This window comes from Bacillus cereus group sp. BfR-BA-01355 (assembly GCF_022663675.1).
Lineage (GTDB): Bacteria > Bacillota > Bacilli > Bacillales > Bacillaceae_G > Bacillus_A > Bacillus_A thuringiensis_S.
This window is the reverse complement of sequence record NZ_JAKUFY010000021.1, coordinates 1-57,671: the sequence shown is the minus strand read 5'-3', so window position 1 is coordinate 57,671 and position 57,671 is coordinate 1. Positions and strand designations below refer to the sequence as shown.

Sequence of the window (57,671 nt, the reverse complement as noted above, 5' to 3'; positions counted from 1 at the left end):
TTGGTGGCGGTGATTTACAAGATTCAAATCACTTGCCTATTAATGAACGCCTTATAGAATTAACAAATAAACAGTATCCAAAAGTATTGTTTATTCCAACGGCAAGTCATGATGATGAAAGCTATATAAAATTATTTTTAGACACATTTGAAAAACAATTACATTGTGAAGTACAAATTTTACGTACTACAACAGATTCACCTTCTAAGTATGAAATAGACGAGATGATTCATTCAGCCGATTTAATTTATCTAGGTGGCGGGAATTATATTCACATGTTTACGCAATGGAAAGAACATAGACTCGATGAAAAATTATTATTGGCTCTGCAACAAGGAACACTTATTGCTGGTTATAGCGCTGGTGCTATGTGTTGGTTCACGTCTAGTATCCGATCAGATTATGAAGGTTCTGGTTATATAGAGAGTAACGGATGGGGGATTGTTAATAAAAGATTTTGTCCACATTATAATCAATTAAATAGAATGAACGCCTTCCATTCCTTTTTACAAAATCATCAAGGGAATATAGAAGGAATTGCACTGGAGGATAATTGCGCTTTATATATTACAGAGGAATCCTTTGAGATTATCGGTGAACCGGAAAAAGCGTGGGAGTTTTATATGAGTGATAAAACACTCATTAGACAACATTTTGATATAACTTTAAAAAGCTATTTGTAAACCTGCACCTACAAAAAAATGTCCCTAAGTCAAATAACTTAGAGACATTTTTTCTATTTAACTAACTAATCGTGTAATTCGTTTCTTTTGCCATGAAAGCTTATAATATGCATACTGTAGTATTAAGCTGACAATAAATGCTGCTGGATACCCGATCCAGATCCCTTCTATTCCAAGACTTGTATGGTAAGAAAGATAATATGCTACGGGTACTTCCACAAGCCAAATTGAAACAACTCCAATAACAGTTGGCCAAAGTACTGTACCACTCGCTCGCATTGTCGCACTAATAATTTGTGCATGACCGAAAATTAAATAACTCCATAACGTAATCATAACTAAGCTATGAGCAATTTCAATTGTAGTTTGACTCGTTAAAAATAGTGATAAAATGTCTCTTGAGAATAAGTAAATAAGAGCTATTAACACACCACCGATGACGTAGTTCATAATAATTCCGACCTTCACAACTTTCTGCAATCGATCAAATTGATTCGCCCCAATTGATTGTGCTGCAAAAATAGAAACTGTAATACCAAGGCTAACTGCTGGCATTTGTACATAACTTGCAACTTGATTCACAACTCCGTAAGCAGCTGTTGCATCCGAACCGTAACGATTTACAAACGCGATTACAGCAATTTCAGATAATGAAACTAATATCATATTAATACTCGCTGGAATACCGAGCCTTAGCAATAGCTTTAATAACTCCCCATCCATTCGAAGGTATTTTCTAACCGTGCTATCTAGTTGTAATGGGTGATTTTTCTTCTTTAAATACAAAAGCATGACAATAAACGTAATAACTGTAGATATAACAGAGGCATAGGCTGCTCCATACACATCTAATTTCGGAGCTCCTAACCATCCAAAAATAAGAATTGGTAATAAGATCATATTTAGCGCTGTACTTACAATTAAAAAGTAAAATGGCGTTTTAGAATCTCCTGTACCTCTCATAAATGTTGTGTATGCGAAATATAAAAATAATACTGGCATCGATATAAATAAAATTCGTGCATAATGTACACTTATTTCAATAATATTTTCTGGCGTTCCCATTAGACGCATAATATCCATCGCAAAAATACTGCCTATTATCGCCAACACAACTCCAATAATAAAGGTAAATGTCAGCGTCGTACCAACGATAGCTTTTAAACGATCTTCGTTTTTAGCACCAAACGCCTGACCAATTAAAATAGAGCTTCCTGAACCGATACCAATTACAAATGAAACGAGCAAGAAAAATAATGGGAAGAATGCTGATATAGCCGCTAAATCATTAACTCCAAGCCATCTTCCTACTACTACCATACCAAATAATTGTCCAACTGATTGTAGTACATTACTTAATAATAATGGTACTAAAAACATCGACATCGATTTCCAAATCGGTTTACTCTCACTTTCCAACTTATGTGACTCCGCACCTTCTTTATTGTTATCTGCAGGTGGTTTCAAATTTCATTTCTCCTTTTATTAAAAATCAATTTTCAATATCTATCTCTTTGTATAGTTGTTATAATACTGTGCTTCTATTCACTTTCTTTTCGTATGATTATAACTTCACCCAATATTGACTTCCATCGGCTGTTCGATCTAAAAATCCATACTCGATTAAATATCTTCTTAAAGTTACGAAATCAGGGTATACATTTTCTATCACTGTATTTACTTCTTTTTCAGTATACTTTTTATTACTATCAAACTTCTTTACTAAATGACGTAATATAATTAATTTACGCTTTTGTTTTTTCGGAAATTTAGAAAGAGGTCCATCTAATCCTTCTGTAAAATGAGCTTTTAATACTTCATCATTTTCTTCTTCCGTAATATTGTATCGATCATCCACCATCGTTGCTGTTCTATGAATTGGTACAAATTTCGTTTGTACTTTTGATTTTTCTTCTGATAATTCCATTAGAGCTAAAAATACTTTTGCTTGCTTCATTTTCTCTCGCAGTGTAAATCGATGATTACGAATTGTTGATGTACTTCCGCCATCCAACTCTTTTACAATTTCTTTATCATTCAGTCCCATATGGAAAAACTGAACCATTTTCTTTTGTAAATCCGTTAAACCAGTAAATTTCTTATCCATATTTAACAAATAATCAAACATAGACGTATGCTCATTTTGAATATGCAATCGGACGAACTTCTCTGCTTCATACAAAACTTGATTATCTTGATAAATAACACCTTTAATAAATGTTTCACCACAAGCTAAGCAAATGTACTCCTCTTTTTCTCCATCAAACACATACCCTTTCTTTAATTCCTCTATTGACGCATCCCAAAACTTCTCTGAAATATCACTCATACTAAACACTCCTTCAAAATGTTTATTCAAAAACCAAACAAATCACTATAACGTTTATTATCACTTCACCATCTTATCATAACACAAACAAACATTTCAACATTTCGTTTACCCATTTTATAAACTTTTATAAAAACATCTAACGAAAGGGTTTAATACAACGAAAAGCGAATATGTTTATACAAATTCATTTTATAGGATGTAAAATAGAACATGGATATTCTTCAAGACTCTTGGTTTACCGTTAAGCAAATTGCACAGAATACATATGCGATTAGTGAATATGGAACCGGTATTCATCCATTACAAAACTTCAGTATTCAATTTCAACTACAAAAAAGATGTTTCCGTATAAGAAAACACCTTTTACTTTTTATCCCACATTTAAGGGCAGTAAGACTCCCACATCAAAATTCAGCGGAAGCAAAGAAGTTAAATGAGGGCGGGCTGCCCGTAAAAGCCCGATTGGTGAGGGCTAATAATCAGTTGATTAAAGTTTCAATTTATATATTCTATTTACAGTCTCTACTAAAACCTTACTTGCTTGTACAAATGTATGCTTTCGATTTCTATCTTCAACAAATTTATTAGCACAACTACTCATAATCATCATACAACTAATTATGACTAACACTATCTTTCTATTCTTGTAAGTCACTTCATGTCACTCCACTATTACAAAACTTCTTTTGAATTTATCCTATCAAGAAATTTTACATGAATAATAAAACGTGTGAATATGCAATTCTGCATATTCACACGTTTTATCACAATGTTATGATTTAATTTAGTTAAAGAACAAGTATACCGAGGTGACTAACTTGAAATTTAAAGCGAAAAAAAATCCATTCCACGTCATTTTCATTACATTATTTCTAATTATTTTTTTCGTTTCGTTATTCTTCCAAAATGAAAATTCTATTTTTTTCACTCTCATGATGCTATTAAATATCGTGAATCTTTCTTCATTCTATTTCTCTCACTACAACGTAACGGAATCATCTCTTGTTGTAAAACACGGTTTCATACTTCGTACTGAAATCCCATTTAAAGACATTCGCCATATTAAGTACTCTGGCAAAAAACTTCGTTCAAAAAAATGGACTAGGCAACAATTAGAAATTAATTATAATTTATTTGACTCAGTGACCACTTTCGTACCACAAGAAGAAGAAAAATTCATTTCACTCTTAAAAGAGAACTGCCCACAGATGAAAGTAATGAATACGCCTGCTAACAAATAATATATTTTGAAGCTTGCAGTATTGCAAGTAGATGAAACATAAAAATGAACATCAAAAAAGCCAAGATTCTATACTAAGAACCTTGGCTTTTTCTATTACTCTTTTGGAGCAATCATTTTCTTTGGATCTACAATTTCATCAAATTGCCCTTCTGTTAGTAGCCCAGATTGCAATGCTGCTTCTTTTAAAGTTAATCCTTCTTTATGAGCATGCTTCGCAATTTTCGCTGCATTTTCATATCCGATATGTGGGTTTAGCGCTGTTACAAGCATTAGTGAACGATTCACATTTTCATTAATTACTTCTTCATCTGCTTCAATACCAACTGCACAATTGTCATTAAACGAAACAATTGCATCCGCTAATAAGTGAGCTGATTGTAAGAAGTTATAAGCAATAACAGGTTTAAATACGTTTAACTCAAAGTTACCTTGGCTCGCAGCAAATCCGATTGTTGCATCATTCCCCATCACTTGCGCTACAACCATCGTTAATGCTTCACTTTGCGTTGGATTTACTTTACCTGGCATAATAGAGCTTCCTGGTTCATTGGCTGGAATAATAATTTCTCCAAGACCACTACGTGGACCACTTGCAAGCCAACGTACATCGTTAGCGATCTTCATTAGATCTGCAGCTAATGCTTTTAATGCACCGTGAGTATATACAACTTCATCATGGCTCGTTAATGCATGGAACTTATTTGGTGCAGAAACAAATTGTTTACCTGTAAATTGACTAATTTCCTCTGATACCATCTCACCAAATTTAGGATGAGCATTAATACCTGTTCCAACCGCAGTTCCACCAATTGCTAACTCTTTCATATATGTATTGCTCTCTGCAATCATACGCTCTGTTTTTTCAAGCATACGGTGCCATCCGCTAATTTCTTGCCCTAAAGTTAACGGTGTTGCATCTTGTAAATGTGTACGACCAATTTTTATAATATGTTCAAATGCAGTTACTTTTTCTGCTAAAGTTCCTTTTAATTTCCTGATTGCTGGTAATACGTGATTTTCTACTGCGATTACACAAGCTACATGGAGCGCCGTTGGAAATGTATCATTTGAACTTTGTGACATGTTCACATCATCATTTGGATGAATATGTACGTCAGATCCATTCTCTTTCAAAATTTGATTCCCACGATTTGCAATTACTTCATTCACATTCATGTTTGACTGTGTACCACTACCTGTTTGCCATACGACAAGCGGAAAATGTTCATTCCATTTCCCTGCAATCACTTCATCAGCAGCTTCTACAATTGCTTCTGCTTTTTCTTCTGATAGCTTTCCTAATTTTTGATTGCTAAGCGCTGCACTCTTCTTTAAAATTGCAAATGCTTTTACAATTTCAAGCGGCATTTGCTCTGTTCCAATTGGAAAGTTTTCTTTACTACGTTGTGTTTGTGCTGCCCATAATTTATCAGCTGGAACTTTTATTTCTCCTAATGTATCTCTTTCAATTCTGTACTCCATGTTTTCATCCCCTTGAAAATATAATACCTACATCTCTTATAATAACAGACTTTTTCTTAAATGATAAGAATTCTCACTCTTATATATAGATATTCTATATTTATTTTAAAAAATTCCTCTTGACCTAAACTTAAGTTTAGGCTGTATCCTTTCCATTGTAACCTACTATAACACTACTGGAGGAATTCAATATGAAAAAATATGCTTTTATAACAGGTGCGAATAAAGGAATTGGATATGAACTTGTTCGTCAATTAGCAGAAAAAAATTATCACGTATTTTTAGGTGCTCGTAATGAACAACTTGGACAACAAGCCGTAGACTCTTTAAATGTTTCAAACGTTTCCTATATTCAAGTAGATATTTCAAATTCACAATCCATTCAAGAAGCAACAAAGAAAATTCACGAAACGACTGACCATTTGCATTTATTAATTAATAACGCAGGCATTGCATTAGACTTCAATACGCTACCTAGTGAATTAAATATTGAAACTTTACGCCAAGGATTTGAAGTTAACTTTTTTGGAACTTTCCAAATGATACAAGCCTTTTTACCATTATTAAAGAATTCAAGCAACAGTAAAATACTAAATGTAACAACTGACATGGCCTCACTAACAATGTTTGCTAATGGTGAAACACATCCAATCAATACACTAGGATATAATTCTTCCAAAACTGCTATTAATGCTTTAACATTAGCTTTTAGTAAAGAATTTGCTACTAACGGTCCAGAAGTATTTGGGATAACTCCTGGTTTTACAACTACTGATCTTAATGGAAATTCCCCTGGTGGCCATACAACTATTGAAAGTGCTAAAATTATTATTAAATATGCATTAAGTGAAACAAACTATAATGGTAAAATACTAAATAAAAATGGCATTATACCTTGGTAACAAAAGGATGAATGATATGTATTATACAATTGGGCAAGTCGCCAAAATGCAACACTTAACTATTTCTCAAATACGTTATTATGATAAACAAGGACTGTTCCCTTTTCTGCAAAGAAATGAAAAAGGAGATCGAGCTTTTGATGAAGAAGCACTCAAATACTTAGAAATGATTTTGTGTTTAAAAAACACTGGTATGCCTATTCAAAAAATAAAACAATTTATCGACTGGTCTATGGAAGGAGAATCTACCATCTTTCAACGGTTGGAATTAATGAAACAACAAGAGACCAATGTCTTACAGCTCATCCAAGACACTGAAAAAAACTTAAAAAAGATACAACAAAAAATTGCTAAATATGAGAATGAAATAACTTCAGCAGATGCTATTACAAAATAAAAAATCACCTTCTACATATTGTAGAAGGTGATTTTTATTTTATGATGCTTGCTTTCCTTTATCTGCATCATCTACATACCAGATGAATTTGCCTGTATATCCGTAAATAACTGCTAAAATTAACGATACGAAGCTTAACCACATAAACGGAACGTATGAGAACGTTGCTACACCTAAAATACCCGCCATAAAAATACCATTATCAGACCATGGAACCATACCTGAAGTTAACGTTCCACCTACTTCTGAGTTACGCGCTAATACACGACGGTCTATTTTTAATTTATCATAGCTATCTTCCATAATTTTTGGTGTTAAAATTAGTGATACATACATCGCACAACCAAATATATTAGCTAAGAATGCCACGATTAATGTAGACAATGTTACATTACCTGCAGAATTTAATTTCTTCTCAAATTTTGATACGATTACTTTTAAAACACCTAGTTTTTCAAGTAATCCACCAAATCCTAAACCGAAAATAATAACAGCTACTGAGCCAAGCATGCCGTTAATTCCACCACGGTTTAATAACTTGTCAACAAACTCAACACCAGATTGAATTGAGAATCCGTTATAAGCTGTTCCAATCGCCTCTCCAAAGTTCATCCCTTGGAAAAGAGTTGCCCAAATTGCACCAATTAAAGCTCCCATTGCAATTGTTGGCATAGACGGTTTCTTCATCGCTAATAGAACGATAACAATGACCGCTGGAATAAGCATCCATATTTTAATATCAAATTGCTTTAATAAAGCTTCTTTTAAAAATTCTACTCGATTCAAATCTACATTATCGCCGCCATACATCCAACCAGCTATAGTAAACATAATACTAGTAATAATATAAGCTGGAACATCTAATACGAGCATAGCTCGAACGTGAGCAATAACATCTACTTTCGCCATAGAAGCTGCAAGAACTGTGCTATCAGAAAGTGGTGATAATTTGTCGCCGAAATAAGCTCCTGAAAGAACTGCACCAGCAACAAGCGGAAGTGGTAAACCAAGTCCTTCACCAATCGCCATCATAGCAATACCTGCTGTTCCCACTGTTCCCCAAGACGTTCCTGTTGCGATAGAAGTTATAGAACAAATAATTAATGTTGCTAATAGGAATATGCTAGGGTGAATAAATTCTAATCCATAATAGATTAATGTTGGTACTACCCCACCAGCAATCCACGTTCCAATTAAAGCACCTACTGCAACTAAAATCAGTATTGCTTCTAATCCGTTAGAAATCCCTTTCGTAATTGCATCTTGCAATTCTTGATAACGAAATCCTAATCTTAATCCAAGCGCAATTACTAAAAACCATGAAATAAATAGCGCTAATTGAATTGGGAGATCAAAAATCGTTTGGAAGGAAAAGACAACAGCAAGAAATAGTAATAAAAGAACTATGATTTCTAGCATCGATGGTAATCTTACACTTTTCATTTTTTTCTCTCCTTACAAGTCGATAACATGACGTATGTCGTCTTACATGTATGTAATATACAATTAGCGAAGACAAAACAAAATTTTCATATTATTTCGATTTATTTTTCCAGTATAATATATTCACAACCCTTTCTATTGTAAAAGTAGATTACGTTTTTCGCAATGAAAAATATAAAAAATGTTGTATTTTTATTTATCCCGATATTTTCGGCCAATAAGACCTCCGCCTTAAAATTCAGTAAGCGCAAAGCACTTAGATAAGAAATTAACTACTGTAAAATTCCGAATTGATATGAACGTATTAAAGCTTCACTTTATTTACAAAGAACAATCCCATACTAACTTTTTTAATATTTGCTGCAACAAAACTTTTTACAACTATCTTCACTTTTTAATTAACACCATTATTTTCTACGCAAAAAATAGGGCACACATCATTAAAATGATGCATGCCCTATCTTTATTTATACATATTTTGTATTTCTTCTTTATTTTTAAGTATTTCCTCAAACTTATCACTACAACCCTTCGGAAATAACACTCCCAGTCCATATGAATGCGCAAATTGAAAATGAGGGTACTTCGCTTTTACCTCATCCCAAAACTGATATACGCCGAAATCACCACTTCTAACTTCAATATCATGAAATAATACAATACCGTTTTTCGCGACTTTCGGTAGCCATGTGTTATAATCGTGAGAAACAGCTTCATACGTATGATAGCCATCAATATGCAAAAGATTTATCGTTTCATCTTGAAACTGGTCTACAGCATCATCAAAAGTAGATCGAATTAAATTTCCTATATTAAGGTAGTTATCGCTCACTACTTTTTCTACTATTTGAAAAACCCCTTCTCCATATGGACCTGTATGCCCATCTCCAGCCCAAGTATCTACTGCAAAGCATTTAGTCGATAACCCTCCATCTTTTACTCCCTGACAAAAACTGAAGAAAGAAGCACCTAGATGTGTACCTAACTCAACTAAAGTTTCTGGTTTTTCAAATCTTACTAAGTCATATGCAAAATCTAAATGTCCACTCCACGCAGATTGTGACCGAATAATAGGACTAAATGTTTCAAATTCAAATGATGGTTTATGAGTAACCCAGTTCATCGCATAACTCCTTCTGCACATATTTTTAACAAACCAAATTACTCTTATCTTTATTTTTTTATCGCCATGATTATGATTCTATTTCATGAAAATATGAAGAATTTATTCTTTTCTATTGAGGTAAAGCGTCATATACATATGGTTCAGTTGGCTTATCAATTTTCTCGATTTTGTTTACTTTTACAAGTGGAAAGACTGTTCCTTTATATGTCGTTTCATCTAATAATCCTGTTATTTTCACCCATGTTTCTTTTGGAATTTTTCCAACGTTTTTCCCGGTAACAATCATCCCCCAGACTGATGCATCCGCAATACAACAAGTTATGCCATATCGAGCCACTACTGCTTTATTACCCGTCACATCCTTATCATTATATATAAACCCTGAGAATGTAATTTCTTTCCCTTTAAACCCTTTTACATCTTGACCAATTATACTCATTGTTTGAACATAATCCTTATCCTCTACTTGTAGTTTATACTGTCCTAACATACTTTTTACTACTTGCTCTTCCGTTTCATAAGTCGTTGATAAATTTGATGTTTCATCTGGATCATCGAATACCTCTCGCCCATCAAAATCATCCTGTTTCCCCTCTTTTTCGTTCCCTTCCATACTTCTCGCCTGTACACTTTGATTCATACCCCTTTTTCCTGCTAAACTTCCATCAATTGTTACATTTCCAAATAGAAAAGCACTAATAATCGGAACAACAAATAAAACATATACAAAGAAACTTTTCATCCCTGATTTTAATGCTGTATGATGCTTACAACAATTACAATCATCCTCTTTTTCTCTCCCATCTCTCCAAACTTGTAAAGAACCAAGAAGTAAAATCACTACAAAAGCTATATACGTAAATTTAATCATTTTTGGAGCGATAAAATTATAAATATTCCCTGTTACAAGTAGTTTAAATAAGAGCATTGCTAAACCAATTAAAATAATGCCACGAATATAGCGATGATATGCCTTCTGCTCCTCTTTCTCCATTCTTTCTCACCTCCTATAACATTATAATTTGCAGGATGGTATACACAGATACAATGACAATTCCCATTAAAAAGAATACAAATTTCTTTTGAAAATATACAAATAGCATTAACGTATTTTTCATATCAAGCATCGGCCCAAACACAAGAAATGCGAGAAGTGCCTTTACTGAGAAAACATGTCCAAAAGATGCCGCTATAAAAGCATCGGCTGCAGAGCAAATTGATAAAACATAACCAAATCCCATCATAATAAAGGGGGCAATTACTTCGTTATGTGCTACTGCATCCAGTACATTCCGATCAAAAAACGTTTGAAATACACTTGCTAAAAAAGCACCAATCAATAAATACTTACCAGTATCAAAAAACTCATCTACAGTGTGATTCATAACATCTTTCCAACTCTTTTTTTTGCTTCTTTGAACTGAAACCTCTACACCTTTTAAAACATTTCTTTCGCGATAGCAATAATACACAATTAGACCTATGAATAGAGCGACTAGAATTGTTATCCCAAAGCGTGCATATACAACGTAATCATTTTTTTGAAACGCATATACAGTAGATAAAAGAACAACTGGATTCATAATGGGTGCACTCAATAAAATAACAATGCCTACATGAAGTGGTAGCCCCTTTTGAATGAGCCTTCTTACAATTGGTATAATGACACACTCACACATTGGAAAAAGAACTCCCACAAATACTGCTGGAATCATTGCAACAATCGGAGATTTCGGCATTACTTTTTGAATCATATCTTCCGTCACAAACACTTGAATAAATGAAGAAACAATTACCCCTAATAAAATAAAGGGTATTGCTTCAAAAATGATACTTAAAAATACTGTATTCACATTCAACCATTCCTGTGGTATATTTTTGTGCAAATTTGTTAGACTTGTAAAATCTACAAAAAATAATAAAAAGAGAAACATAGCGATAAGAGCTATGCCTACTAATTCTTTTGAAACTCTATTAAAGACCAAGCTTCTCGCCTCCATTTTATTTATATGTAAACATGTGCTTGTCCAAATGCTTCATACTACAGCACAAATTTTATAGTCTATTTCTATTCTCAAATCGTAATCACTATGATTTATTATTGATTTTTCTTTTTCCATCGTTTAATATAAAACGTAATCATTACGATTTAAAAGGGAGATCATTTCATGAAAAAAGTACCTATCACTGTATTAAGTGGGTTTTTAGGATCTGGAAAAACTACCTTACTACATCACATTTTGACTAATAAGAACAACTTAAAAGTAGCTGTTATCGTTAATGATATGAGCGAAGTAAACATTGATGCATCTCTTATAAAAAAGGGTGGTTTTTCACGTACGGAAGAGAAATTAGTAGAAATTCAAAATGGTTGCATCTGCTGTACACTACGAGAAGATTTAATGATAGAAGTGGATCGTCTTGTTGAAAATGGTGATATTGACTATATTATTATTGAATCTTCTGGTATAAGTGAGCCTATTCCAGTTGCTCAAACGTTTACTTATACAGACGAAGTTCTTAACATTGATTTAACGAGAAATTGTCGCCTCGATACGATGGTTACAGTTGTAGATGCAAATAGGTTTTGGGATGATTTTGCAGATGGAGAAAGTTTATTAGACCGAAAACAAGCAATCGATGAGAATGATACCCGGGAAGTTATTGATTTATTAATAGATCAAATTGAGTTTGCAAACGTAATTATTCTTAATAAAATAGATTTGCTAGAAAAAGAAGATGTGATAGAGCTTCATCATTTACTAAAAAAATTAAATCCTAATGCAAAAGTTCTTAAATCTTCGTTTAGCAAAGTACCATTACAAGAAATTTTAAACACAAATCTATTTAATTATGAAGAAGCCAGTCAATCGGCCGGCTGGATACAAGAATTAAATAGTGAACATCATACACCGGAAACGGAAGAATACGGTATCAATTCCTTTGTTTACCGTCGCAAATATCCTTTCCATCCCGAGCGCCTTATGAATTGGCTAGAAAAATGGCCTTTAGATGTTGTAAGAGCGAAAGGATTCTTCTGGCTCGCATCTCGTAATAATATGATAGGGCTTCTATCTCAAGCAGGTTCCTCTATTACAATTCAAGGAGCCGGTGAATGGATAGCCGCATTACCTGAAACTGAAAGAAATCAAATGATTGCAGAAGAACCAGAAGTATTAAAAAACTGGGACGAGCGATATGGAGATCGAATAACTGAGCTCGTATTTATCGGTATTGATATGAATCGTTCTGTGATTGAACAATCATTAGATGATTGTCTATTAACAGAAAAGGAAATGGAACAAAAGTGGAATACATTTATTGATCCTATTCCGGCTTTTACTTATACTTCATAATAATTAATAAAAGGCTTCAGTAGAATGAAGCCTTTTTATTTTATAGCACTCTTATTTAATAGGTTTGCTTTAATTATAAATACAACTGTACCTAAAACAATTAATATAGTATATATGTTACCAACTACATCACCTATTTTTTCTAAGCCAAGCGGTAATATTATAGTAGCAACTCCGACTATATAAGAAAATGCTCCTGAAAGCTTCACTAATTTATTTTTATCTCCAACAAACGTTTCTTCTTGATATCCTGCTAACAAAAACAACCTCTAAAGAACAGCACCCTATTATTCAAGCGCTACAAAAACAAGATGAAAAACAAATGGAACAAATGATGTCTCAAAACTGGCTCCGTCCCATGAAAGAAATACAAAAAATGATTTCTATGAAATAATAAAGCTGGCTACACAAAAGTGTAACCAGCTCCTTATTTACTAATCTATGTGCTATGCCTGAATATTTGCGTAATCCTCAATATCTTCATACTCTTTTTCTAATTCCTCTAAAGACAGCTCGTATAATTGTCGGTCACGAATTTTAAACACACCTGCTCCAATTAACTCATCAATTAAATGCCTCTTACGATTTTCAACAGCAAAACGGAGTTGACTACTCATCTTTTAAAAAACTCCTTTCCACGATCATTGAAAATGATAATCTTTATCAAATACCACTTTTGATTATAAAAGATGACTCTTTATAAGTAAAGTAATTTCATGAAATATTTACCTGACAAAGTATTTGTGGCCACATTATATATATGTATGCCGTGCGAAAAATGTTATGACACATTTTCTTATCCTTTTTCTTTCATACTTTGCAGGTTGTCTCACTATGATTAAATTCACCATCTATTTCTACTTGAATGGTGACATGTTCTACATGAAACTTCTCCTTTAATACATCCGTAGCCTCTTTTAATACATTTTGCGTTTCATCACCTTTAATAATCAAATGGCAAGTTAATACTTGAAAATCAGATGTGACAGACCATATGTGCAAATCATGAACTTCTTTTACAACCGTAATATTTAATAATGTACTTTTTACCTCTTCAACATTTATGTGCTGGGGTGCACCTTCCATTAATATATGGACGGTATCACGTGTTACACGCCATCCACTAATAATGACTAAAATAGACACAAGAATACTAGCAATCGCATCAGCAACCGTCCATCCGAAAAATTTAATACATAGCGCTGCAATAATCGCTCCGACTGATCCTAATAGATCGCCTAATACGTGGAGGAAAGCACTTCTTAAATTCAAGTTCCCCTTCACATCTCCGCCTCTCATTAATATCCAAGCTGATAAAATATTAACGAGCAGACCAAGTACAGCAATAATGAGCATCCCATTACTAGCAATCTCAACTGGTTCTTTAAAACGGCGGATTGCTTCAATAAAAATGTATACCGAAATGACAATAAGAACGACACCGTTACATAATGCTGCTAACATTTCGACTCGCTTATATCCATATGTTTTCGCAGTTGTTGCTGTTTTTTCTCCGAGCTTAAACGCAAGTAAACTTAAGGCTAAAGATACCGCATCACTTAACATATGCCCCGCGTCAGATAATAGTGCTAAGCTATTTGTTACAAATCCACCAACAACTTCTGCAATCATAAAACTTGTTGTTAGTAGGAAGGCAATTAGTAACGCCTTTTTATTTTTTGAATGACCATGATCATGCGAATGTCCCATACGAATACTCCTTTAAGTACAATATCTGTATGTTAGTATGAAACAAACTCCCCATCTTTATCCCGAATTGACTGATTGTAAACGCCCGCTTCCTCTGTATACACACTTCGCTTCTTTTTAAACAATCCCTTTTTCTCAAATAAAACAAGACTACTTCTTTTTTATTTTCATATTGTTTACTAATGAAAGAATTTTTAAGGAGGTTACTAAAATGAAACGTTTATTTCTCTGTATGGAACGTGAACTTGTTGTAGTGAAAGAACAATATGATGACTATGAAACGACTTACCACTTACAAAATATGCAACCTACCTGTATCGCTGTTGATCCATTTCAAAAAAATCGTGTATATTGCGGAACATTTGGACGAGGTCTATGGTTAAGTGACGATAGCGGGGATTCATGGAGACCAATTGGAGATTCTTATCGTTACTTTGATTTTCCTAAAGAAGATGGTATTTTGCACTCCTCTATCACTTCCATAACAATAAGCTCAAATGAACAAGTTAACGGATATGGTGTCGTTTATGTCGGCACAGAACCGAGCGCTTTATTCCGCTCTGAAAATGGTGGTGAAACGTGGACTGAACTTAAAAATATGAAATCATTATTATCTTCTTATACGTGGGCATTTCCGCCTAGACCTTTTACCCATCACGTACGCTGGATTACAGTTGATCCAAACAACCCTAATACAATACACGTTTCAATCGAAGCTGGTGCTGTTATTCAAAGTAATGATAAAGGGCATACATGGATCGATAAAAAATTCGGTGCCCCTATCGATGCTCATCAATTACTTATGCACCCTGAAGCACCAAATCGCCTTTATGCATCATGTGGTGACGGATTTATGGGCGGACCTGATCGTGCATATCTTGAAAGTTATAACAATGGAAACAGCTGGATCTCATGCAGTGAAGGACTTGAACATCATTATTTATACAGCATGGCTATCGATCCCGCTGATTGCAATACGATTCTCGTTTCAGCTGCACCGAGTGCTGATCTCGCTCATCACCATATTCCTTATGAATCTTATATTTATCGAAAAACGAAAGATACTCCTTTCCAGCAAGTACAACAAGGACTACCATCCGCAATCGGTACAGTCATTTCGATGTTTGCGACAAACAAGGCAGAACCACATACGTTTTACACGTTAAATAACAACGGCGTGTTTCAATCCAGTGATAGCGGCGAATCGTGGGAACAACTAAACATTCCGTGGAAAGATGAGTATAAAACGCAGCATCCACATGCGTTACTCGTAACTAGTTTTTAGCGAAAAGAGAGACTGCCTAATGTTTTTAGGCAGTCTCTCTTCTATTTCTTTAAATCAATTACGATATCATCTAGAACAATATCTTTACTCTTCGCTTCTTTTTTCGGCACTTCAATTTTCTTCTCTTTTCCATTCACATACTCCACTCCACCATGATTTTCAGGTGTATGCACTCGCAAATTCACATGAGGCGTAACGATAAGCTTTGTAGCATTTTTATTCAATTTTTGGAATGTAGTACTCCAACTACTTTTATGTGGTTCTGCTACTGTACCCGTTCCGCCATTTCCATCACCAGCGTATTGATTTCCTAAATCATCTTTTATTTCTAGCTCAACATCTGCACTATCCCATATGCGCCTTAATGCCTTAGATTCTTCCTGATTATAAAAAACGATAAATGACATAGGTGTTACTTCCATTTTGTCTATATTTACTTTTATACCTTCTTTTTCGGAAATCCCATTAACTTTTATATCCTTACTATCCATCGCCTTTAAAGTAAGAGCAAAATTCCAATTCCCTTTTATTGATTTTTTTTCTTCGTATATATTAATTGATTCCATATTCCATCTAACATTTGCAACGTCCATTCTTTTACTACCAAGATCACTTGTTGTAGTCATACCTACATATTTTTTATCTCCTACTTTCGTAGTTTTAGAACTTCCAGCCGCACCATTAGACATGCTTACTTGCGGGGAACCAAATATGCTCGGATGCTCTCCTAAGTCTTTTTCACTTTCGATAGAATACGTTATCGTTACAGTTCTCCCATCAAACACAGCATCATTAATTGTAACCTTAACCCCATTACTCTCTCTCGTCATATTCAATTCAGTCGAAAACTCTTTATAATTTTCATATAGCCCTGTTCTACCATTATCTAAAAATCGGAATATATCTCCTACTATAGGAAGACCTCCAGCATAGGTTGGAAAACCAATACCAAGTGTTGCAACTGATAATCCTACTAAAATAGATGCAGCAGCGACACCTTTTTTCCAACTTTTCATCTTTTTCTTCGTACGTATCGATTGTTTTACATTACGCTTCACTTTTTCTTTTTCAATTTCAGAAGCCTCAATTTCCTCTAGTTCTTTTTCATCTATATCAATATCATTCAATAGTTCATAAATGTCTTTCATATTGCACTACCTCCAAAACTAATTTTCGTAGCATTTTGTTGTAGTTTCTTTTTCCCCCGGTACACTCGATTATCTATAGCTGCTCGAGTTAATCTTAATTTTCCTCCAATTTCCTCTGTCTTCATACCGAGGAGATATTTCATAATGAATACCTTTTGATCTAACGGTTCTAATTGATTAATGAGCTTCAATAATTCTTCCCTATCTTCCATAACGATTAATTCGTCTTCTGCTGATTTTTCTGTACTGATATGAAACTCATCTGAAATAATTTCTACTTTTTTAGTCGCTTTTCGGTAATAATCAATTGCTTTAAACTTTGCAATCGCTGCAATCCACTTTTTAAAATCACTCGGCTCTCCATGGAATTTATTTGCGTTATTCCAAATGGAAAGAAATATATCGTTTATACATTCCTCTATGAGTCCATCATTTTGAATTGGAAGTAGAACTTTATGCGTGATCCCCTTTATGAGTGGTAAGTATGTATCGACAACAAATTCTAACGCGTCTTCTTTTTGCCGCTGTAATCTTTTTATAAAATTTTTCTCATTTGATTTCATGTAGCGATTCCCCTTATTGTTTTGTAAAAGCTTTTACACCCTATATAACGTCTGAAGAAATTTTTTCTCTCATCTTTTTTATTTTTTGTATGTAATGGAATACTTCCCCTTAGCCATTGTCTCACATGACTATGCGTTCAAAGAAAATTTTCTCAAGTCTACAATTTAATTCATGTAGTACACTATTTATATAGTCATTCTTTAATTTGGTGTACATTTTATTTCATTAATATATTTTTAAAATTAGGAGATGAGATGTGTATGTGTGGAATTACAGGTTGGGTAAATTGGAATAAGGATCTCTCCAATGAACATGTTATTTTAGAAAAGATGGCAAATAGTATCCAGCATCGTGGTCCTGATGCTGAAGGATTTTGGTTTTCACCTCGCGCGGCCTTTGCACACCGACGTTTAATTGTTATTGATCCAGAAGGCGGGACGCAGCCGAAGACATTTCGTGCTGGTGATTATACGTATGCTCTTACTTATAATGGAGAAATTTATAATTTCCGTGAACTGAGAGAGCAACTTCAAAAATGTGGTCATACATTTGAAACCCATTCAGATACAGAAGTATTACTACATGCTTATTTAGAATGGAAAGAAGACTGCGTACGACATTTAAACGGAATTTTCGCTTTTGCATTATGGGATGAACAGAAGCAACAATTGTTTTTAGCACGAGATCATTTAGGTGTAAAACCGCTCTTTTTTACAGAAAGAAATGGCAGTATTATTTTCGGCTCTGAAATTAAAGCATTATTAGCGCATCCATCTGTCCCTGCTGAAATTGATGCGGATGGAATAAATGAAATATTTGGATTAGGCTTATTTCGCACTCCAGGATGTGGTGTGTTTAAGCATATTCAAGAAGTACGTGCTGGACATTCTATAACATTTACACGTCATAAAAAAGTAGTTACGAAGTATTGGAATTTAGAAAGTAAGATCCATACAGACTCTATAGAAGATACATCTTCGCATATTTTATCTATTTTACAAGATACAGTAAAAAGACAATTAATTGCCGATGTTCCTCTCGTTTGTATGTTATCAGGCGGATTAGACTCTAGCGGTATTACTGCACTTGCAGGTAAAGAATTTGCAGAGGAGCACGAAACACTTCACACGTATTCAATCGACTTTTTAAATAGCGCCAAAGATTTCGAGCTGACATTTGCTCGCACTGGCTTAGACGCTCCTTGGGTAAAACGTGTTTCCGAACATGTAGGGACATCGCATCATGACATTATTGTGAGTGCTGAAGAATTAGCAAATCACTTATTCGTTCCCCTCCATGCGAAAGATTTGCCAAGTGCAGGCGAAATGGAAACTTCACTATATTTACTATTTTGCGAAATGAAAAAAGATGCAACCGTAGCTTTATCTGGTGAATCGGCTGATGAAGTATTCGGGGGATATCCTTGGTTTCATCAAGAAGAACTACTGTATGTAGATAAGTTTCCATGGTTAACAAACTGGAAAAACACATCTTCTCTATTATTAAACGAAGTAACAAAGCAATGTAATCCTGAACACTATATCAATAAAAGATTCCATGAAGCTGTTCATGAAGTACCTACTCTTGAAGGGGAAAGTAAAAAATCCGCGAAACAACGCCAAATGTTTTATTTATTTTTAACGAGATTCCTTCCTTTCTTACTTGACCGTAAAGATCGTATGAGTATGGCTGTTGGTTTTGAAGTTCGTGTACCGTTTTGCGATTATAGATTAGTTGAATATTTATGGAATGTTCCTTTCAACATAAAAAGTATTGATAATATTGAAAAAGGCATTTTACGTAGAGCACTACAACCAGCTTTACCTGACGATGTACGCAATAGAAGAAAAAGCGCTTATCCAACTTCACAAGATCCACACTACTTACAAACAATCCGTAATTTAACACTTGATATGTGTAGCAATAAAAACAATCCTATTTTCTCACTTATTAACCATTCCATCTTACTTTCAATTGCTGATCAAAGTAATAAAGAGATTAACAATTTTGAGGCAAGAAGTGCCATGGAGTATATGCTACAAGTAAATGAATGGTTGAAAACATATCATATTCATATTGCTTAACAAAAAAGAGTTCAAGGATAAAAACCTTGAACTCCTTTTATATTAATTAGCACATTGTTTATTATCAGTATCAATAGACCATCCAATAATCGTGGCACAATCTCTACCTTTCCACTGCAATACATTTGTTAATACGGGCTCAATCTGCAAGCAACTTCCGTCGTGTAATATTTCTACTAAAGATTGATCATCATCAAACCTTCGTTTGTCACACTCTAAAATACCATCTGTTGCCATTACAATGTGATTCATTCCTTTTTCTAATCCTCTTACACCTGACGTAAAGCAAGGTGTATTTGCTGCAAAAATATTTTTCCTACCAATATATTCGTAATTTTTCCGTTTATTTAATCGTCCTTTTCCATTTTTCGTTTTCTCAGAATGGAATAAATACGCGAAACAATCACCAACTGATAACCAATATAAAAATTCGCCTTTTCGTAAACAAATTAAGCAAGCGAGTTCCTCATCATCTTGATCACATTTTTTAATAAATAACTCATCTGTAAATAACGCTAATAAGTACATATGTGTATGATGAAAAGCTAAATGTATTGGATATGAGAATAACTCTTTTAGTTTTTCTTTTCTTGCCGAAATCGCTTCTATTATATAATCTATATTTTTTGTTTTGTGATGTGTATCAAAAATCATAACAAATTCAAATTGTAATTCAGGATCCCACCAAGCAAGCACCGCATCTCCTCGTTCATATGCATCACTCTCTTGATTCCCCCCATATACGCCGACTGAAAGAGGACCACATTTTTCAACATGTATTTCATCTACATACATCTGTTCATGACTAATCCATTTGAATGTATTCACAGCTATCATCCTCTCTCTTGCTAAATGTATACCTTTACACATAGATTACCTTATATTTCAATAAAAATAAACTTTTTCAACATTTTTTATCCAAATAAAAGGATTTTATTTCTAAAATAACGAATATATCTTACTATACGATATAAAAAGGGGATTTATTATTATGAACAACATTAATCAACATTGGGAGAGCATTTATTATCACTTACGATACGAATACGAGGACAACCTTTCCCACCAAGCAATTCGTATTTTACAAATCGTTTCTCGTGAGAAAGATATAACAATTGGAAAAGTCGCTACTGAGCTTAGTCTTTCTCATAACACAGCGTCTGAACACATAAAGCGCCTTATTCAAAAGGGCTTCATCGTTAAAGAGAGAAATAAACAAGATGAAAGAGTGGTAAACCTTACATTAACAATTGAAGGGATTGAAGTATTAGAAAAACATACTTTACTGGATAAAGAAAAGATAAAAATATTAGAATCACAGTTATCAAAAGAAGAACAACAATTAATTGAAAAAGCATTTTCGTTATTAGCGAAGGAGGCAAAATATGCATTTCCTCGTTAAAGTAATCGTTTCGGCACTTATTATCGGCGTTATCACTGAAGTTGCTAAACATTTCAGTACGATAGGTGGCTTTATTGCTGCCCTTCCACTCGTTAGTTTACTTAGTCTATTTTGGATTTCATTCGAAGGCGGGAATAAACAAGAATTAAGTCAATTTGCTTTAGGGGTATTATATGGATTCCCCGCATCAGCACTACTATTATTTATCGTCTATATTGGTTTAAAAAATTCATTTACACTTAGTACATCTGTCCTACTCGGTATAGGTGTTTGGTGTATCGTTTTTGCTTGTCAAAAATTATTTCAAGCTTAGGAGGAATTAACATTCATAAATTTGTAGAAATAATGGGGCAAAATATAGAAGTACATATAAAAGGAAGTGGTAAACAAACTGTAGTCATTCAAACCGGAATGAGTTGCTCATTTTATGATTGGTTTCCTATTATAGAAAAGCTTTCAGAGTACTTTACAGTCGTTTCATACCATCGCCCAGGTTACGGAAAAAGTGATGTAGGCCATCAGCCGCGTACAATAAGGCAAGTTACAAAAGAGCTACATATGTTACTAAACAAACTAGCTATTCAAGAGCCATTTATTCTAATCGGTCATTCCTATGGAGGATTATGTGCACAACATTTTGCGATGTTACATGAAGATAAGCTGCAAGCACTTATTTTAGTTGATTCTACTTCGATGAACTTACACCATTTAGATGAACTTCATTTACCAATTTCTGATCAAACTGATTCTGATGATGTTTGGTTTCAAAAATATAATATGTATTCCAAAATGGATGTAGACACACTTTATAATGAACTAAAATCTATGCTCGCCAATCAATCAAAACAGCAAATTGAATTCTCTACCTCCGCCTCATTATATAAAGCGACAGCTTCTGAACTATCTGAGTGGAAAAACTGTGCTCTCTCACTAAAAGAGCTATGTAAAACATTAGAAATACCATTAATCGTTATCGGTAGAGATCCTCAATATTCTATTACTCAATTGACTAATGGTGGCATGCCAAAAGAGGAAGCAACACAACTTGAAGCAATGTGGCAAGAACTAATTCATGAACAATTACACCTCTCAACTAACAGCCACTATATTCTTGCCCAACATGCTAGTCACGGTATAGAAAATGATCGACCAGATATTATTATTGAAGCAATTCATTTCTTACAAATCAAAAAAGGAAGCAACTAAAGCTGCTTCCTTACTTATCTTCTATTCATAATCTTCTTCATCATCGATTTCTTCGTAATATGAACTACCATTACTTACATATATAGGGCCATTCGCAACATCAATACGTAGTACCCACGCCCATGGCACAGCTAAACGTTTATGTATCGCTCGCCAAAAGCTCATTGATTTTCTTTCGTACTCCTGGAACTCCTGAAGTAACTCTTTGTAGGAGGAACCGTCTAACTGAATATTTGCTTCTAACAAACGAGAATGAGCATAGTACTGTAACTCTAGTTCAGCAGCAATTTCCATTTCTTCTTCCGTTGCCATACCAATAATTGTTCCATCTTCTGGTGCAATTTCATATACGTTTTGAACTTCAATAAGCCCTTCTTTCTCTTTCTCAAACATGTAAACAGCCTCCTTTAACATATATTTTTTATGTTACAAAGTCATACTTCTACAATAACTTCTCTCTTTCCTCTTTTTTTGATAAACTTTTACAAAATATTTAACCGATGACCTGTTTTCTCTATTCTTTCAGCAGAAATGAAACGATTTTTATCAAAATTTAATTTATACACATCAAGCATATGAAGTGTTTTCCAAAATTCAAAATCATATTTCGAATTAAAATAATTCATTAGTAATACCATAATATTCCCATGCGTACCTATTACAATGTTCTTACCTTCATATTGTTTTAATATATTTTGCATACATATTACAGCGCGCCTTTGTGCGACATCACTCGATTCTCCGCCTTCGTATGCAAAACTCCAATCTTTCCACACATTCTGCATAGCAACATTAAAATCTGCTACTGGCTCTGTACTCAATAATCTTTCACGCAAATCTTCTTCTGTTTGTATTAATAATTTATATGTATTCGCAATTCCTTGTACAGTTTGGATCGCTCTTTTGTACGGACTAGAAATAACAACATCAATATGTTTATCTTTTAATAAATGCGTTACATTCTCTGCATCACAGTGCCCTTTTTCAGATAAAGGTCGTTCCCTTTCTTCTTTTGTATATGTAGAGTGGGCATGGCGAACGAAATAGATTGTCGTCATTTATTCATCTCCCTTTTCCGTTTTTATCCAAATTCAATACATTACCATCAAATCCCTTTACTTTTATTATAAGTACTGTCAAATTTAAATGTTGATTTTCATATTAATAAAAGGGAAACACCTCATATGGTATTTCCCTCAATTAAAATAGACTACATCCAATTAAATACTTTATCAATTTTATTTCTATCGTATTCTAATATCCAATCATTATATGTATTATAAATATCCCTAATTGTATCAGGAGAGATAGCTAATACATCACAACCTCTATCATCATAAACGTGAAATATAGTATTCTTGTTAACATTTATAAAATACACCCTATGAAAAATACTCGGTTTTATTCCCATATCTTGATTACAAATTGCTTTTAGCATAGGAATGTATGTAAAGTCAGAGATTTCACATTTCAAAGTATATCTATGTGTTTTATATGCTCCATCTTCATCTTCATCTGGAAAAACATAAGGGATTGTATTTTTCTGTAACTTAAACAAATCGGACTTCTCTTTGACATACTTAGAAAAGATATTCAATTTCTGTTTGAAAGTTTCACCGTTTGCATAGTCATTTACATCCACTACAATATAAATATCATCTTTTGTTGAATGTAAAGACTGAAATAAAGTAATCGTCCTTTTATAAACGCCTTCTAAATATAGACAATTTTCATAAATGTTATTACAATCATAGTCCACACCTAATCTAAAACGAATACCAATATCCCAATTATAAAATAGAGGTGGTCTAAGTTCTAAATTCGGAAACGTTTCAAGCATATACTCATTCAACCTCATCTCAATACCTACCTTTAATAGCATGTTGTTTACATAATAAAATTATTTCATTATAATTTATTCCTAAACTCTTCATCTGTTATAGCATCTTGAATAAAATAATTTATATTAGTTCTCAGCTTTTGATATACAACTTGATCTTCTATATCGTTAAACATAATTACAACTTCTACTTTATTCCCTTTCTTATCTGTAGTATACAAGCTTTTTGTCAATACGAATGCGGTAGAACCACCTTTTTGCCCCGCAAATTCTAACTTACTATTATTAACTGTTCCTTTGAAAATATTCTCGATTTCTTCCTGCATTGATTTTGGAAAATACTTTCTACTATTTATTTTTTCCATTATACTCATATAATCTTTAGCGTTTGCACCCACTAATCGATCTGACCAAATTCGCTGAAATTCCATATCTACTTTTAATGGAATATCCCGCTTTTTCCATTCTTCCTCATCTTTCATCCATTCCTGTATTTGTAACACATGTTTATTATATTCATCTTTTGACATGTTACGTAACGTTTTTAATGACTGATTTTCTGGCACATGAAGTTCTTTTTCTACGTATCCTCTCATATATAGTGCAGCCGTATAAGAAGTGAACTTATCATGACTAGTAAGCTCTAACTCTTTTATACTTTCATTTACTCTTTCTATTCCAAGCTTTTCTAACAAATATGTTGTATTTGCATTAGAACTATAATGAATCATTCCTTTAGCGACTTCTTCTAAAGCGATTTGTCCATTTTTCACTAATTCTCTCGCTTTGGCATCTTCTAACCAGTTAGGATGTGCTCCACCATCAGTATCTTTAACGTAATATTTTTCTAGCTCGTGCAATGAAATTTGTTCATCACGACTTATTTTTCCTTCTGAAACTTGCTTAGCAAATTCAACTGCTATTACGATTTTTGCCATACTTGCTAATGGCAATTTTTTATTTTCATTTATAGAAGTTAATACTTCTCCATTTCTTTTAATAAGTAATGAACATGTTTCATCTTCTTTATGTTCTTTTATGTACTTTAATACGTAATCAGGATCTTCTTTTGACAAATAGTAATTCATAATAACAAAGAAAGCTATAACAGCTACTATAATGACTCCTGCAATTATTCCTATAATCTTTAATATGTTCACAATATACCCCCTCTAACAAATTTCCTTCTATATCATAATTATACCGAACCAAATTACAAAATTATACAAAAACGAATAAATATTCCTACAAGCAAAGAATCATTTTTTTATTTCACACTGTATTGTATGGAAAATCTCATGAATATGTCTAACTTTCACACAACAAAAAAACATGCCTTCATTAGGAAAGCATGTTTTGTGATATCCTTCACATTGTTTAGTTAAAAAATAAATGTTTACTTACCATGATGTAACATTAAATCACTAAGTTCTTCTTCAATGTGATTTAATTTCGCAACGCTTTCTTTCCATTTATGAATATAACGTGAAACCCCAACAAAAAACAAAACAATAATTGTGGAAAGAATAATACCATATACGATTGCTACAGTACTCATAGTTACACTTCCTTATAATTAGTAATGTGGTTATTAGTTATATTTTTATTATAAACCTTTTTCTTTTAAAATACTTCAATTTCAACTTTTTGTAACAAAATTGATTTTTCTAATATTTCATTCGTAAAAATGGCATATTTTTCACAAATTATACAAAACTTCACCATATGTACTATTACCATATGAGTTATATTATTAAATAGAATAAAGGGGATGATATACTATGACGACTTGGTTTATTGTAATGTTAGTTGTATTTGGGGCATTTAAAATTATCGTTTCTAGCCTTCCTAACACTGTTATTGAATCCATTATTAGCAAGTACGAAACACATCCAAAACTTGAAGAAGAGAATGTGACTATTACAATTCACGGAAATAAAGTAGAAGGCGAACAGAAATCAAAAATTATTCATGATTTTAACGAAGGTTTATTTTTAGATCGCTATTATGCACCACCCCATAATGAAGGCACTCCTTTAATTATCAATGCAAAACGTGGTAAAAAAGATTTCACATTTTATATTTACAGTCATGAAGAGCATGTTGATGTTGTAAAACAATATAAAAAGAAGGTAGTTGCTTATAGTTTACGCTCTAAAAATCTTCAAAATAGTGACATGTTCGTGTCAGCTGATTTAGCTTAATACTCATATATAAAAAGGAATCCATGGCATATGGATTCCTTTTTACTATTTACTGAAAAATAAGCTCTGTCTTCAAACTATCTTTCGGTAACAACCAGCCTTTTTTCTCTAAACTCGCTATTAATAATTCCCTTTGTTTTGTCGCAATACTTTCTTCATTTGTTTTAAATGACACTTCTATTACGAAGTCATCTTCTAATTTTCCGGTATTACTTAATGGCCAAATTTCAATATTTGCTTTTATGTTTTCAAACTCTCCTGTATATCGCTTCATTAATACAGGACCGTAAATACGGGAATTCTTTAACATCTCTTCTCCCCAATTTGTATACAACCATTTGTTCATTTTCCCTGGTAATTTTTCTATTAACATGTTTTGAGCAGCTTGTTCATTTGGTAAATCAAGTATCCCATATCCTTTAGCACTGTAGCTTTTCTTATTTGAAATGCTTAATGTTTTCTTCTCAAATCCCCAATCTATTTCCGCCTCATAACTATCCGTATTACTATCGAATCCTTCTTTTTTAGCTACTTCTAGTGCATCTTGAATTACACCATTTTGAATAGGATATCTTTTTTTATATGTTAGTTCAAAATCTTTACTAAATTCTTTCTTTCGAATTCTAGCAAACCAACCTTCATCACTTAAACTTTTATTTGCAGTATCTAAAAATTGTACTTGTATTCTTTCATATTTTGTACCAGCCTGGAAATGTTCTAGCACCTCTTGCTTCATCTCTTTGTTATAACCTAATACTTGTTCTGGCTTCAATAATAACTTTACTTCAAAACTAGGTTTCATTGGACTAGCAGCAAACCCTTCCTTAACGTTATAAAGAAAACAACAAAAGAAAATACTTACGAATACAAATACTTTTTTCATATACCTATCCCCTTTACATTTTAAATGACTTCTATACGTTCCATTGCAAGTGAATATACATTTTCATATCCTGCTGTACTTAGCTTTTGTTGTAATCGATCCGTATCCTCTTTCAAAGCATGCACTAGCACCGTATGTTCTGGTAATAATGTATTTAACATCTCTTTAACGTCTTTTATACTTTGGTGAACTTTATACGGAACTCGCTTCACCCTACATGTACTCCTTACATGTTCTTTCATAACTCTTTCTGCAAAACTCCCTTTCGCAATATGCCCAGTAAAAATAACGGAATTACGTTTTTCATTCCGAAGCTGTTCATAGCATAACTGTGCTCGTTTCGTTTGCATATTCGCATCACTCATTACAACTATTCCATAACTATTTTGCATACTAATGTCATTATCCATAACGATTATGTTTCTTTTTAAACTCTCCATAATCCATTTAAGTTCTTCATTATTTTTTATCCAATCTTTATATATGAACATCTCTTCAAATCCAGCCAAAATTTCTTTATCTACTATAAGCGGAAATTCTTTATATCGTTCATATAAATACAATACTATATCTTGCGCCCTACCAAGTTGTGGCAGCGGTAGCAATGCTATTCCTTTATTCTGCATAACTCGCTCAATTTCTGCACATAGATCATCTAATCTTTCATTTTGCGAAACATCATCTGTGTGGTAAGCGGCATCTACAATTGCAACTTTTATATTGTGGCCCAATTTCTCAGGTAAATTAGCTCGTAGTATATTAGACTCTGCTGAATAATCGCCGGAATAGAACACGTATGTATTACACAAATCAACTAAAAACCAAACAGCTCCTAATACATGCCCACTATATCCCCACTGAAACCGCAATGTAGGAGTAATTTGTATCCATTCATTTGGATTACTAATCTCATCAATACATACATAATTTAAATCTTTTATGTGTTGGTCGCTATAAGGTAAATTCCACCCTTGCATCACATTATAGTTTCTCCATTTTTCATAATATAACGGCAGTTGCTCCTTCGTATAACGAGTCGTCCAAATTTTTTTCTTATATCCATACTTCGCTAATAAAGGTAAACCCATCGTATGATCTTCATGAATATGTGATAAAAATACCGCATCTAAAAATGGAACAGCTTCTTTCTCTATTTCTGGATAACTCTTCTCATATGATCGATTAATACCACAATCAAATAATATTTTCGTCTCTTTATTTTTTACAAAATAGCAGGAGCGACCGTATTCTCCTGCCCCACCCCATACTTCTATCCTCATCATGCTACCCCTTTTCGCTTTTGCTCCATATGTTGTAGCAGTAATAAGCACATTGTTGTAAGTCCAACAGAAACAACGGCCATCGCCATGCCTATAGATACTTCACCCTGTTCAAATTGAGCAAAAATAAACGTTGCTGACGTTTCTACTGATGGAGGTAATACGAGAAGCGATGCTACTAACTCTCTTATCGAAATTGTAAATGTCATCGCCCATCCAGCAAGAATGCCTGGGATAATAAGAGGCAATATTATTTTTCTAAAAATATAAATATAATTTCCCGAAAAAATGCTTCCTGCCTGCATGAGAGAATCATCAATTTGTCCGAGTGATGATTTTACATATTGCACCGTGTAAGGTAAAAACAGCACAACATACGTTACGATAACCATGACTGGTGTATTGTAAATTGACAGGGGCATATATGGTGAATTCCAAAATAGAATAAGACCTACAACCATAACGATTCCTGGTACCATATTGGGTAACATACCGCACATATCGAGCCATTTTTCAGAGTTTTTTTTCCCCTTTCGAATCATAAGTGCCAAAAAGACTCCAATCATTACCGCAATAATCGCTGTTACGAGTGAAAAAAGAAAACTATTCCATAAAGCCTCTAATCCCGGAGATCCCATTGTAAACAATGCCTCATAATGGCTTGTTGTAAAGTTATTTACATGTAAACCGCCGCCTCTTAATTTTGACAAAGAAGCAATCAGTATAGAAAAGTATGGAATTCCAATTGATACGATTAATAAACCAATTACATACATCCATGCTACAACGCGCGTAAATATAGACAAAGTATATCTTTTAGATTTCACACCTTTTCCACTAACCATTGCATATGAATACTTTCGATTCAATACATTTTGCATATACCAAATGAGCATACAAGCACTAAGTAATAAAGAAGATAATGCTGTTGCACTACTAAAATCAATTGGCCAACTCGAAATAAATTTATGGATTTCTGATGTTAACACGTGGAATCCTATTCTACGTCCGAATGTAGCCGGTGTTCCAAATTCAGCAATCGTCTTTACGAAAATGAGTAAAGCACCCATTACATAACTTGATACTAATAACGGCAATATTATTTTTCTTAAACGATAGAGAAAACTTCCGCCATGAACTGCTGCAGCTTCTTCTTTACTACTCCCAATCTGAAGTAACGTGTTTTTCAGCATGAAATAAAGGAATGGGAATAAATGCAGACTCATAATTAAGACCATACCTCCTAAACTAAAAAACGATGATGAAACTGTCTTTAGCATCGGAAAAAATTGTTCAAAATAGCCGTTAGGTTACATGAACAAAATCCAGCCCATTGATCCAATATACGGCGGTGTCATAAATGAAATCATAAAAACAATATCTAACTTACTATACTTTCCTACATCTGTTTTGCTCATAATAAACGCCAATGGAAATGCAAATATTGTAGCTCCTATTACAACGAGTACACCTAGAAGCATCGAGTTTAGAAAAATCCCAGCTAATCCACCACTCTGCATCACTTCAAAAGGCTTTAAAAAGTTCCAGCTGCTATTTTCATATATACTAGAAAATAAAATGAGAAAAAGCGGAATGACGATTAACATCGCCACAAGTAATAACGCTACCGTCATTCCAACTTGTCTTACTGATATGAATCGATTTACCATGGAATCACCATCTTATTGAAATACTTTCTTAAATTGTTTTCCTATTTCATCTTGCTCTTTCTCAACTGTTTTCCAATCAATATTTAATACTGAAATCTCTTCTACATTCGGTCTATTTTCAGCTTTTATATCTGTTCTACCTGGCAATAAATACGCTTTAGCAACTTGTTTTTGCACATCATCTGATAATAAATAATCAATAAACTCTTTTGCACCCTCTACATTTTTACTATCCTTCATAATCCCCGCTGCACGTGGGCTAATAACTGTTCCGCTTTTTGGATAAACAATATCAACCGGTTCACCCTTTGCTTTTGCGCTGTACGTCATATAATCAACACCTGCAATTACCATATCTTTCGCACCTGTTACTACTGGATCTAAAGCTTCTTGATTTGCTCCTGCTACTGTAACTTCATTTTTCTTAAGCTGTTCAAATAAATTCCATCCATCTTTTCCATTCTTTTTCACATATCCTGTTACAAAGTCTAAAGCTGAACCTGAAAGTGCTGGATCTGGAAGATTCACTTTTCCTTTCCATTCCCCTTTCGTTATATCGCTCCAATCTTCAGGCGCTGTCTTCACATTTTTTGTATTGTACACAATCCCTAATGCTGAAGCACTATACCCGAAATAATGTCCTTTATCATCTGACCATTCAGAACGCAGCTTATCAGCTTGTTTCGCTTCTTTATAAGCTAACGTTTGACCCTCTTTCTTTAATCCTTCCATCGCTGGTAATGATGCAAGTACGACTACATCAACGACTGGATTTTTCTTTTCAGCTTCCATTCTCGCTAAAATCTTACCTGTTGTTCCTTGAAACATTTCTACTTTTATACCTGTTTTCTTTTCAAAGTCTTTTTGAATTTTTTCTGCTAACCCTTTTGGCCCTGCACTATATACAACAATTTTCTTTTCATTCGTATTTTTACTTTTTGCATCTGCATTGCCTGTCTTTGAACTACACCCTGTTACTACAGCCGAAAATAATAAAGTACATACAAATAAAGACTTAAGCGAACTGAATTTCTTCATACGATTCTCCCCCTATATGATGAATACATTTTTTTGGCACATATAACGATACTGGTTTACCGATGCTTAATTTACTATTGTGATAAGCTGTCCATATTCCGAGTGCCCCCATGTTTACTTTTATTTCATACCGTTCTCCTACATATGTAACGTGCTTAATTTCACCTGTATACATTTCGCACACTTCATTTTTCGTCCAGTTCACATGCTCTGGACGAACCATTTTTTTACCCTCTACAAGCCAATTCGCCTTACCAACAAATTTGGCAACAAATTCATGAGACGGTTTCACATAAATATCTTCCGGTGTTCCTTTTTGTAATACTTCTCCTTGTTTCATGACAATAATTTGGTCTGACATTGACATTGCTTCTGTTTGATCGTGAGTGACATACAGTGCAGTTAAACCAATGGAATGAACGATATCCATAAGCTCTATTCTCATTTCTTCTCGCAAAATTGCATCGAGTGCACTTAGCGGTTCATCAAATAAAATAAAATGAGGTTTTGTTACAATTGCTCTAGCGAATGCGACACGTTGTTGCTGTCCACCAGAAAGTTCGTGTGGATACCTTTTCTCCATACCTTGCAGGCGAACTCGCTTTATCGCATCTTCTACTTTTTCTCGTAAATGATTTGTTTGCTTTGTAGCCCTTAAACCAAATGCAACATTGTCAAAAACAGTCATGTGCGGCCATAAAGCAAAATCTTGAAATACCATACCGATATTCCGTTCATGAGGAGATGTCTTTATCTTTTTTGCAGCAGAATACATGCACTGGTCTCCAAAATATATTTCTCCCTTATCCGGTTCTTCAAGCCCTGCTATCATTCTAAGTAAAGTCGTTTTCCCACACCCCGAAGGTCCTAAAAGTGTAGTGAATTCCCCTTGTTTCATTACAATCTGCAACGGCTTTAACGCCTGTGTTTTTCCAAATGTCTTTTCTAATCCACTAATTGTAATATCCATTGCTTCACCTCTCTCCCCTCATTCTTAACCTGCTTTCATTCTATATGGAAGATTTATACTGAATGTTAATGTACTGTAAAGATTAAATTAAAAAACTTCTAATAAACTATTTATTTCTATAGATTTTTTCTATAGTTAAAATAAAAAAGGCGGCAATTCATAATGAATCTCTTAAAATTAGAAATTGTAGTACTTATTAAGAAATACAAAAAGCTTACAATTGTTGCAGAAAAACTTGGCGTTAAACAACCAACTATTACATTTCATATAAAAAGCTTAGAAGAAGAACTCGGTGTGTCTTTATTCGAATTACGTTCTGGAAGGTATTTCTTAACAGAGGCTGGTGAGGCTTTGCACCATTATGCTTCTAAAATAGATGCACTTATGAAAGAAGCTAGACGTGTCACGCAAGAGTTTAAAGATTTTAATAAAGGTGCTATAACAATCGGCGCTAGTTATGTACCAGCGACTTATCTTTTGCCAGAAGTCGTTCATGAATTTCAATGTGAATTTCCCAATATAAAAATAACGCTACTAGTTAAAACAGCCCCTGAAATTCGAATGATGCTACAAAATCACGAAATCGATCTTGGGATAATTTCCGCTGCTCCATTTGATGAACCACTTTTAAAACAAACGAATATAATACCTGATACACTTGTTCTTGCCTTTTCCAAAGAACATCATTTTTCAAAGAAAGAAAATGTATCGTTACAAAATATCGAAAAGGAACGCATACTATTGCATCGTAATCCATCTACAACGAGAGATTTACTTACAAAATGGATGTCAGTTCATAACATTACATTCCAATCAGAAATTGAATTAGACTCATTAGAAACGATGAAACAAATTTTAAAATATGGTAATGGAATTGCCTTTATTTCTAAACTTGCTATTGAGCAAGAAATACAACGAAATGAGCTATGCTATATACCAATCCCAGAATTTGAATTTCAGCGTAATATTTATACGATTCATCATGAGGACAGATGGAATTCTAAAATCATTTCTTTTTTACTACAGAGCATCCATTCATTTGCAACAAAAAATTAAAAGGCTGTCGTTATGCACGACAGCCTTTTACACTATAAATCTATTTATTTTTCTTTGCCTCAATTTTTGCTTGCGCCTCTTCAGCCTTATCTAATGCTTCTGATACTTTCTTCTCTTTTTCTTTCACTTCATCTATACTATCGACAGCTTTAATAATTTTATCGATTCCTTCTTCTTCTACCTTTCTACGCTTTGCTACTCTTTCATTCACTTTCTCTTCTACATCTTTTGCTTTTTGAAGCATATTCTCTGCATTTGATGTTACAGCTTTTTCAAGTGCATCATCTTTTTTCTTTTGTAACACTTCATTTGCAATGTCTTTCGCTTCTAAATACTTACCGTCTTTTAATGCTGTTGCCCCGTGATCCATTTTCTCAGCAACTTCTTTATATGATTTCGCTTCATTTCCTGATTTCTCTTTTTCTGCTTTTTCGAACCACATTGTTGCATCACTATACTTTTCATCTTTCAATGATTGCATACCTGTTTCAATATATGTGTCATAATTGCTACATCCAGCCATTACGATTAATAGAAAAAGCATAACAAAACTTAATTTTTTCATGCTGTTGTCTCCTTTTCTTTGCAAGCTCACTTTACTTTAACATACATGAAAAAGAGTTTCAAAAACTAAAATACTAATTCGGTCATTTTTATTTCGTTAAGTCAAATTTCCTTTTAGGCAGACACATCCACTTGCTTTTTCATTACATGCTTCTTTACTCCTACTAATACAACTAACAATAAGCCTCCGCCTAATGTCATCATAACAATGCTAGTTGGCAACATATCTAATAATAATCCATACACAATCATACCGAGTGGTGCGATTGCAGTAGAAATTGTTTCAAGTAAGCCGAAAACGCGTCCTAAATAATTTGGATTTGTCGTCTTTTGCAAATGTACTTGCATCGGAATATTTACAACCATCATTGATATACCAGTTAACATCATAAAAGCGATATAGTAAATAAAACTTGCTACTTTCGGAATGGTGACTACTAATGGAAACACTGTACATAAACTCAAGCTCGCAAATAAAAACAACCCAATATAAACAGAGCGAAACGGATTATTCACTTCTTTACGTACTGATAACGCAATTGCACCAATTAACATCCCAACTGCTAACATTCCCTCTACAACACCGAGTTGATTCGAAGATAGATGCAAATTTTGAACAATAATATATGGAAGTGAAACGAAAAGTGCACTCGCAAAAAAGTTTACCCCTACTGCAATTTTCATTAAACCATATATTTCATGCTGTCTTTTTACATATGAAAACCCTTCTTTTATACTTGTCAAGAAATGCTCTTTACTTTCAGCCATGTCTTTTTTATATAAATCGAATACGATAAATAATTGTACAATTACCGCTAAAAAGAATGTAATGCTATTTAGCAGGAAAAACGATTTAATTGAAAAGAAACCAAATACAACTCCACCAATAATCGGTGCTAAAATATTTGATAAAGATGCTGCCGTCTGGTTCAAAGCACTCGCTTTTTGAATACGTCCCTCATCTACTAAACTTGGAATAGATGAAGTTAATGCAACAGCATAAAAACTCGCACAAATTGATAATAATGCTGCTGAAACATAAATAAACAGAAGTGATGGCCCAAAAGTAGTTGCAAGGATAAACATAATAAGCATTGTTAAACTACTTAACAAATCAGTACCGATGACAAGCCATTTTCGATTAACACGGTCAGCTACAGCACCAGCAATCGGTCCACAGATCAGCCTTGGAATCGATCCGCAAATAAGCGTAGTTGCAAACCCCATTCCTGAACCCGTTGTCTTTAATACGTATAATCCCATTGCAAACGTATAAATACCCGCTCCTAACAAGGACGTCATTTTTCCAATCATCATTAAAATAATATTTCTCGTTGCAATCTTCATTTTCCAATCATTTTGACCTATATTTATATCCCCCATTATGACACTCTCCCCTTAAAAGTTAAATTGTGTTAAACTTATTATATAATTAACTTTCCAATTTTTACAACAAAAGTTTAATTATATTTAACTTTCAAATTATAAAGGAGCATATAATGGCTACTCTCGGTGCAAAAATTAAAACGTTACGAAAAGAAAAAAAGCTTACTCAAACTGATTTAGCAGGTTCAGAGCTGACAAAAAGTATGCTAAGCCAAATTGAAAACGGAAAAGCTACACCTTCCATGAAAACATTACAATATATTGCTGAAAAACTTGGATGCGAAACGAGTTTTTTACTAGAAGATGATGATGTGGAAATGATAGAACTCATTCAACAAATGGAACAACTAATAAAAGCAAATAAGTACGATGAAGTATATGAGATCTTACTACCTATCGTTCAAAAAGAGCTACCTCCTACTTTGAATACCGCTCGTTTATATAAACAATTTGTAACAGCTGCGGCTAAAATGAAAGATTACAATATTGAACATTACGTGGAAAAGGCTACTTCTATTTTTGAAAAATATACGTTATACCGGGAAAGTACGGAAACAAAATTAAAATTATCCTTTACGATATTCACACGTAAAAAGTATGCTGAATGTTTACAACTCATTGCTAGCATCCGAAATGACTATGAAGAGAAACATTTAGAAATGGATCTCATTATACATATCGAGTTATATTTATATGAGGCGATTATTTTTCTTGCATATGGTAATTACGAACAATGTGAAAGTGTCATTTTAGATGCACTTGCATTTTCAAAAAAACATCAAGTGTATTATAAAACAGATGAATTTTACCGTATTTTATCTTACCAAAAAGTCCTAACGGCTGATAAAGAACAATATTTACATTACATAAAAAAATCAGAGCAATTTGCCATTTTTACAGAAGATACTTTATCTGCAGCGGTTATTAATCTTTTAAAAGCTTACTACTACAACACAATTACTCATGAATATACTATTGCATTAGAACATGTAGAACAATTTCGAGAACAACTAAAAGATGAGCGAATTTTTCAAGATGATGGATCGTATTATCTTGAAAAAGGAAAAGCTTTGTATGGTTTAAAACAATACGAAGAAGCTTTAAAAACATTACAACGTGCTATCATACCAGATTATATAAACCATCCACTTGATCACGCACGGCTTACAACAGCTGGGGCATATCGTGCTCTTTGTTATGTCAAACTTAATGATAAAAAAAGAGCTCTTGAAGAAGTAACAGAAGCATATGAAATCGTACAGTCCTATCCTGATTCCATCTTCACTTCATTTATTAAAGAAACATTACAAATAATACAAAAAATTTAAGAATGTATCTAAATGGTATATTATTCCTCTTTTTTAGCAAAGATAATAATGATGGGAGGAATATAAATGAATATACAACGTGCAATAGAGCTTTCTGTGTCAGCGGAACAAGCCAATGTCAGTTTTCAAGGCATGCCTGTTATGATTCAACACGTCGATGAAAGCAATGAAACCGCCCGCATATATGAAGTAAAAAACCCAGGACGCGAATTAACTGTTCCAGTTAATAGCTTAGAGGAAATATAAGAAATGCCACTTCTCTTTTGAAGTGGCATTTTTCTTATGAATCAAAAATACAACTATTATTTCTTCTAATTTTTTAAGCTTATAATAAGAAAATGTAAATTTTATACTCTAACCCTATATTTTGTGATATTTTATACTCTGGAAATAATCAAATCTTTATAGATGAATAATATAAAGTTTTTTTCTATTTCCCACTCTATACATAAAGGAGGAATTGTATGAGCCTCTCTATATACGAAGGTTTAGGTATTATTTTTTTCGTAATCATTATTACTTACGCCCTTGCACACAAATATTTATGGTCAAAAAAATTACTTATTATTCTATTTCTCATTTGTAATGCTATTTATCTTATTTGGCGAACTTTTTATTCGTTACCAACTATTAATCTCATAAGTATTATCGCTGGTATTATATTGTTAATTACAGAATGGGCTGGTTACTTACAATCTATCGTTTTTAGCATTGTTTCATGGAAACCATATAAACGGAAAGAAGTACCATTATCCACTTTTGAAAAACTACCTACTGTCGACATATTTATTGCCACTTACAATGAACCGATCGATTTGTTAAAACGTACTGTAGCTGGTTGTACGTTGATTACTTATCCGAAAGAGTTACTAAACATTTATATTTGTGACGACGGGCGCCGTGAAAGTGTAAAGCAACTTGCGGCAGATTTTTCTGTTCATCACATAACTCGCACCGAAAACAAGCATGCAAAAGCTGGAAATTTAAATCATGCGATGCTTCATTCAAAAGGTGATATTATCGTAACAATGGATGCCGATATGATACCACGAGCTAACTTTTTAGAGCGAACGATTGGATATTTTTCTAAAAATAATGTTGTATTCGTTCAAGCACCACAAGTTTTTTATAATGCTGATCCTTTCCAATATAATTTGTTTTTTGAAGATAACATCGCCAATGAACAAGATTTCTTTATGCGCCAGTTAGAAGAAGGGAAAGATCGCTTTAATGCTACGATGTATGTTGGTAGTAACGCCCTATTTCGCCGCACCGCGCTTGAAGAAATTGGAGGATTTGCGACTGGAGTTATTACTGAAGATATGGCAACTGGTATGCTACTACAAGCTAACAAATGGGAAACTATATTTGTCAATGAAACACTAGCTGTTGGATTATCCCCAGAAACATTTAGTGATTTATTAAAACAACGGGACCGCTGGTGTAGAGGGAACATTCAAGTCGTAAAAAAATGGAATCCTTTCACTATAAAAGGATTATCTTTTATGCAGCGTCTTTTATATGCAGATGGAATTCATTATTGGTTTTTCGGTGTTTATAAAATGATATTTTTATTAGCACCGCTATTATTTTTAGTATTTGATATTTATAGTTTAGAAATTAATTTCATGCACTTATTTATGTTCTGGGCACCTGCCTTTTTAACATCACAGCTTATTTTCAAAGCTGTTTCTAATAAAAAACGAACAACTACGTGGAGTCATGTGTACGAAGTTGCTATGGCTCCTTATATGGGATTTGCTATTTTATCAGAAATTTTCTTACGTAAAAAGTTTCAATTTCATGTGACAAGAAAGGGAGTTCAAAATAATACAAGGCATTTTTTATGGATTGCAAGCATCCCTCATCTCATATTACTCATTTTAACAATTATTGCACTTATTCGAGCAACACTTATGCTCTTATACCCTGAGCAATATCATATTGAAAGAGAGAGCTTATATATTAACATTTTCTGGTTACTATACAACGGGATAGCTATTGTCACTTCACTATTTGTAGCATTTGAAAGACCGCGTTTTCGAAATTCAGAACGTTTCGTAGTAAATTTACCAGGTACTTTATATGCCGAAGATATGATCATTTCTTGCAATATCCTTGATATTAGTGAAACGGGGGCACGTTTTGAATTAGATTCCTCCATTCCATTTGAAACTTTATCAAGTCTATCTTCCTATATGCTATCTTTTGGCGAGGTAGAAAAGATTCATAGTACAAAAAAATGGATTCGGAGACAAGAAAATTCTGTACAAGTTGGTGTATCATTTGATGATGTGTCCCATGAGCAATATTGTAAACTCATTCTTCATCTATTTAGTAAACCGGTTAATGACCGGGTGGAAAAGGTGTACGATAAAGCATTTCTTACACTAGCAATTGCATCTTTCATAAAAAACACAAAAAAAGCACCAAGACAATTTCGCAGGCAACATATACGTGAGCAACTGATGTCTCCTGGAACATTGCATATGAATGGGATGCCGATTGAAGCCACCATTATCGACTATAGTACAGGTGGGTGCCAAGTACAAACGAACATCCCTCTTGTGATTGACCAAATTATACAAGTAACAATGGAAGAACGTAATATTCAAAAGAGAAATGCACAAGTGTGTTGGATTCAAAAAAAGGGGCGTAAAATATATGCTGGATTAAAATTCACAGCGTAAAAAAGAAAAGAAGCGTCGTGCTTCTTTTCTTTTTTTTACATGCTAAAATACTTATTAAAGGGGGAATTTATATGGAAAATGCTTCACAAAAGGCGAGTCATTATTATGCCGTGATATTCACTTCTAATTTATCAAATGATACAACAGACTATAATACCGTTGCCGAAACAATGGAGGAACTTGCAAAGCAACAACCTGGATTTTTAGATGTAGAAAGTGCACGAGGTAATTCTGGGCTCGGAATAACAATTTCTTATTGGGAATCACTTGATGCAATTGAAAATTGGAAGAAGAACGCCTTACATAAAGAAGCGAAAAAAAGAGGTCGTGAGCAATGGTATGAAAACTTCCACCTGCGTATCTGCCTTGTTGAGAAAGAATTTAAGTTTCAAAGAGGCACAATATAACTATGAAGAAAAAAGTAGCTCTCGTTATTGTTCATGAAATATATGGTGTGAACGACCATATGCATCACGTTACCGAGCAATTTACTTCATCTCATATTGACGTATTCTGTCCTAATCTTCTGCACTTACAACACGCATTTCATTATCGTGATGAAGAAAAAGCATATGAACATTTTGTAAATCATATTGGATTTGATGATGGAAAAGACCAAATTGAAGCATTCATCAATACCCTTTCAAGCAATTATACACATATTGGACTTATCGGCTTTAGTGTTGGAGCTACCATCTCATGGCTATGTAGTAACAATCCGAAAATAGATTTTATCATCGGATGTTACGGTTCTCGTATACGCGACTATGTTCACATAAAGCCTACATGCGCTACACTACTTATATTTCCTGAAAAAGAAGCTAGTTTTTCAGTATCCTCTTTAATTCAAACATTGCAGCAACAAAAAAATCCTTTACTAGAAATACAACAACTACACGGTGAACATGGATTTCTAAATCCGTACACTGAAAAATATAACGGGCACTCTACAAAACAAGCATACAATGTAATAGATTCATTTCTTGTAAAGTGAAACTTTATTAGTTTTTTATTTGGGTTATTGTTGTTAGTTATTTCGGGGATGTAATAGAAGAAGGAAGAAAAGCCAACATTCAACTTTTCTTCCTTCTATCTTTACCTTTAGCTTTCACTGTCACTGATTCACAAGGTGTATAATATATTTGAGGTGTCGCCTTATCAACAAACATCATAAACGTAATAAAGCCGATAATAAAGAAAATAAACAACGTTAACAAAATTGCTCCTATCGTTAAAAGTATCATAACACCACCCCTATATTTTTCATGTTATTACACCTTTCGCTATTATATGAGCGTAATCCTTTTTAGAAAAAGAAACGTAACAAAATAATCACAACCACTCCCGTTAATACTGTACCTAATAAACTACGAGTATATATCGCTACAAGAAATGTGGGAATTGCTGCGATAAGGTAATCCCACTGCATCGTCTCATGCATAAATAAAACTTGTGCTAAAAGCGCTGCTAATATCGCAATTGGTATGTAATTTAACCATTTTAAACCCCAGTCAGGAATTTGTAGTTTGCTAAATACGAGTAGAGGTAAAATACGTGGCACGAGTGTAACAGCTCCTGCTGCTAGTAAAAGTAATAATACATCTAATCTCATTTCCATTTTTCAATCACCACTCCAATCGTCGCAGCTAGTAAGGTTGCGATAATAACCGCTATACTATCTGGCATAAATAGGTGTGAAACGTATGCGATGATAATCGCTACAATTGCAACACTTAAATGAATTGCTAGTTTTGGTTTACTACTTATGAGCTGAAGAACAAATAATCCAATAAACATCGCTGGTAATGCATAATCCATCCCGTATGTATGTGGATCTGGTATCCACTCACCAAACAGCCCACCAATAATAGTAGCAAGAATCCAATTTAAATACGCTGTTACGTTAAGCCCGATCATCCATCTTTCACCTAAATATCCTTTTTGCGCCGCGTGTTGCACTGCAACGCCGAAAGTTTCATCTGTAATTTGCGAACCGATGATTAAGTTTTTAAATAGAGGAATTTTCGTAAAGTACGGCGCGAGTGCAGCACTCATAAGAAGGTGGCGCAAGTTAACAAAAAATACAGTAAAAATAATTGCGGAAGCAGGAGCACCGGCTGCATACATACCAGCTAATATAAATTGGGCAGAACCTGCATAAATTAAAGTGGACATAAATGCAATTTCAATGATAGAAAAACCTGCTGTTTTTGCAATTACACCAGCTGCTATACCGATGCTCAAGTAACCAAATACAGTTGGTAAACAATCTTTTACTCCTTGCTGAAATGTATCATCGCTCTGCAAAGCTACATGTGCCTGAGCTTTACTCATCTCTATCATCCTCCATTCCTTCTAAAGTTCGTTTTCCTGTTACGACATGAACTAAATCTATATTTTCACGCCATAACGTATCTAACTTATCAGCTCCAAATTCCTTCGTGATTTCTTCAACCATAATATCGTGCCGCACATACTCTGTAGCAACGAGAACTAGCGCTGGGTCATACGTTGTAACGGCCCATGAAGTGCTATCATTTGAGAAGTTCGCAATTAATACTTCCTCTCCATCACGCGCAATAACAGTTAAATGACCACCCATTCTCTTTTCAACAACGTGAGGCGTCATATAATTATGGTGAAACGTCGCTCCTATTTTTGTTTCTGGAGCTCCAAATAAGATTGAAAATATATGTACGCCTTCCTCTTCCTTTTGATAAATGTATGGCTCAATTTCATGCACTTGATCTTCCCATACAGAAATCCATAATTCTTCCTTTGCCCTATTAATTATATTGCATATTTCTTTTAAAACACGATCATTTGAGCGAATATGCGAAATTACATCTATTTGTCGCTCTTGTTCTAAACAATTTAATTTCTCATCTAAAAATTCAAAGGACTTTTCAAAGTCTTTTCGCATTCGATTCATTAATTCGGTAGCTGGTACTGGTACATATTTAACTGGTTCAGAAGGTACAATATGCACCGCTCCTTTATCCATTAACTTACCGAGTACCTCGTAAATCATAGAACGAGGTACTCCTGTTTGTTTACTCACTTCATAGCCAGTTACTGGGGAATGTTTTAACAATCCAATATACGCTTTACATTCATATTGGGAAAATCCTAACTTTTGTAATTCCTTTATAATTTCATCCATCGGTAACCCCTCACAATCTAAATCGCTCTTACTTCAAAACGGCGATTTTGCTTCCCTTTACTTTTTACTTTATCAATAATAAGTGTTCCTATTTCACTCGTATTTTTCACATGTGTGCCTCCACAAGCTTGTTCGTCTAAGTTTTCAATTGTAACAATGCGGATTTCTTGGATAGTAGTTGGCAGGAGATTTATTGCTGTTTTAATCATTCCTACAGCATTTTCTGCTTCTTCGCGGCTCATATAACGAGTGGAAATTTCTTTATTTTGCTTAATAAGTTTATTCACTTCCTCAACAATTTCTTCTACTTCCACGCTCGATAACTCTTGTAACTCATTAAAATCGATACGTGCTTTATCAGGATAAATTTGATTTCCGGTGCATAGAGCTCCATACTTTTCATAAACTACAGCTCCGATAAGATGCAGTAAAGAGTGATGACGCATTAAATTATGACGTCTTTCCCAATTAATCTCTAATTTAACTGGACCTAATTTTACTTGAGCTTCATCTTTTATATAGTGAACTATTTCTCCCTGCTCCTTCTTTACTTTTTCAACTTCAAATACAGACCCATCTTGTACAATGACACCCGTATCACATTCCTGTCCTCCACCAGTTGGATAAAAAACTGTTTCTTTTACAAATACTTTATTCCCTTCCACTCTTATCACTTCTGTCTCGCAACTCGTTTTGTATGCATCTTCTAAATATAATGCCGTTTTCATACTCTCACCTCTTTAGTAGTTATAGTTATACCTACTAATATAAAAAATAATATTCATACAGTCAACTTATATTTCAGAATTTTTAATTTTGAATAAAAAAAGCCTTTTATAATAAGGCTTTTTTCTACATGCTATTATTTATTTTAACTGTAAAGTATTTAACATGTTTCCCGCCAAATGCTCCCGTAAAGTAGAACCTGTATACTCTTCCCTAAATACCCCCGCCTTCACAAATAAAGGAATGACTTCACTAAAGAATAGATTTAGTGACTTGGGAGGTCCTCCTGGAATAGCAATAAATCCATCTAACGCTCCGGCCTCAAACCTATCCATAATTTGCTTCGCAACGCCTTTTGGTGTACCAACCGCAACCCAATGAGCCGATCCAACAACTTCTGGTCGCTCTAGTATTTGTTCAACTGTTGGTTCATTTTTAATAATGAAATGCCGTAATAATTCTGCATGTGTTTTACTACGTACAGTTTGATCCCGACTTGGCAGCATCTCTTCGGTAATTTTACTTTCTAGCTGAATCCCTCTCGCATCTAATCCGAGAACCATTTCAAGTAACGCATATCTCTTCTCTTTTGTGAGATGTTGATGAGCTTGCCTATGCATTTCTAGCGCCTCTTCATATGTATCACCTATAAAGAAATATAATCCAGGTAATACGCGTATAGCATCTTGCTTTCGGCCATGCTGTTCTGCTCTTCTTCTTAAATCTTGACGAAGTTCAATACCTGACTCTACATCTGGCGTTGCAGCAAAAATTGCATCAGCAACAGAAGCAGCAAAATTCCGACCAGACTCTGAAGCACCGGCTTGAAATAATGGCATTTCTCCTGATATATGCTGTGGGATATTCAGTGGACCTTTTACCTCAAAATATTCACCGCTATGTTCAATTGGCTTGGCCATCTCTCTAATAACTTCAGTGTTATCTATTTTCAACACTTCATAAGGATGGCTCCTCCAAAGTTTTCTTACTAACTCTGTACATTCTGCCGCTTTCGCGTATCGTTCCTCAGATGATGGCATCTCTTCCTTACCAAAGTTTTCAGCACCGTCAATGGATGTAACAATGTTCCAGCCTACTCTGCCATTACTAATCCAGTGTAACGATTGTAATTGCCTTGCTAATATATATGGTGGATAAAACGAAGTTGAAGCGGTTGTAACGACTCCAATTTTTTCTGTTGCATAAGCAATAGCAGTAAACAGTAACGTCGGGTCTAAAATGACATTCCCTTTATTACGAGCGATTAAATCTGGGTGCGCCACTAAATAATCGGCTTTAAAAACAAAATCTAACTTAGCCTTTTCTGCCTGTAGTGCCAACTCTACTTGCTCATCAATTGCGGAATTAAACTCATTCTCTTGTTCTTTCTTTCTAGAAATTAAACATAATCCAATGCAAAGTTGATTCTTTTTAGACATCTTCACACCATCCCCTTATTTTTAATTCACTTAGTTAAACAAATGTTGCTTTCATTATGAAATTCTATTCTTATGAAAATAGATATAATGATATTGATAATCATTATCATTTTATGATGTAACTGTAATAAAAGCAATAACAAAAAAGACTCCCACTTTTGGAAGTCCTTTATCTCAATATTTCATTCGCTTCTTTTTCATAAATTTTATCAAATGACGTCATAACGCGCTGTGATGCTTGAATCATTTTTTGATCCGTCATAAGATCGGCCATCTCTTTCGTCATATCAACATTTGAATTTTCTAGCATATGATTTTTTACTATTCCTGCTCCGTTCGGTAAATTAGCAATGTTTCCTTCTGCTAGTGTAAAGCTTTTGTTCTCACGTTGCACGAGACGAGCATTCGTTTCGGCATCTACTGTTTTTGTTTGTAAACGAGCAATATTATTTTGTGTTACTTCATCATATAATGTACCGTCTGCTTGTACAGCAACCTTTGCTCCTTCCGGAATACGAATACGCTCATTATTCTCTCCCATTACGAAAGCACCTGAAGATGTTTGTAAATAACGATCACTATTTAATGTGAAACTACCATCTCTCGTTAAAAACGTTTCATCATTTTTAGAAGTAACGAAAAATGATGTTGTGCCGGCCGCGCCGTCATCTAAAAAGAAATCTGTAGCGCTATTTGTCATTTGTATATTTCCTTGTATTAAATTCACATGTGTTGCAGCTGGTACTACAGCGTAATCGACCGAACCGATATTTGTTACCGCCCCATCTCCTCGGCGATATGTGTCTTGTACATCAAATACTTTAGACGTCATATTTTCTGCTTTAAATCCTGTCGTTTGAGCATTTGCAACGTTATTCGAATGAACATTAATACGCTGCATGTAATTCATCATACCCATAGAACCTATATAAAGACCGTTCATATTCGTTTGAATAAGGCAAGCGCCTTATTCTTCACCTCTTTTCTACGATGTTTGTAACATTTGTTTCGCTAAATGTTCAGCTGTAGCGATATGTATATTTTTCTTTATATCTTGTCCGTCTGTCATTAATACAATAGGAGCTGATGATACTGCTGGAATTTTCAACAATTCACCACTACTTGCTGTTTCATCAAATTTTGTAAACACAATACCATCTATATGAATATCTTTAAAGTTTGTAATGATTTCAATCATATCTTTACTTTTCATCGAAGCTGATAACGTTAAACAAATATAATCTGGTTCTACTTGTCCCATCGTTTCAATCATTTCTTCCACTGTTTCTGACGTACGATAATTTTTTCCGGCTGTATCAATTAAAATATAATCGACGCGTGCTTCTTCTTTAAAATACGTAAGCGCTCTTGTCATTGCAGCTTCATCACGCACAGCAATTACTTCCGATCCAATTGTCTTTACGTTATCTTGCAATTGCTGCACTGTCCCTATGCGAGAATGATCTGTCGTTATAAAACCAACTGTTTTGTTCTTACCGTGAAATTGCCATGCCATTTTCGCGAGTGTCGTCGTTTTACCAACGCCAGTTGGACCGATTAATGCGATTGTTTGTACTTCTTTTTCAAAGACGTTTTCCGTATTAAAATGAGATTTCATATCTTCCAATATGTACCTGATAACTTCTTCTTCTGTAATCATCGTTGCATTTTCAAACTTTATTTTTAACTTTTCAGCATATGCATAAATGAAATATTGTTCTACATCGTTTTGTTCTAGCATCCGAATTACTTTTTGAATAATAAACGGTACAGATTCTTGATTTTCTTTCTTTGGAACTACTTCTTCTTTCTTTACCGGAACGACTTGTTTCACAACTTTTTTCTTTTTCGGTACTTCCGTTTCTTTCGTCTGTTTCACAACGACAATTCCTTTTTCAAACAGCTTTAATAGTTTTTCTTTTTTTCTTGCCCATTCTTCACTATTTCCTGTTTGCATTGCCGCGTATGACATAGAAGTCGTTACGTTTTCTAAATTGTGCAGTACTGATTGAATTCCATTCGCCTTCACAATTTGTTCTGAAGGATCATTCACAACATCCATTAACTGTTCATGAAATTGAGCTGTACCTTCATTCACTTCTTCCTGTTTTTCTTCTGGAAAAGCAACTAACATTTCATAATCCTTTTTCCAGAAAAACGGTATATTTCGTTTTACACTTTCATCGACAACGTAATAATAATCTGTACCATATTGGTCAAATAACTTTCGATACAATTCATTTTTCGAAGCTGCTTTTATTCGCATTAACGCTTCTTTCTTTTCTGTACTTTCCATTACTTCACCCCCTACTATTCAATATAGGCAATTTGATCCACAACAATTTCTGGTGCTAATTCGCTAATACAAAGTACTTGTGCTTCCACTTGATAACGTTCTAGCAGTCTTACGATCGCAAATCTAAAATCTTTTCTACGTGTTAATAACACTGGTTCTCTTCCCATTAAACGTGCTTGCTTAAAGACGCGCTGCACTTGCTCAACGACACGTGTTTCTAAATCTAAATCCCAGTTTAATAAGTAACCTTGATATGAATTATTCACAACATCCGCATCTAACTCAATTGAATCAGAGAAGAGCGCTGCATATATTTTTCCGTCCGGATTTTTCGCATTTTCACAAATAACTTTTGAAATACATTCACGAACAAATGATGTCACACCGTCAACGTGGTTTTGATAAATTTCTTTGCCGTCAATAATACCTTCAATAATTGTTGGTAAATCACGAATAGAAATACCTTCTTTTAGAAGTTGTTTAATAACATTTTGAACGAGTGATAAATCAATTTCTTTCTTCTTAATCTCTTCTAATAGAACGCCATTATCATTTTCAAGCGAGTTAATTAAGTCTTTTACATGTTGACGCTGAATTAATTCATGAAGATTACGTCTAACGACAACATCTAAATGTGTAATTAATATGCTAAGTGGCTCTAACACTTGATAGCCTTTCATTTGTGCATCTTGCACCATATGCTCTAAAATCCAATATCCATCTTCACCGAAAATTGGATCTTTAGCTGGCTCTGCATCTAAATCAGCCATTACGTTCGGTGTTTTCAGTGCTAATAAATAACCTGATTTTAAAACACCTTCAGCTGCCTTAGCACCTTTAATTCGAATAATGTAACGTCCGCGTGGTCTAAAGCTCGTATTATCTTTAAAGTTAATTCCAGGAACGTTAATACCAAGGTCAGTAATAATCGACTTCCGCATAAGAACAACTTTATCACGAGCTGTTTCCCCGTTAATTTTCTGCTTTACAAGTGCTGCTAAATCTAAACCGAGTTCTACAATAATCGGATATTTATCCGTAAATACTCCGAATGAATCTTCCACTTGTTGCAGTTGCTCATCTTCGCCTTGAATCATTTCTAATTCTTTTTGAAGCTCGTCTTCTTTTTCTTTCTTTATTCGATTTTTATTACGAATGCCTAAGAAGATAATCGTTCCACCAACGAGTGCGAATGGTAGAAACGGTAGCGGAGTAAAAATACCCATTGCGATAAATAAACCACCTAGTGCATATACAACGACTTCATGCGCTAATAACTCTTTAAAGATACCTTCTGTTACTGTATCCGGTGAGCCGTCAAATACACGCGTTACGATAATACCTGTTGAAATTGCAAGCATTAATGAACCGATTTGGTTTACGATTCCGTCACCGACAGTTAACTGTGTATAATGAAGAGCTGCATCTGCAAAGCTCATTCCTTGCTGCATCATGCCGACAATTAAACCGAAAATAATGTTTACGAATAAAATGACAATCCCGAAAATAACGTCCCCTTTAATGAACTTTCCGGCACCATCCATCGCCCCGTAAAACTCTGTTTCCATATTTAATTTTTTTCGTTTTGCCTGTGCATCTTTTTCTGAAATAATACGCTGGTTTAAATCAGCATCGATAGACATTTGTTTCCCCGGTAAAGAATCAAGTGTAAAACGAGCTGCTACTTCAGCTGTACGAGATGCACCGTTTGCAACGATAAACTGGAATATGATTAATACTGTAAAAATAACGATACCAATTAATAAGTTTCCGCCAATTACGAACTGGCCGAACTCTTCAATAACATGACCTGCATTTCCATCTGTCAAAATCGCTCGCGTCGTCGAAACGTTAATCGATACGCGGAAAATCCCGATTAATAACAACATCGTTGGAAATGACTTTAATTCATCCCACTCGTTAATACTTGTCGCTCGCATATAAATAAGCACTGACATACTTAGTAGAAAAACGATAATGATATCAAGTATAAATGGTGGAAGTGGAATTAAGAGCGCCACTACGAATGACGCTGCTAAAAAGATAGAAAAATAGGTTCTTGCAGACTCTATCTTAAACAAAGAGATCTCCTCCAAACGCGCTATTACACTTCAAGTTCGTTCGTCTGAATTAAATAGCGCATAACTTCAATTACAGCTACGTATAAATCTTCTGGAATCGTCTCATCTTCCTCGACCTGATAATATAAAGAACGAGCAAGCGGACGGTTTTCCACCATTGGTATTTCTTGTTCACGGGCAAGCGTTCGTATATATAATGCGAGCTCATCTTCCCCTTTTGCAACGACAATTGGTGCTGCATCAACGTGTTTATTGTAACGAAGTACAACCGAAATATGCGTCGGGTTGTTCACAATAAACGTTGCACCATCCATCTTCTTCGCGATTGTCCCTTGCAAGATGGCATGCATAAAGTTTTTTCGTTTCCCCTTTACTTGCGGGTCCCCTTCATTATCTTTATGCTCCCTTTTTACTTCTTCTTTTTTCATCTTAATATCTTGCTCGTACTCCCATCTTTGGTAAATGAAATCAATAATAGAAAGAACGATTAAAATAATTAAAATTGCTAAGAAAATAAATTTAATTTGCCTAATAATTTCAGTAAGTGACGCAGTCCAGTTAAATCCAATCATGCTCACGATTTTCTCTAAATTCTTTTTAAAAAGAACATAAGCGACGTAACCGATTAATCCCATATAAAATAGTGATTTCAAAATATCTACTAAACTTTTACGACTAAACAGTCTCGTAAAATAGTTTTTCGGATTAATACGTGACGCTTTCGGCTTAATAACTTTTGAAGAAAATAAAAAGCCGACTTGAATCATATAATTGAATAAATGAAAAGCGTATACGAGTATTAATATCGGAGCTGATACTTTTAGTAGTAGCATCCCCATTAAATAGAAATACTCGGTTGAATCTGTATTTTTTCCAATTTGATTAAACAGTACCGCTACGGAATTCGCAATCTCAAACCCTAGCCAATCTCCGAAGAAATAAACGACAACTGCTAATACAAGTATGGAAAATAAATTATTTAAATCTTTACTCCGGGCAATATTCCCTTCTTCACGCGATTTTTTACGCTTCTGCGGGGTGGCCTTTTCTGTTTTATTATCCTTTGCCATGCGCGTCCCCCTACTTCGTTAAGAAAAAGTTAAATAGTTTCGTATACTCTTCAAGTAATACATCCGTCATATTTTTAAACACATAACCGAGCATCGGTACACTCATCGCAATAAACAAAATCCCACATGTAATTTTAATTACGTATGCATTCATAAAAACGTTTAATTGCGGAGCATTTTTTGCAATTAAAATAAGAACAAAGTTAATGATGAATAAACTTCCCATAAGCGGCAGAGCAATTTCAACCGCTGATGTGATCGCAAATAATAACGTTGCGAGTAGACTATCTAAAAAACTAGTCGTCAACAATTTTGAAATCGCCTCTGTATATTGAAACGACTTTAAAATAGTGGCAACGAAATAGTTAATGCCGCCCAGTGAAATAAAAATAATAAGAAAAAATATATCAAAAATTGTTGATAGCAAAGTGGACTGTGACCCTGCATTTACATCAAACAAACTTGCTTGTGATAAACCAATATCAAAGTCTAAAATATGCCCTGCCATTTTCGGAATGTTCCACAGCATTTCTACAATTTTTGAAAGTGATAATCCAATTACAATTTGCGTTCCTGCATAAGCTGCAACGTCCCAAACTGTCTTGATGTGAGAGACATCCACTTGATCCGCCACTGTAATTGAAAGAGCGAGTCCAACTGTAACCTTCGCCATTGCTGGAATGGATCGGCCTGAGAAAAACGGTAAAAAATATAAAAATGAAGTAATGCGACAAAACGCAAAAAACGTTGCCGCCCATAATTCCATATTCATTTCAGTTCACCTATCTTAGTACGAACGCAATAGCGATGGGATTTTATCAAATAAATCTAAAATAAGCATCGTTAACTCTTGGAACATCCACGGACCTAAAATGATAATTACGAGCACAATACTCGCCATTTTCGGTAAAAACGTCAGCGTTTGCTCTTGAATTTGCATCATTGCCATAATAACCGCGATAATAATAACGACAATCAGACTTACAACGGCAATCGGCATTAAAATCATAACCCCTTTATAAAAAAAGGTTTGGAAAATATCTATAATTGGTGACGTATTCATTTATATGACTCCTATCACATAGCATCAAACGCTTCAGGCGACCGTCTTAAACATAATATCGACAATTTTTGTATATCCACCTAAATATACGAAAACGAGTATTTTAAACGGTAAACTTAAAATCATCGGCGGTACCATCATCATCCCGAGGTACATTAAAAGTGTACTAATAATCAAATCTATAAATACAAACGCTAAATAAATGAACATCCCTGTAAGTAACCCTTTTTGAATTTGCGTTAACGTAAAGGATGGTACGAGTGTAAATAAGGAAAGATCCTTTAAATCTTTCGGCAACTCTTCTCCGCGTACTTTCAGCATCATTTTCAAATCATGCTTATACGTATGCTTTGACATATATTCTTTCATAATAGGAGCTGTCGTTTCCGCAGCTTGACTTACTGTTATTTTCTCTTTCGTCATCGGATCCCACACATCGCTCTTCAGTTGCCCGAGTACAGGCTGCATCGTAAAGAGTGATAAAAATAATGCAAGTCCAACAAGCACTTGGTTTGGTGGTAAATTCATTACCCCAAGTCCTTGACGTGTAATCCCAAGAACGATCATAAAATAAGTAAAATGTGTAAATAATAGAACGATAGAAGAAGATAATGATAAAAGGGTAACGAGCGCAAATAGTTGTACACTTGAATTACTCGTAAACTCTTTTCCATTTTCGAAATTAATAAAACCGTTCGGGGCCGCATACGCTGGATTTACAAAAATAATTGAAAAAACGATAGAAAATACGAAAATAACGACTAATAATGATAACTGTTTCTTTATTCTCATGATGGATCCTCTACTTTTTTCGTTTCAGTCTTCACCGCGTCTTCTAGTGCTTGTTGAAACTGATTTCCTGTTCCGGTTAATTGCACAGACTGTACACCGTTATTACTAATAACAGTGAACACTTGCTTTCCGTCCACTTCAAATAAAAAGGCACTCGTTTGATGATTTAAATACACGCCGTCTTTTACTTGAATATGGCCATTTTCACCCTGCTTAAAAAACTGCTGTTTGCGCGTCTTTTTTGTCATATAATATGCACCGTAACCGAGCGCACCAAACAGTAAAACGACTTGAAATAAGGTCGTCATATACGACATATGACTCCTCCTTTACTCTTTATCTTGCATTTGACTTTGCGCTTTCATAAGCGCCGCTTGTTTCTTGTCAGCTTCAATTTCAGAAATGATAATACCGAATTTCTCGTCCATTACGATTGCTTCACCGATGCCGACTTTCATATTACTTAAATACACATCTACTTTATGTCCTAAGTTTTTCTCTACTTCCAGAACATCGCCAATTTTTAACTGCTTCACATCACCAAGCGTAATAGATGACTTTCCAAGCTTTACACCAAGTTCAATCGAAATATCTGAAACAGTATCAATATGTGCTTTACCTGCTTCATTTCGCTTTCCTGCAAAATCTTCTAATCCCATTAATGACACGGGAGATACTTCATGCTTCATATGGATCCTCCTACTCTACAAAACTTTTAAATAGGAGCGCCTTACGCGTTCCATCTTTTCCAATAAAACAATTAAATTTATGCTTTCCATCTACATAACCAAGTAATTCATCCGAAACTTTCGTATGAAGCGGAATAATATCGCCTTCTTCAATTTGTTCAATCTCACTCATTGTCATTTTCTGCTCACCAATTGCAACGTGAACAGGTTTGTACACTTGATTTACTTTCACTTCCACTTCAGACGTATACTTCCTACGTTTGTCCGAAGAATGTTCGACAATATTTTCAGACGTTAACTTATCCATAATTTCTTCAACAGATAAGAACGGAATCCCGATACGCACCGTCGTATTCCAAAAATCTGTTTTCATATTTACATTAAGTAATGAAATGATATCGCTCGCTGTCGTAATCTTTAATGCATTCGGATCTGTTTCCGTCGTTACAAATTTCGGTTCAATCGCAACAACACTTTCAAATGATTGCTCTAAATTTTTACAAAGAAGCAAGAATATATTATCAAGCGTTAAAAACTCAAACGCTGTTAACGGTCTGCGCATCGTAAAGTTACGCTTACTATCTCCGCCAAGCCAACATTCATGAATATAAATAACGAATGCTAAATCAATCTCAATAACAATTTCTCCAAGCTCTGGTAAACCGAGATCAATCACGCAATATAAATAATAATCTTTCGGCATTTTCTCCACATACTCACTCGTAAATGGAACTTGCTCAACTGTTGAAGGCTCTAGTTCAATTGGAATACGCATACGCGCTGATAACGTCTGTGACGTCTGTTTTCCAAACGTAGAAGCAATCGCTTGCAAACTACGTAAATGCTCAACACCGAACTTCTCTGGTCTATTAAAATCATACTCTTGAAATTTCTCTTGCTTTCCTGCTTCTTGTGCGAAAGCTGGCATTTCCTCGCCTTCATTTACCGCCTTCAGCAGGGCATCAATTTGCTCTTGGCTTAATTTTTCGCCACTCATGACAATCCCCTTCCCTACCTTTTCAATTCAACGATTTCAACGTACATCTTCCCATTCTTCGTCAAAATCTTTCCGGTTCCAATCTCTTCATTCTCAAGCATAAGACGCACCGTATTTTTCGTTGAATTTTCAAGACGATACAATGTACCTTTCGTAATATGAAGCAGATCTTCAATTTTCTTTTTCGTATTTCCGATTTCAAAATAAATTGTTAACGGAATATCATCTTGTAATTTCAAATCTAGCCAACTCCCATATCATGTTCACGAAAATTTCATGTTCTCTCTATATGAAACTTCTTATTTTGAAACGTCGATATTTAATATTTTTTTAATATATCCTTGCGTTTCTTTAAATGGCGGTACGCCTCCGTACTTTCTCACATTGCCAGGACCAGCATTATAAGAAGCAAGTGCCAATACTAAGTCGCCGTTATTTTTCTTTAAATAACCGCTTAACTCTTTCACGCCACCTTCAATACTTTCAGCTGGTGAAAAGGGATTCTTCACACCCATCTCCTTCACATTCGCTGGCATAAGCTGCATAAGACCCATCGCACCGGCATGTGACACCGTTTTCGGATTAAAATTAGACTCTACTTCAATCATTTTTTGAATTAACGTTTTTGGAATTCCATATGTACGACTTACACGATCAATAATATCCTCATACTTCCCTTCATTGGAAGAACGTATTTTTTGAATATTATACTTCTTCGTTAATTCCCACGTATCAGCAGCCTCATTTTTCGTTTCTGGGAAACGTCGTTCAAACTCTTTTTGCGCAACTTGCACTTCATCTGCTTTCTTCGTTTCAGCCTTTTCTTCAGGCTTACTCGCTTCCTCTACTTTATTAATAGTTTCTACGGGTTTATTAACAACCGCTTCTATTTTCGTAGATTGTACCGGCTGACTCATATCTTCTACTTTTGCCGGCTGCGTAGTTTCTTTCGTCTCCTTCGCAGGCTCACTCTGCAACTTCTCTTGAAAACGACTACTAACAAATGCTTGTGGACTACTTAGCTTTTGCTGAATTTGTCCTTTCTTATATGCAAGCACTTCTTTTACTATATTTCCAACTATCATAATATCACCTTTTCGGTAAACAAAGATAATCTAATATTAGAGTTTTTTTTTAAAGTTTGCAATAATCCTTTTAATAATTATGTAATAAAAAAATGAATATATTGTTAAACTGTTATTTTTTTATATTTATTAATTCGAATTTTTAGTTGACACCCGTTGTAGCAAGGATTACAATAAATCTCGAAATTGATTTTTTCGCATATTACCGTTTTTCAATTTGCAGAAAAGTCAATATAAAAAAATGGGGGTTTCTTAACATGAGAATTAATACAAACATTAACAGCATGCGTACTCAAGAGTACATGCGCCAAAACCAAGCTAAAATGAGCAACGCTATGGACCGTTTATCAAGCGGTAAACGTATCAACAACGCTTCTGACGATGCAGCAGGTCTTGCAATCGCAACTCGTATGCGTGCACGTGAAAGCGGATTAGGTGTTGCAGCTAACAACACACAAGACGGTATGTCTTTAATCCGTACAGCTGACTCAGCTTTAAACTCTGTATCTAACATCTTACTTCGTATGCGTGACATCGCTAACCAATCTGCGAACGGTACGAACACTGGCGATAACCAAAAAGCATTAGATAAAGAATTTTCTGCATTAAAAGAACAAATCGATTACATTTCTAAAAACACAGAGTTTAACGATAAGAAATTATTAAATGGTGATAACAAATCTATTGCTATTCAAACTCTAGATAACGCTGATACAGCTAAACAAATCAATATCAATCTAGCTGATTCATCTACTAAAGCTTTAAATATTGATACATTATCAATTGCAGGAACTACTGATAAAACAATCACTATTACAGCAAAAGACCTTACTGACAATAAAGCAACCCTTGATGCTTTAAAAACAGCTAAAGCTGACTTAGCTAAATTAGATGATAAATCTGATCAAGCTACTATTGACAAAGCGGTTGATGCGTTTAAAACAGCATTTAATAACGTTGATAAAAACTTACTGTCTGACAAGGCAATCGAAGGTATTACAGACAAAATGACTGCTTTTGATGGTACACATACAGCGGCTGCGGCAATCGGAACTGCTTATACTGAACCTACTGCAGGTGATATTACAAAATCTGCACCAAACGCTTCTGGCGCAATCAAATCAATTGATGCTGCATTAGAAACAATCGCTTCTAACCGTGCAACTCTAGGTGCTACATTAAACCGTCTTGACTTTAACGTAAATAACCTAAAGAGCCAATCTTCTTCTATGGCTTCAGCTGCTTCTCAAATCGAAGACGCTGACATGGCGAAAGAAATGTCTGAAATGACTAAGTTCAAAATCTTGAACGAAGCTGGTATCAGCATGCTTTCTCAAGCAAACCAAACTCCACAAATGGTTTCTAAATTATTACAATAAGCCATTTGAGTTAGTTTCCTGAATAAACCTCTCTGCTTGCGGAGAGGTTTATTTTTTTCTATATAGATGAATTATTTGTAAGATCTTTCTTTTTTAGGTAGGAGAGAGCATCCGCGTGGCGTAGAAGCGGTCAGTGCCTATCTCTATCCCTTCTCATGTTAAAACACAACTAGAAGATAAGCATAAAGTTCCTTTTTCTTTTTATAGCTGTTTATTGGCTTTAAGACCATATATGAATCAATAAGGAGTGTCTATTATGCGTATTGGTACGAATTTTTTGAGTATGAACGCTAGGCAATCGCTATACGAGAATGAAAAACGTATGAATGTTGCGATGGAACATTTGGCTACTGGTAAGAAGTTAAACCATGCTTCTGATAATCCAGCTAATATTGCGATTGTGACTCGTATGCATGCAAGAGCGAATGGTATGCGCGTGGCGATTCGTAATAATGAGGATGCAATATCGATGCTTCGCACAGCCGAAGCTGCACTTCAAACTGTGATGAATATTTTGCAGCGCATGCGTGATTTAGCTGTTCAATCTGCAAATGGTACAAATTCAAATAAAAACCGTGATTCACTGAATAAAGAGTTTCAATCTTTAACAGAACAAATTAGCTATATTGGCGAGACGACTGAGTTTAATGATTTATCCGTATTTGACGGTCAAAACCGCCCTGTTACATTAGACGATATCGGTCATACGGTACATATATCAAAGTCTATTCCACCACCTTCCCCTACACAACACGACATCAAGATTTCAACAGAACAAGAAGCAAGAGCGGCAATTCTTAAAATTGAAGAGGCTTTGCAAAGTGTGTCACTTCATCGTGCTGATCTTGGAGCTATGATAAATCGTTTACATTTCAATATTGAAAATTTAAATAGTCAAAGTATGGCGTTAACAGATGCTGCATCTCGAATTGAAGATGCAGACATGGCGCAAGAAATGAGTGATTTTTTAAAGTTCAAATTATTGACTGAAGTTGCCCTTAGTATGGTTTCACAAGCGAATCAAATTCCGCAAATGGTTTCTAAGTTACTACAATCGTAAAAATTCATCTTCCATCTTTGGAACGATTCCATACAAAACAAAAGGGAAATACATATAAACTATGTATCTCCCTTTTATTTTGTACCCAAATTTTATTACTGTGTTACCGTCATAACTTGTCCACTACGGTCAACCATAATTTTCATTTTACCGTCTTGTGCATTATATAGACCTAGTTTATGTAATTCCATTTTACAATCTTGTACGAAAGTTGGTAATTTACGTATTTGATCAATATCAGAACTTGTAATGAAATGGATTAAAAGCTGCGTCATACCTTTAATATCTTGTACAAGCTCTTCTTTCTCTCGTTTTAGCCTTTCATTTTCTAGTTGTAACGACTGCAATTCACCTTCTAGACTACGTGTATTCTTTGCTTCTCTAGAACGCCCTGCTGCCATGCTAGAAAGCTTATAAATACCTTCCATAAACTGATGTAGTTCGTCTTCTTTCCTTTCACTACATTGATTAATTGTTTCAAAGTTATCAACGATACCAGATATAACTGTTACAAGATTTTTTTCATCCTCTTTATGCTGGATTTCTTCTTTTAATTCGT

At 34.4% G+C, this 57,671-nt stretch carries 63 protein-coding genes and 3 pseudogenes (1 of these 66 running past the window's edge); 21 read left to right on the top strand and 45 right to left on the bottom strand.

The features are described 5' to 3' along the window. A protein-coding gene (locus MR167_RS09760) for a peptidase E (protein WP_000762125.1) crosses the window boundary here: on the top strand, positions 1-683 show its 3' portion. 16 nt of this gene lie to the left of the window's left edge; the window shows 683 of its 699 coding nt (coding positions 17-699); its start codon lies beyond the left edge, outside the window; its stop codon occupies positions 681-683. Positions 684-740: 57 nt separating this feature from the next. Here the strand turns inward: MR167_RS09760 and MR167_RS09755 are convergent, their stop codons facing one another. Together MR167_RS09755 and MR167_RS09750 are read right to left on the bottom strand one after the other, a co-directional pair. Next, positions 741-2,150 (bottom strand): MATE family efflux transporter, encoded by a 1,410-nt coding sequence (locus tag MR167_RS09755; protein ID WP_000804121.1) that lies wholly within the window; start codon positions 2,148-2,150, stop codon positions 741-743. 97 nt (positions 2,151-2,247) lie between these two features. After that, positions 2,248-3,012, bottom strand: a complete 765-nt coding sequence (locus MR167_RS09750; RefSeq protein ID WP_001280280.1) for a DUF2087 domain-containing protein — start codon at positions 3,010-3,012, stop codon at positions 2,248-2,250. Between the two features lie 213 nt (positions 3,013-3,225). Here MR167_RS09750 and MR167_RS33320 point away from each other — a divergent pair, with 213 nt between their 5' ends. After that, entirely contained in the window at positions 3,226-3,603 is a 378-nt protein-coding gene (locus tag MR167_RS33320) for a hypothetical protein (RefSeq protein ID WP_242314497.1), read from the top strand. A 230-nt stretch (positions 3,604-3,833) separates the two neighbouring features. Beyond that, positions 3,834-4,256, top strand: a complete 423-nt coding sequence (locus tag MR167_RS09740; protein WP_000669083.1) for a PH domain-containing protein — start codon at positions 3,834-3,836, stop codon at positions 4,254-4,256. Between the two features lie 95 nt (positions 4,257-4,351). On the opposite strand, the gene fumC is transcribed toward MR167_RS09740, so the two are convergent. After that, positions 4,352-5,740 carry a class II fumarate hydratase gene (gene fumC, locus MR167_RS09735; protein ID WP_000456611.1) on the bottom strand — a complete coding sequence of 463 codons (1,389 nt, stop codon included), beginning with the start codon at positions 5,738-5,740 and terminating at the stop codon, positions 4,352-4,354. A gap of 191 nt (positions 5,741-5,931) precedes the next feature. Between fumC and MR167_RS09730 the strand changes: the two genes are divergently transcribed. Together MR167_RS09730 and MR167_RS09725 are read left to right on the top strand one after the other, a co-directional pair. Continuing rightward, positions 5,932-6,642 (top strand): SDR family NAD(P)-dependent oxidoreductase, encoded by a 711-nt coding sequence (locus tag MR167_RS09730; protein ID WP_000759560.1) that lies wholly within the window; start codon positions 5,932-5,934, stop codon positions 6,640-6,642. A 16-nt stretch (positions 6,643-6,658) separates the two neighbouring features. Then, complete coding sequence (locus MR167_RS09725) at positions 6,659-7,039, top strand: MerR family transcriptional regulator (protein WP_016098046.1); 381 nt, start codon at positions 6,659-6,661, stop codon at positions 7,037-7,039. Between the two features lie 39 nt (positions 7,040-7,078). Here the strand turns inward: MR167_RS09725 and nhaC are convergent, their stop codons facing one another. The 4 genes from nhaC to MR167_RS09705 form a co-directional block, all read right to left on the bottom strand. After that, positions 7,079-8,482: a Na+/H+ antiporter NhaC gene (gene nhaC, locus MR167_RS09720; RefSeq protein ID WP_242314491.1), complete on the bottom strand. Its 1,404-nt coding sequence runs from the start codon at positions 8,480-8,482 to the stop codon at positions 7,079-7,081. A 463-nt stretch (positions 8,483-8,945) separates the two neighbouring features. Continuing rightward, positions 8,946-9,605, bottom strand: coding sequence for a class I SAM-dependent methyltransferase (locus MR167_RS09715; RefSeq protein ID WP_001104666.1), 660 nt, complete (start codon positions 9,603-9,605; stop codon positions 8,946-8,948). 112 nt (positions 9,606-9,717) lie between these two features. After that, entirely contained in the window at positions 9,718-10,602 is an 885-nt protein-coding gene (locus MR167_RS09710) for a TIGR03943 family putative permease subunit (protein ID WP_242314489.1), read from the bottom strand. Positions 10,603-10,615: 13 nt separating this feature from the next. Beyond that, a complete protein-coding gene (locus MR167_RS09705) occupies positions 10,616-11,608 on the bottom strand; it encodes a permease (protein WP_242314487.1) in 993 nt (330 codons plus the stop codon). Between the two features lie 168 nt (positions 11,609-11,776). On the opposite strand from MR167_RS09705, the gene MR167_RS09700 reads away from it, so the two are divergent. Next, a complete protein-coding gene (locus MR167_RS09700; protein WP_000757662.1) occupies positions 11,777-12,964 on the top strand; it encodes a GTP-binding protein in 1,188 nt (395 codons plus the stop codon). 35 nt (positions 12,965-12,999) lie between these two features. On the opposite strand, the gene MR167_RS09695 is transcribed toward MR167_RS09700, so the two are convergent. Beyond that, positions 13,000-13,230, bottom strand: a complete 231-nt coding sequence (locus MR167_RS09695) for a DUF3784 domain-containing protein (protein WP_102981840.1) — start codon at positions 13,228-13,230, stop codon at positions 13,000-13,002. 8 nt (positions 13,231-13,238) lie between these two features. Between MR167_RS09695 and MR167_RS09690 the strand changes: the two are divergent. Next, positions 13,239-13,358: pseudogene (locus tag MR167_RS09690) on the top strand (GntR family transcriptional regulator); the annotation flags it as partial. A gap of 52 nt (positions 13,359-13,410) precedes the next feature. Here MR167_RS09690 and fbpA read toward each other — a convergent pair. After that, complete coding sequence (fbpA, locus tag MR167_RS09685; RefSeq protein WP_000098300.1) at positions 13,411-13,581, bottom strand: Fur-regulated basic protein FbpA; 171 nt, start codon at positions 13,579-13,581, stop codon at positions 13,411-13,413. A 193-nt stretch (positions 13,582-13,774) separates the two neighbouring features. Beyond that, entirely contained in the window at positions 13,775-14,674 is a 900-nt protein-coding gene (locus MR167_RS09680) for a cation diffusion facilitator family transporter (protein ID WP_242314486.1), read from the bottom strand. 211 nt (positions 14,675-14,885) lie between these two features. Here MR167_RS09680 and MR167_RS09675 point away from each other — a divergent pair, with 211 nt between their 5' ends. After that, positions 14,886-15,959 carry a WD40/YVTN/BNR-like repeat-containing protein gene (locus tag MR167_RS09675; protein WP_106103106.1) on the top strand — a complete coding sequence of 358 codons (1,074 nt, stop codon included), beginning with the start codon at positions 14,886-14,888 and terminating at the stop codon, positions 15,957-15,959. Between the two features lie 41 nt (positions 15,960-16,000). Here MR167_RS09675 and MR167_RS09670 read toward each other — a convergent pair whose 3' ends face one another. Together MR167_RS09670 and MR167_RS09665 are read right to left on the bottom strand one after the other, a co-directional pair. Beyond that, positions 16,001-17,107, bottom strand: a complete 1,107-nt coding sequence (locus MR167_RS09670; RefSeq protein WP_242314484.1) for a DUF4179 domain-containing protein — start codon at positions 17,105-17,107, stop codon at positions 16,001-16,003. Then, the gene (locus MR167_RS09665; RefSeq protein WP_242314482.1) at positions 17,104-17,670 is read right to left on the bottom strand and encodes a sigma-70 family RNA polymerase sigma factor; all 567 of its coding nucleotides are present in this window, start codon (positions 17,668-17,670) and stop codon (positions 17,104-17,106) included. The genes MR167_RS09670 and MR167_RS09665 overlap by 4 nt, the downstream gene beginning before the upstream one ends. A gap of 261 nt (positions 17,671-17,931) precedes the next feature. Here MR167_RS09665 and asnB point away from each other — a divergent pair, with 261 nt between their 5' ends. Beyond that, on the top strand, positions 17,932-19,755 hold the full coding sequence (gene asnB / locus MR167_RS09660) for an asparagine synthase (glutamine-hydrolyzing) (protein ID WP_242314480.1): 1,824 nt from the start codon (positions 17,932-17,934) through the stop codon (positions 19,753-19,755). Between the two features lie 42 nt (positions 19,756-19,797). Here the strand turns inward: asnB and MR167_RS09655 are convergent, their stop codons facing one another. After that, positions 19,798-20,625: a PP2C family serine/threonine-protein phosphatase gene (locus MR167_RS09655; RefSeq protein WP_002083203.1), complete on the bottom strand. Its 828-nt coding sequence runs from the start codon at positions 20,623-20,625 to the stop codon at positions 19,798-19,800. Positions 20,626-20,746: 121 nt separating this feature from the next. Between MR167_RS09655 and MR167_RS09650 the strand changes: the two genes are divergently transcribed. From MR167_RS09650 to MR167_RS09640, 3 genes are read left to right on the top strand one after another with little or no spacing between them, the layout of a single operon-like run. After that, positions 20,747-21,157, top strand: a complete 411-nt coding sequence (locus tag MR167_RS09650; protein ID WP_001059787.1) for a MarR family winged helix-turn-helix transcriptional regulator — start codon at positions 20,747-20,749, stop codon at positions 21,155-21,157. After that, entirely contained in the window at positions 21,141-21,470 is a 330-nt protein-coding gene (locus MR167_RS09645; RefSeq protein WP_000545623.1) for a DUF3147 family protein, read from the top strand. Before MR167_RS09650 ends, MR167_RS09645 begins: the two co-directional genes overlap by 17 nt. Then, positions 21,431-22,363 (top strand): alpha/beta fold hydrolase, encoded by a 933-nt coding sequence (locus MR167_RS09640; RefSeq protein WP_242314495.1) that lies wholly within the window; start codon positions 21,431-21,433, stop codon positions 22,361-22,363. Before MR167_RS09645 ends, MR167_RS09640 begins: the two co-directional genes overlap by 40 nt. 21 nt (positions 22,364-22,384) lie before the next feature. On the opposite strand, the gene MR167_RS09635 is transcribed toward MR167_RS09640, so the two are convergent. The 6 genes from MR167_RS09635 to MR167_RS09610 form a co-directional block, all read right to left on the bottom strand. After that, positions 22,385-22,756 carry a hypothetical protein gene (locus tag MR167_RS09635; protein WP_000461779.1) on the bottom strand — a complete coding sequence of 124 codons (372 nt, stop codon included), beginning with the start codon at positions 22,754-22,756 and terminating at the stop codon, positions 22,385-22,387. 89 nt (positions 22,757-22,845) lie between these two features. After that, positions 22,846-23,421 (bottom strand): histidine phosphatase family protein, encoded by a 576-nt coding sequence (locus tag MR167_RS09630; protein ID WP_242314478.1) that lies wholly within the window; start codon positions 23,419-23,421, stop codon positions 22,846-22,848. 152 nt (positions 23,422-23,573) lie between these two features. Next, positions 23,574-24,203 carry a DUF3885 domain-containing protein gene (locus tag MR167_RS09625; RefSeq protein ID WP_106081389.1) on the bottom strand — a complete coding sequence of 210 codons (630 nt, stop codon included), beginning with the start codon at positions 24,201-24,203 and terminating at the stop codon, positions 23,574-23,576. Positions 24,204-24,271: 68 nt separating this feature from the next. After that, positions 24,272-25,363 carry a serine hydrolase gene (locus MR167_RS09620; RefSeq protein WP_242314475.1) on the bottom strand — a complete coding sequence of 364 codons (1,092 nt, stop codon included), beginning with the start codon at positions 25,361-25,363 and terminating at the stop codon, positions 24,272-24,274. 236 nt (positions 25,364-25,599) lie between these two features. After that, positions 25,600-25,761 carry a hypothetical protein gene (locus tag MR167_RS09615; protein ID WP_000108702.1) on the bottom strand — a complete coding sequence of 54 codons (162 nt, stop codon included), beginning with the start codon at positions 25,759-25,761 and terminating at the stop codon, positions 25,600-25,602. 65 nt (positions 25,762-25,826) lie between these two features. Beyond that, positions 25,827-25,943 carry a hypothetical protein gene (locus MR167_RS09610; RefSeq protein WP_002011946.1) on the bottom strand — a complete coding sequence of 39 codons (117 nt, stop codon included), beginning with the start codon at positions 25,941-25,943 and terminating at the stop codon, positions 25,827-25,829. A gap of 41 nt (positions 25,944-25,984) precedes the next feature. On the opposite strand from MR167_RS09610, the gene MR167_RS09605 reads away from it, so the two are divergent. Next, complete coding sequence (locus MR167_RS09605; RefSeq protein ID WP_242314474.1) at positions 25,985-26,407, top strand: YfmQ family protein; 423 nt, start codon at positions 25,985-25,987, stop codon at positions 26,405-26,407. A 49-nt stretch (positions 26,408-26,456) separates the two neighbouring features. Here MR167_RS09605 and MR167_RS09600 read toward each other — a convergent pair whose 3' ends face one another. The 5 genes and pseudogenes from MR167_RS09600 to MR167_RS09580 all read right to left on the bottom strand — a co-directional run bounded on the left by MR167_RS09600 (position 26,457) and on the right by MR167_RS09580 (position 32,248). Then, complete coding sequence (locus MR167_RS09600) at positions 26,457-27,290, bottom strand: hypothetical protein (RefSeq protein ID WP_000755318.1); 834 nt, start codon at positions 27,288-27,290, stop codon at positions 26,457-26,459. 20 nt (positions 27,291-27,310) lie between these two features. Further along, on the bottom strand, positions 27,311-28,573 hold the full coding sequence (locus tag MR167_RS09595) for an MBL fold metallo-hydrolase (protein WP_242314472.1): 1,263 nt from the start codon (positions 28,571-28,573) through the stop codon (positions 27,311-27,313). Next, positions 28,570-30,240 (bottom strand): annotated as a pseudogene (locus MR167_RS09590) (ABC transporter permease). The gene MR167_RS09595 and the pseudogene MR167_RS09590 overlap by 4 nt, the downstream one beginning before the upstream one ends. Positions 30,241-30,252: 12 nt before the next feature. Further along, positions 30,253-31,278 carry an ABC transporter substrate-binding protein gene (locus tag MR167_RS09585; protein ID WP_242314470.1) on the bottom strand — a complete coding sequence of 342 codons (1,026 nt, stop codon included), beginning with the start codon at positions 31,276-31,278 and terminating at the stop codon, positions 30,253-30,255. Continuing rightward, the gene (locus tag MR167_RS09580; protein ID WP_016077895.1) at positions 31,256-32,248 is read right to left on the bottom strand and encodes an ABC transporter ATP-binding protein; all 993 of its coding nucleotides are present in this window, start codon (positions 32,246-32,248) and stop codon (positions 31,256-31,258) included. Before MR167_RS09580 ends, MR167_RS09585 begins: the two co-directional genes overlap by 23 nt. Positions 32,249-32,410: 162 nt before the next feature. Between MR167_RS09580 and MR167_RS09575 the strand changes: the two genes are divergently transcribed. After that, positions 32,411-33,304 carry a LysR family transcriptional regulator gene (locus MR167_RS09575; RefSeq protein WP_001050622.1) on the top strand — a complete coding sequence of 298 codons (894 nt, stop codon included), beginning with the start codon at positions 32,411-32,413 and terminating at the stop codon, positions 33,302-33,304. Positions 33,305-33,344: 40 nt separating this feature from the next. Here MR167_RS09575 and MR167_RS09570 read toward each other — a convergent pair whose 3' ends face one another. Together MR167_RS09570 and MR167_RS09565 are read right to left on the bottom strand one after the other, a co-directional pair. Next, positions 33,345-33,869: a DUF4398 domain-containing protein gene (locus tag MR167_RS09570; RefSeq protein ID WP_000736417.1), complete on the bottom strand. Its 525-nt coding sequence runs from the start codon at positions 33,867-33,869 to the stop codon at positions 33,345-33,347. A gap of 113 nt (positions 33,870-33,982) precedes the next feature. After that, positions 33,983-35,251, bottom strand: coding sequence for an MFS transporter (locus MR167_RS09565; protein WP_242314468.1), 1,269 nt, complete (start codon positions 35,249-35,251; stop codon positions 33,983-33,985). Positions 35,252-35,367: 116 nt separating this feature from the next. Here MR167_RS09565 and MR167_RS09560 point away from each other — a divergent pair, with 116 nt between their 5' ends. The 5 genes from MR167_RS09560 (at position 35,368) to MR167_RS09540 (ending at position 40,266) form a co-directional block, all read left to right on the top strand. Further along, positions 35,368-36,582, top strand: a complete 1,215-nt coding sequence (locus MR167_RS09560; RefSeq protein WP_242314466.1) for a helix-turn-helix domain-containing protein — start codon at positions 35,368-35,370, stop codon at positions 36,580-36,582. A gap of 66 nt (positions 36,583-36,648) precedes the next feature. After that, positions 36,649-36,828 carry an H-type small acid-soluble spore protein gene (locus MR167_RS09555; RefSeq protein WP_001025734.1) on the top strand — a complete coding sequence of 60 codons (180 nt, stop codon included), beginning with the start codon at positions 36,649-36,651 and terminating at the stop codon, positions 36,826-36,828. 218 nt (positions 36,829-37,046) lie between these two features. Beyond that, positions 37,047-39,272: a glycosyltransferase gene (locus tag MR167_RS09550; protein ID WP_242314464.1), complete on the top strand. Its 2,226-nt coding sequence runs from the start codon at positions 37,047-37,049 to the stop codon at positions 39,270-39,272. 71 nt (positions 39,273-39,343) lie between these two features. Continuing rightward, on the top strand, positions 39,344-39,679 hold the full coding sequence (locus MR167_RS09545) for an antibiotic biosynthesis monooxygenase family protein (RefSeq protein WP_242314462.1): 336 nt from the start codon (positions 39,344-39,346) through the stop codon (positions 39,677-39,679). 2 nt (positions 39,680-39,681) lie between these two features. Further along, positions 39,682-40,266 carry a dienelactone hydrolase family protein gene (locus MR167_RS09540; protein WP_242314460.1) on the top strand — a complete coding sequence of 195 codons (585 nt, stop codon included), beginning with the start codon at positions 39,682-39,684 and terminating at the stop codon, positions 40,264-40,266. Between the two features lie 79 nt (positions 40,267-40,345). On the opposite strand, the gene MR167_RS09535 is transcribed toward MR167_RS09540, so the two are convergent. The 18 genes from MR167_RS09535 to MR167_RS09450 all read right to left on the bottom strand — a co-directional run bounded on the left by MR167_RS09535 (position 40,346) and on the right by MR167_RS09450 (position 54,673). Then, positions 40,346-40,516, bottom strand: coding sequence for a DUF3951 domain-containing protein (locus tag MR167_RS09535; RefSeq protein ID WP_000602229.1), 171 nt, complete (start codon positions 40,514-40,516; stop codon positions 40,346-40,348). Between the two features lie 62 nt (positions 40,517-40,578). Then, the gene (locus MR167_RS09530; protein ID WP_000425944.1) at positions 40,579-40,890 is read right to left on the bottom strand and encodes an AzlD domain-containing protein; all 312 of its coding nucleotides are present in this window, start codon (positions 40,888-40,890) and stop codon (positions 40,579-40,581) included. Beyond that, the gene (locus MR167_RS09525) at positions 40,881-41,606 is read right to left on the bottom strand and encodes an AzlC family ABC transporter permease (protein ID WP_000030479.1); all 726 of its coding nucleotides are present in this window, start codon (positions 41,604-41,606) and stop codon (positions 40,881-40,883) included. Before MR167_RS09525 ends, MR167_RS09530 begins: the two co-directional genes overlap by 10 nt. Continuing rightward, positions 41,599-42,435, bottom strand: a complete 837-nt coding sequence (locus MR167_RS09520; RefSeq protein ID WP_000343356.1) for a TrmB family transcriptional regulator — start codon at positions 42,433-42,435, stop codon at positions 41,599-41,601. The genes MR167_RS09525 and MR167_RS09520 overlap by 8 nt, the downstream gene beginning before the upstream one ends. 17 nt (positions 42,436-42,452) lie before the next feature. Continuing rightward, on the bottom strand, positions 42,453-43,163 hold the full coding sequence (locus MR167_RS09515; protein ID WP_242314458.1) for an alanyl-tRNA editing protein: 711 nt from the start codon (positions 43,161-43,163) through the stop codon (positions 42,453-42,455). 138 nt (positions 43,164-43,301) lie between these two features. Next, positions 43,302-44,600 carry an NtaA/DmoA family FMN-dependent monooxygenase gene (locus MR167_RS09510; protein WP_242314456.1) on the bottom strand — a complete coding sequence of 433 codons (1,299 nt, stop codon included), beginning with the start codon at positions 44,598-44,600 and terminating at the stop codon, positions 43,302-43,304. 169 nt (positions 44,601-44,769) lie between these two features. After that, complete coding sequence (locus MR167_RS09505; protein WP_086389893.1) at positions 44,770-45,543, bottom strand: flagellar basal-body rod protein FlgG; 774 nt, start codon at positions 45,541-45,543, stop codon at positions 44,770-44,772. 42 nt (positions 45,544-45,585) lie between these two features. After that, a complete protein-coding gene (flhF, locus tag MR167_RS09500) occupies positions 45,586-46,896 on the bottom strand; it encodes a flagellar biosynthesis GTPase FlhF (protein WP_016513056.1) in 1,311 nt (436 codons plus the stop codon). Positions 46,897-46,910: 14 nt separating this feature from the next. Beyond that, positions 46,911-48,977, bottom strand: coding sequence for a flagellar biosynthesis protein FlhA (flhA, locus tag MR167_RS09495; RefSeq protein WP_000472586.1), 2,067 nt, complete (start codon positions 48,975-48,977; stop codon positions 46,911-46,913). A gap of 23 nt (positions 48,978-49,000) precedes the next feature. Further along, on the bottom strand, positions 49,001-50,047 hold the full coding sequence (gene flhB / locus MR167_RS09490) for a flagellar type III secretion system protein FlhB (RefSeq protein WP_242314454.1): 1,047 nt from the start codon (positions 50,045-50,047) through the stop codon (positions 49,001-49,003). Positions 50,048-50,057: 10 nt separating this feature from the next. Next, positions 50,058-50,819 (bottom strand): flagellar biosynthetic protein FliR, encoded by a 762-nt coding sequence (locus MR167_RS09485; protein WP_001055718.1) that lies wholly within the window; start codon positions 50,817-50,819, stop codon positions 50,058-50,060. 15 nt (positions 50,820-50,834) lie between these two features. After that, positions 50,835-51,110, bottom strand: coding sequence for a flagellar biosynthetic protein FliQ (locus MR167_RS09480; protein WP_001098080.1), 276 nt, complete (start codon positions 51,108-51,110; stop codon positions 50,835-50,837). 33 nt (positions 51,111-51,143) lie between these two features. Next, the gene (locus MR167_RS09475) at positions 51,144-51,902 is read right to left on the bottom strand and encodes a flagellar type III secretion system pore protein FliP (protein ID WP_071714490.1); all 759 of its coding nucleotides are present in this window, start codon (positions 51,900-51,902) and stop codon (positions 51,144-51,146) included. Further along, entirely contained in the window at positions 51,899-52,219 is a 321-nt protein-coding gene (locus MR167_RS09470) for a hypothetical protein (RefSeq protein WP_000121178.1), read from the bottom strand. The genes MR167_RS09475 and MR167_RS09470 overlap by 4 nt, the downstream gene beginning before the upstream one ends. A 12-nt stretch (positions 52,220-52,231) precedes the next feature. Continuing rightward, a complete protein-coding gene (fliN, locus tag MR167_RS09465) occupies positions 52,232-52,591 on the bottom strand; it encodes a flagellar motor switch protein FliN (RefSeq protein WP_242314452.1) in 360 nt (119 codons plus the stop codon). Between the two features lie 10 nt (positions 52,592-52,601). Beyond that, positions 52,602-53,588, bottom strand: coding sequence for a flagellar motor switch protein FliM (fliM, locus tag MR167_RS09460; protein WP_000012361.1), 987 nt, complete (start codon positions 53,586-53,588; stop codon positions 52,602-52,604). 14 nt (positions 53,589-53,602) lie between these two features. Then, complete coding sequence (locus MR167_RS09455) at positions 53,603-53,827, bottom strand: flagellar motor switch protein FliN (protein ID WP_000775712.1); 225 nt, start codon at positions 53,825-53,827, stop codon at positions 53,603-53,605. Between the two features lie 60 nt (positions 53,828-53,887). Continuing rightward, positions 53,888-54,673: a lytic transglycosylase domain-containing protein gene (locus tag MR167_RS09450; protein ID WP_016098032.1), complete on the bottom strand. Its 786-nt coding sequence runs from the start codon at positions 54,671-54,673 to the stop codon at positions 53,888-53,890. A 257-nt stretch (positions 54,674-54,930) separates the two neighbouring features. Here MR167_RS09450 and MR167_RS09445 point away from each other — a divergent pair, with 257 nt between their 5' ends. Together MR167_RS09445 and MR167_RS09440 are read left to right on the top strand one after the other, a co-directional pair. Continuing rightward, entirely contained in the window at positions 54,931-56,052 is a 1,122-nt protein-coding gene (locus tag MR167_RS09445) for a flagellin N-terminal helical domain-containing protein (protein WP_016077900.1), read from the top strand. Positions 56,053-56,308: 256 nt separating this feature from the next. Beyond that, on the top strand, positions 56,309-57,112 hold the full coding sequence (locus MR167_RS09440; RefSeq protein ID WP_242314450.1) for a flagellin N-terminal helical domain-containing protein: 804 nt from the start codon (positions 56,309-56,311) through the stop codon (positions 57,110-57,112). Between the two features lie 95 nt (positions 57,113-57,207). Here MR167_RS09440 and MR167_RS09435 read toward each other — a convergent pair. Continuing rightward, positions 57,208-57,671, bottom strand: a pseudogene (locus MR167_RS09435) (DNA-binding domain-containing protein); the annotation flags it as partial.

What these genes read in the sequence shown, in the direction of transcription:
- MR167_RS09750 (WP_001280280.1), bottom strand. Translation starts at nt 3,012, where the DNA reads ATGAGTGATATTTCAGAGAAGTTTTGGGATGCGTCAATAGAGGAATTA.
- MR167_RS33320 (WP_242314497.1), top strand. Translation starts at nt 3,226, where the DNA reads ATGGATATTCTTCAAGACTCTTGGTTTACCGTTAAGCAAATTGCACAG.
- fumC (WP_000456611.1), bottom strand. Translation starts at nt 5,740, where the DNA reads ATGGAGTACAGAATTGAAAGAGATACATTAGGAGAAATAAAAGTTCCA.
- MR167_RS09730 (WP_000759560.1), top strand. Translation starts at nt 5,932, where the DNA reads ATGAAAAAATATGCTTTTATAACAGGTGCGAATAAAGGAATTGGATAT.
- MR167_RS09725 (WP_016098046.1), top strand. Translation starts at nt 6,659, where the DNA reads ATGTATTATACAATTGGGCAAGTCGCCAAAATGCAACACTTAACTATT.
- nhaC (WP_242314491.1), bottom strand. Translation starts at nt 8,482, where the DNA reads ATGAAAAGTGTAAGATTACCATCGATGCTAGAAATCATAGTTCTTTTA.
- MR167_RS09715 (WP_001104666.1), bottom strand. Translation starts at nt 9,605, where the DNA reads ATGAACTGGGTTACTCATAAACCATCATTTGAATTTGAAACATTTAGT.
- MR167_RS09710 (WP_242314489.1), bottom strand. Translation starts at nt 10,602, where the DNA reads ATGGAGAAAGAGGAGCAGAAGGCATATCATCGCTATATTCGTGGCATT.
- MR167_RS09705 (WP_242314487.1), bottom strand. Translation starts at nt 11,608, where the DNA reads ATGGAGGCGAGAAGCTTGGTCTTTAATAGAGTTTCAAAAGAATTAGTA.
- MR167_RS09700 (WP_000757662.1), top strand. Translation starts at nt 11,777, where the DNA reads ATGAAAAAAGTACCTATCACTGTATTAAGTGGGTTTTTAGGATCTGGA.
- fbpA (WP_000098300.1), bottom strand. Translation starts at nt 13,581, where the DNA reads ATGAGTAGTCAACTCCGTTTTGCTGTTGAAAATCGTAAGAGGCATTTA.
- MR167_RS09680 (WP_242314486.1), bottom strand. Translation starts at nt 14,674, where the DNA reads ATGGGACATTCGCATGATCATGGTCATTCAAAAAATAAAAAGGCGTTA.
- MR167_RS09675 (WP_106103106.1), top strand. Translation starts at nt 14,886, where the DNA reads ATGAAACGTTTATTTCTCTGTATGGAACGTGAACTTGTTGTAGTGAAA.
- MR167_RS09670 (WP_242314484.1), bottom strand. Translation starts at nt 17,107, where the DNA reads ATGAAAGACATTTATGAACTATTGAATGATATTGATATAGATGAAAAA.
- MR167_RS09665 (WP_242314482.1), bottom strand. Translation starts at nt 17,670, where the DNA reads ATGAAATCAAATGAGAAAAATTTTATAAAAAGATTACAGCGGCAAAAA.
- asnB (WP_242314480.1), top strand. Translation starts at nt 17,932, where the DNA reads ATGTGTGGAATTACAGGTTGGGTAAATTGGAATAAGGATCTCTCCAAT.
- MR167_RS09655 (WP_002083203.1), bottom strand. Translation starts at nt 20,625, where the DNA reads ATGTGTAAAGGTATACATTTAGCAAGAGAGAGGATGATAGCTGTGAAT.
- MR167_RS09650 (WP_001059787.1), top strand. Translation starts at nt 20,747, where the DNA reads ATGAACAACATTAATCAACATTGGGAGAGCATTTATTATCACTTACGA.
- MR167_RS09645 (WP_000545623.1), top strand. Translation starts at nt 21,141, where the DNA reads ATGCATTTCCTCGTTAAAGTAATCGTTTCGGCACTTATTATCGGCGTT.
- MR167_RS09635 (WP_000461779.1), bottom strand. Translation starts at nt 22,756, where the DNA reads ATGTTTGAGAAAGAGAAAGAAGGGCTTATTGAAGTTCAAAACGTATAT.
- MR167_RS09630 (WP_242314478.1), bottom strand. Translation starts at nt 23,421, where the DNA reads ATGACGACAATCTATTTCGTTCGCCATGCCCACTCTACATATACAAAA.
- MR167_RS09625 (WP_106081389.1), bottom strand. Translation starts at nt 24,203, where the DNA reads ATGCTTGAAACGTTTCCGAATTTAGAACTTAGACCACCTCTATTTTAT.
- MR167_RS09615 (WP_000108702.1), bottom strand. Translation starts at nt 25,761, where the DNA reads ATGAGTACTGTAGCAATCGTATATGGTATTATTCTTTCCACAATTATT.
- MR167_RS09610 (WP_002011946.1), bottom strand. Translation starts at nt 25,943, where the DNA reads ATGGTAATAGTACATATGGTGAAGTTTTGTATAATTTGTGAAAAATAT.
- MR167_RS09605 (WP_242314474.1), top strand. Translation starts at nt 25,985, where the DNA reads ATGACGACTTGGTTTATTGTAATGTTAGTTGTATTTGGGGCATTTAAA.
- MR167_RS09600 (WP_000755318.1), bottom strand. Translation starts at nt 27,290, where the DNA reads ATGAAAAAAGTATTTGTATTCGTAAGTATTTTCTTTTGTTGTTTTCTT.
- MR167_RS09595 (WP_242314472.1), bottom strand. Translation starts at nt 28,573, where the DNA reads ATGATGAGGATAGAAGTATGGGGTGGGGCAGGAGAATACGGTCGCTCC.
- MR167_RS09585 (WP_242314470.1), bottom strand. Translation starts at nt 31,278, where the DNA reads ATGAAGAAATTCAGTTCGCTTAAGTCTTTATTTGTATGTACTTTATTA.
- MR167_RS09580 (WP_016077895.1), bottom strand. Translation starts at nt 32,248, where the DNA reads ATGGATATTACAATTAGTGGATTAGAAAAGACATTTGGAAAAACACAG.
- MR167_RS09575 (WP_001050622.1), top strand. Translation starts at nt 32,411, where the DNA reads ATGAATCTCTTAAAATTAGAAATTGTAGTACTTATTAAGAAATACAAA.
- MR167_RS09570 (WP_000736417.1), bottom strand. Translation starts at nt 33,869, where the DNA reads ATGAAAAAATTAAGTTTTGTTATGCTTTTTCTATTAATCGTAATGGCT.
- MR167_RS09565 (WP_242314468.1), bottom strand. Translation starts at nt 35,251, where the DNA reads ATGGGGGATATAAATATAGGTCAAAATGATTGGAAAATGAAGATTGCA.
- MR167_RS09560 (WP_242314466.1), top strand. Translation starts at nt 35,368, where the DNA reads ATGGCTACTCTCGGTGCAAAAATTAAAACGTTACGAAAAGAAAAAAAG.
- MR167_RS09555 (WP_001025734.1), top strand. Translation starts at nt 36,649, where the DNA reads ATGAATATACAACGTGCAATAGAGCTTTCTGTGTCAGCGGAACAAGCC.
- MR167_RS09550 (WP_242314464.1), top strand. Translation starts at nt 37,047, where the DNA reads ATGAGCCTCTCTATATACGAAGGTTTAGGTATTATTTTTTTCGTAATC.
- MR167_RS09545 (WP_242314462.1), top strand. Translation starts at nt 39,344, where the DNA reads ATGGAAAATGCTTCACAAAAGGCGAGTCATTATTATGCCGTGATATTC.
- MR167_RS09540 (WP_242314460.1), top strand. Translation starts at nt 39,682, where the DNA reads ATGAAGAAAAAAGTAGCTCTCGTTATTGTTCATGAAATATATGGTGTG.
- MR167_RS09535 (WP_000602229.1), bottom strand. Translation starts at nt 40,516, where the DNA reads ATGATACTTTTAACGATAGGAGCAATTTTGTTAACGTTGTTTATTTTC.
- MR167_RS09530 (WP_000425944.1), bottom strand. Translation starts at nt 40,890, where the DNA reads ATGGAAATGAGATTAGATGTATTATTACTTTTACTAGCAGCAGGAGCT.
- MR167_RS09525 (WP_000030479.1), bottom strand. Translation starts at nt 41,606, where the DNA reads ATGAGTAAAGCTCAGGCACATGTAGCTTTGCAGAGCGATGATACATTT.
- MR167_RS09520 (WP_000343356.1), bottom strand. Translation starts at nt 42,435, where the DNA reads ATGGATGAAATTATAAAGGAATTACAAAAGTTAGGATTTTCCCAATAT.
- MR167_RS09515 (WP_242314458.1), bottom strand. Translation starts at nt 43,163, where the DNA reads ATGAAAACGGCATTATATTTAGAAGATGCATACAAAACGAGTTGCGAG.
- MR167_RS09510 (WP_242314456.1), bottom strand. Translation starts at nt 44,600, where the DNA reads ATGTCTAAAAAGAATCAACTTTGCATTGGATTATGTTTAATTTCTAGA.
- MR167_RS09505 (WP_086389893.1), bottom strand. Translation starts at nt 45,543, where the DNA reads ATGAACGGTCTTTATATAGGTTCTATGGGTATGATGAATTACATGCAG.
- flhF (WP_016513056.1), bottom strand. Translation starts at nt 46,896, where the DNA reads ATGGAAAGTACAGAAAAGAAAGAAGCGTTAATGCGAATAAAAGCAGCT.
- flhB (WP_242314454.1), bottom strand. Translation starts at nt 50,047, where the DNA reads ATGGCAAAGGATAATAAAACAGAAAAGGCCACCCCGCAGAAGCGTAAA.
- MR167_RS09485 (WP_001055718.1), bottom strand. Translation starts at nt 50,819, where the DNA reads ATGAATATGGAATTATGGGCGGCAACGTTTTTTGCGTTTTGTCGCATT.
- MR167_RS09480 (WP_001098080.1), bottom strand. Translation starts at nt 51,110, where the DNA reads ATGAATACGTCACCAATTATAGATATTTTCCAAACCTTTTTTTATAAA.
- MR167_RS09475 (WP_071714490.1), bottom strand. Translation starts at nt 51,902, where the DNA reads ATGAGAATAAAGAAACAGTTATCATTATTAGTCGTTATTTTCGTATTT.
- MR167_RS09470 (WP_000121178.1), bottom strand. Translation starts at nt 52,219, where the DNA reads ATGTCGTATATGACGACCTTATTTCAAGTCGTTTTACTGTTTGGTGCG.
- fliN (WP_242314452.1), bottom strand. Translation starts at nt 52,591, where the DNA reads ATGAAGCATGAAGTATCTCCCGTGTCATTAATGGGATTAGAAGATTTT.
- fliM (WP_000012361.1), bottom strand. Translation starts at nt 53,588, where the DNA reads ATGAGTGGCGAAAAATTAAGCCAAGAGCAAATTGATGCCCTGCTGAAG.
- MR167_RS09450 (WP_016098032.1), bottom strand. Translation starts at nt 54,673, where the DNA reads ATGATAGTTGGAAATATAGTAAAAGAAGTGCTTGCATATAAGAAAGGA.
- MR167_RS09445 (WP_016077900.1), top strand. Translation starts at nt 54,931, where the DNA reads ATGAGAATTAATACAAACATTAACAGCATGCGTACTCAAGAGTACATG.
- MR167_RS09440 (WP_242314450.1), top strand. Translation starts at nt 56,309, where the DNA reads ATGCGTATTGGTACGAATTTTTTGAGTATGAACGCTAGGCAATCGCTA.